The 54,755-nt window shown below is 49.9% G+C and carries 54 protein-coding genes, 7 tRNA genes and 11 pseudogenes (2 of these 72 running past the window's edge); 35 read left to right on the forward strand and 37 right to left on the reverse strand.

Translation table 11 applies throughout. The annotated features are described in order from the left end of the window. Window positions 1-24, reverse strand: the 5' end (the start) of a protein-coding gene (gene gap / locus Q9J32_RS05900; protein WP_301883407.1) for a type I glyceraldehyde-3-phosphate dehydrogenase. Its footprint begins 1,008 nt before the window's first position; only the first 24 of its 1,032 coding nucleotides appear in the window; its start codon is at window positions 22-24; its stop codon lies off the left edge, out of view. 200 nt (window positions 25-224) lie between these two features. Continuing rightward, window positions 225-1,064 (reverse strand): RnfABCDGE type electron transport complex subunit B, encoded by an 840-nt coding sequence (locus Q9J32_RS05905; protein WP_301883404.1) that lies wholly within the window; start codon window positions 1,062-1,064, stop codon window positions 225-227. 148 nt (window positions 1,065-1,212) lie between these two features. Between Q9J32_RS05905 and Q9J32_RS05910 the strand changes: the two genes are divergently transcribed. From Q9J32_RS05910 to Q9J32_RS05930, 5 genes are all read left to right on the forward strand, one after another. After that, window positions 1,213-3,192: a monovalent cation:proton antiporter family protein gene (locus Q9J32_RS05910; RefSeq protein ID WP_301883401.1), complete on the forward strand. Its 1,980-nt coding sequence runs from the start codon at window positions 1,213-1,215 to the stop codon at window positions 3,190-3,192. A gap of 69 nt (window positions 3,193-3,261) precedes the next feature. After that, window positions 3,262-3,337: transfer RNA gene (locus Q9J32_RS05915), tRNA-Val, on the forward strand. Window positions 3,338-3,369: 32 nt separating this feature from the next. After that, window positions 3,370-3,446: transfer RNA gene (locus Q9J32_RS05920), tRNA-Asp, on the forward strand. Between the two features lie 39 nt (window positions 3,447-3,485). Then, window positions 3,486-3,561, forward strand: a tRNA-Val gene (locus Q9J32_RS05925). Between the two features lie 33 nt (window positions 3,562-3,594). Further along, a tRNA-Asp gene (locus Q9J32_RS05930) sits at window positions 3,595-3,671 on the forward strand. A gap of 276 nt (window positions 3,672-3,947) precedes the next feature. Here the strand turns inward: Q9J32_RS05930 and Q9J32_RS05935 are convergent. Beyond that, window positions 3,948-5,162 (reverse strand): MFS transporter, encoded by a 1,215-nt coding sequence (locus Q9J32_RS05935; protein ID WP_301883400.1) that lies wholly within the window; start codon window positions 5,160-5,162, stop codon window positions 3,948-3,950. A 280-nt stretch (window positions 5,163-5,442) separates the two neighbouring features. Here Q9J32_RS05935 and Q9J32_RS05940 point away from each other — a divergent pair. The 5 genes and pseudogenes from Q9J32_RS05940 to Q9J32_RS05960 form a co-directional block, all read left to right on the forward strand. Beyond that, window positions 5,443-5,952, forward strand: a pseudogene (locus Q9J32_RS05940) (bile acid:sodium symporter family protein); the annotation flags it as partial. Between the two features lie 346 nt (window positions 5,953-6,298). After that, on the forward strand, window positions 6,299-6,616 hold the full coding sequence (locus Q9J32_RS05945; protein WP_002215112.1) for a hypothetical protein: 318 nt from the start codon (window positions 6,299-6,301) through the stop codon (window positions 6,614-6,616). 72 nt (window positions 6,617-6,688) lie between these two features. After that, window positions 6,689-7,312, forward strand: a pseudogene (mafB, locus tag Q9J32_RS05950) (polymorphic toxin MafB class 3); the annotation flags it as partial. Window positions 7,313-7,327: 15 nt separating this feature from the next. After that, entirely contained in the window at window positions 7,328-7,630 is a 303-nt protein-coding gene (gene imm40 / locus Q9J32_RS05955) for an Imm40 family immunity protein (protein WP_002215106.1), read from the forward strand. A gap of 430 nt (window positions 7,631-8,060) precedes the next feature. After that, window positions 8,061-8,270 carry a hypothetical protein gene (locus Q9J32_RS05960; RefSeq protein ID WP_301883395.1) on the forward strand — a complete coding sequence of 70 codons (210 nt, stop codon included), beginning with the start codon at window positions 8,061-8,063 and terminating at the stop codon, window positions 8,268-8,270. 230 nt (window positions 8,271-8,500) lie between these two features. On the opposite strand, the gene Q9J32_RS05965 is transcribed toward Q9J32_RS05960, so the two are convergent. The 3 genes from Q9J32_RS05965 to Q9J32_RS05975 form a co-directional block, all read right to left on the reverse strand. After that, entirely contained in the window at window positions 8,501-9,034 is a 534-nt protein-coding gene (locus Q9J32_RS05965) for an SMI1/KNR4 family protein (RefSeq protein ID WP_301883394.1), read from the reverse strand. A gap of 526 nt (window positions 9,035-9,560) precedes the next feature. After that, entirely contained in the window at window positions 9,561-11,768 is a 2,208-nt protein-coding gene (gene uvrD, locus Q9J32_RS05970; RefSeq protein WP_301883392.1) for a DNA helicase II, read from the reverse strand. A 120-nt stretch (window positions 11,769-11,888) separates the two neighbouring features. Beyond that, window positions 11,889-12,134 carry a helix-turn-helix domain-containing protein gene (locus tag Q9J32_RS05975; protein WP_003753308.1) on the reverse strand — a complete coding sequence of 82 codons (246 nt, stop codon included), beginning with the start codon at window positions 12,132-12,134 and terminating at the stop codon, window positions 11,889-11,891. 216 nt (window positions 12,135-12,350) lie between these two features. Between Q9J32_RS05975 and Q9J32_RS05980 the strand changes: the two are divergent. Next, a pseudogene (locus Q9J32_RS05980) lies at window positions 12,351-12,461 on the forward strand (IS5/IS1182 family transposase); the annotation flags it as partial. A gap of 785 nt (window positions 12,462-13,246) precedes the next feature. Here the strand turns inward: Q9J32_RS05980 and Q9J32_RS05985 are convergent. The 5 genes from Q9J32_RS05985 to Q9J32_RS06005 form a co-directional block, all read right to left on the reverse strand. After that, complete coding sequence (locus Q9J32_RS05985; protein WP_301884228.1) at window positions 13,247-13,666, reverse strand: hypothetical protein; 420 nt, start codon at window positions 13,664-13,666, stop codon at window positions 13,247-13,249. Between the two features lie 329 nt (window positions 13,667-13,995). Further along, window positions 13,996-16,785, reverse strand: coding sequence for a DNA polymerase I (gene polA / locus Q9J32_RS05990; protein ID WP_301884227.1), 2,790 nt, complete (start codon window positions 16,783-16,785; stop codon window positions 13,996-13,998). 102 nt (window positions 16,786-16,887) lie between these two features. Then, the gene (locus tag Q9J32_RS05995) at window positions 16,888-17,346 is read right to left on the reverse strand and encodes a DUF2247 family protein (protein ID WP_301884225.1); all 459 of its coding nucleotides are present in this window, start codon (window positions 17,344-17,346) and stop codon (window positions 16,888-16,890) included. Between the two features lie 78 nt (window positions 17,347-17,424). Next, on the reverse strand, window positions 17,425-17,706 hold the full coding sequence (locus tag Q9J32_RS06000) for a hypothetical protein (protein ID WP_301666840.1): 282 nt from the start codon (window positions 17,704-17,706) through the stop codon (window positions 17,425-17,427). An 86-nt stretch (window positions 17,707-17,792) separates the two neighbouring features. Beyond that, window positions 17,793-18,116, reverse strand: coding sequence for a hypothetical protein (locus Q9J32_RS06005; protein ID WP_301884223.1), 324 nt, complete (start codon window positions 18,114-18,116; stop codon window positions 17,793-17,795). A gap of 79 nt (window positions 18,117-18,195) precedes the next feature. Between Q9J32_RS06005 and Q9J32_RS06010 the strand changes: the two are divergent. From Q9J32_RS06010 to Q9J32_RS06020, 3 genes and pseudogenes are all read left to right on the forward strand, one after another. Then, window positions 18,196-18,339 (forward strand): annotated as a pseudogene (locus Q9J32_RS06010) (IS1595 family transposase); the annotation flags it as partial. 90 nt (window positions 18,340-18,429) lie between these two features. Continuing rightward, on the forward strand, window positions 18,430-19,263 hold the full coding sequence (locus Q9J32_RS06015; RefSeq protein WP_003753332.1) for a DUF4198 domain-containing protein: 834 nt from the start codon (window positions 18,430-18,432) through the stop codon (window positions 19,261-19,263). A 153-nt stretch (window positions 19,264-19,416) separates the two neighbouring features. Then, a pseudogene (locus tag Q9J32_RS06020) lies at window positions 19,417-19,929 on the forward strand (IS1595 family transposase); the annotation flags it as partial. Between the two features lie 131 nt (window positions 19,930-20,060). Here the strand turns inward: Q9J32_RS06020 and Q9J32_RS06025 are convergent. Then, complete coding sequence (locus Q9J32_RS06025; RefSeq protein WP_301884220.1) at window positions 20,061-20,240, reverse strand: hypothetical protein; 180 nt, start codon at window positions 20,238-20,240, stop codon at window positions 20,061-20,063. A 15-nt stretch (window positions 20,241-20,255) separates the two neighbouring features. Further along, window positions 20,256-21,263: a quinone-dependent dihydroorotate dehydrogenase gene (locus Q9J32_RS06030; RefSeq protein WP_301884218.1), complete on the reverse strand. Its 1,008-nt coding sequence runs from the start codon at window positions 21,261-21,263 to the stop codon at window positions 20,256-20,258. A gap of 231 nt (window positions 21,264-21,494) precedes the next feature. Here Q9J32_RS06030 and acpP point away from each other — a divergent pair, with 231 nt between their 5' ends. The 3 genes from acpP to Q9J32_RS06045 all read left to right on the forward strand — a co-directional run bounded on the left by acpP (window position 21,495) and on the right by Q9J32_RS06045 (window position 24,468). Continuing rightward, window positions 21,495-21,731 (forward strand): acyl carrier protein, encoded by a 237-nt coding sequence (acpP, locus tag Q9J32_RS06035; protein ID WP_002215574.1) that lies wholly within the window; start codon window positions 21,495-21,497, stop codon window positions 21,729-21,731. A 154-nt stretch (window positions 21,732-21,885) separates the two neighbouring features. Next, complete coding sequence (gene fabF, locus Q9J32_RS06040) at window positions 21,886-23,133, forward strand: beta-ketoacyl-ACP synthase II (protein WP_301884230.1); 1,248 nt, start codon at window positions 21,886-21,888, stop codon at window positions 23,131-23,133. A 204-nt stretch (window positions 23,134-23,337) separates the two neighbouring features. Next, on the forward strand, window positions 23,338-24,468 hold the full coding sequence (locus Q9J32_RS06045) for a glycosyltransferase family 4 protein (RefSeq protein ID WP_304666977.1): 1,131 nt from the start codon (window positions 23,338-23,340) through the stop codon (window positions 24,466-24,468). Between the two features lie 440 nt (window positions 24,469-24,908). Here the strand turns inward: Q9J32_RS06045 and mafB (Q9J32_RS06050) are convergent. The 10 genes and pseudogenes from mafB (Q9J32_RS06050) to pyrH all read right to left on the reverse strand — a co-directional run. After that, window positions 24,909-25,415 (reverse strand): annotated as a pseudogene (mafB, locus tag Q9J32_RS06050) (polymorphic toxin MafB class 3); the annotation flags it as partial. 128 nt (window positions 25,416-25,543) lie between these two features. Then, window positions 25,544-25,720, reverse strand: coding sequence for a hypothetical protein (locus Q9J32_RS06055; RefSeq protein ID WP_301884327.1), 177 nt, complete (start codon window positions 25,718-25,720; stop codon window positions 25,544-25,546). A gap of 76 nt (window positions 25,721-25,796) precedes the next feature. Next, on the reverse strand, window positions 25,797-26,156 hold the full coding sequence (locus Q9J32_RS06060) for an immunity 8 family protein (protein ID WP_002218298.1): 360 nt from the start codon (window positions 26,154-26,156) through the stop codon (window positions 25,797-25,799). Between the two features lie 4 nt (window positions 26,157-26,160). Next, window positions 26,161-26,538, reverse strand: coding sequence for a hypothetical protein (locus Q9J32_RS06065; RefSeq protein WP_228476424.1), 378 nt, complete (start codon window positions 26,536-26,538; stop codon window positions 26,161-26,163). Then, window positions 26,536-26,886 (reverse strand): annotated as a pseudogene (locus Q9J32_RS06070) (MafB family polymorphic toxin); the annotation flags it as partial. The pseudogene Q9J32_RS06070 and the gene Q9J32_RS06065, both read right to left, overlap by 3 nt. 96 nt (window positions 26,887-26,982) lie before the next feature. Further along, a complete protein-coding gene (locus tag Q9J32_RS06075) occupies window positions 26,983-27,354 on the reverse strand; it encodes an SMI1/KNR4 family protein (RefSeq protein WP_002218307.1) in 372 nt (123 codons plus the stop codon). Then, window positions 27,351-28,916, reverse strand: coding sequence for a polymorphic toxin MafB class 3 (mafB, locus tag Q9J32_RS06080; RefSeq protein WP_107819563.1), 1,566 nt, complete (start codon window positions 28,914-28,916; stop codon window positions 27,351-27,353). The genes Q9J32_RS06075 and mafB (Q9J32_RS06080) overlap by 4 nt, the downstream gene beginning before the upstream one ends. A gap of 39 nt (window positions 28,917-28,955) precedes the next feature. Continuing rightward, window positions 28,956-29,918 carry an adhesin MafA gene (gene mafA, locus Q9J32_RS06085; protein WP_301884352.1) on the reverse strand — a complete coding sequence of 321 codons (963 nt, stop codon included), beginning with the start codon at window positions 29,916-29,918 and terminating at the stop codon, window positions 28,956-28,958. Between the two features lie 306 nt (window positions 29,919-30,224). Next, window positions 30,225-30,377 (reverse strand): annotated as a pseudogene (locus Q9J32_RS06090) (IS5/IS1182 family transposase); the annotation flags it as partial. 232 nt (window positions 30,378-30,609) lie between these two features. Then, window positions 30,610-31,329: a UMP kinase gene (gene pyrH / locus Q9J32_RS06095; RefSeq protein WP_301884354.1), complete on the reverse strand. Its 720-nt coding sequence runs from the start codon at window positions 31,327-31,329 to the stop codon at window positions 30,610-30,612. 95 nt (window positions 31,330-31,424) lie between these two features. Here pyrH and Q9J32_RS06100 point away from each other — a divergent pair. Continuing rightward, a pseudogene (locus Q9J32_RS06100) lies at window positions 31,425-31,532 on the forward strand (IS5/IS1182 family transposase); the annotation flags it as partial. Window positions 31,533-31,653: 121 nt separating this feature from the next. On the opposite strand, the gene tsf reads toward Q9J32_RS06100, so the two are convergent. The 3 genes from tsf to Q9J32_RS06115 all read right to left on the reverse strand — a co-directional run bounded on the left by tsf (window position 31,654) and on the right by Q9J32_RS06115 (window position 33,749). Next, window positions 31,654-32,508 (reverse strand): translation elongation factor Ts, encoded by an 855-nt coding sequence (gene tsf / locus Q9J32_RS06105; RefSeq protein ID WP_002223203.1) that lies wholly within the window; start codon window positions 32,506-32,508, stop codon window positions 31,654-31,656. Between the two features lie 128 nt (window positions 32,509-32,636). After that, window positions 32,637-33,365 (reverse strand): 30S ribosomal protein S2, encoded by a 729-nt coding sequence (rpsB, locus tag Q9J32_RS06110; RefSeq protein WP_301884356.1) that lies wholly within the window; start codon window positions 33,363-33,365, stop codon window positions 32,637-32,639. 177 nt (window positions 33,366-33,542) lie between these two features. Next, window positions 33,543-33,749 carry a hypothetical protein gene (locus tag Q9J32_RS06115; RefSeq protein ID WP_002243106.1) on the reverse strand — a complete coding sequence of 69 codons (207 nt, stop codon included), beginning with the start codon at window positions 33,747-33,749 and terminating at the stop codon, window positions 33,543-33,545. Window positions 33,750-33,826: 77 nt separating this feature from the next. Here Q9J32_RS06115 and Q9J32_RS06120 point away from each other — a divergent pair, with 77 nt between their 5' ends. The 3 genes from Q9J32_RS06120 to Q9J32_RS06130 all read left to right on the forward strand — a co-directional run bounded on the left by Q9J32_RS06120 (window position 33,827) and on the right by Q9J32_RS06130 (window position 36,909). Continuing rightward, window positions 33,827-34,408: a 5-formyltetrahydrofolate cyclo-ligase gene (locus tag Q9J32_RS06120; protein ID WP_301884358.1), complete on the forward strand. Its 582-nt coding sequence runs from the start codon at window positions 33,827-33,829 to the stop codon at window positions 34,406-34,408. Between the two features lie 60 nt (window positions 34,409-34,468). Continuing rightward, window positions 34,469-35,059 carry a GNAT family N-acetyltransferase gene (locus Q9J32_RS06125; protein WP_118834173.1) on the forward strand — a complete coding sequence of 197 codons (591 nt, stop codon included), beginning with the start codon at window positions 34,469-34,471 and terminating at the stop codon, window positions 35,057-35,059. Between the two features lie 383 nt (window positions 35,060-35,442). Next, on the forward strand, window positions 35,443-36,909 hold the full coding sequence (locus Q9J32_RS06130; RefSeq protein ID WP_301884366.1) for a malate:quinone oxidoreductase: 1,467 nt from the start codon (window positions 35,443-35,445) through the stop codon (window positions 36,907-36,909). Between the two features lie 187 nt (window positions 36,910-37,096). Here Q9J32_RS06130 and Q9J32_RS06135 read toward each other — a convergent pair whose 3' ends face one another. From Q9J32_RS06135 to Q9J32_RS06165, 7 genes and pseudogenes are all read right to left on the reverse strand, one after another. Beyond that, on the reverse strand, window positions 37,097-37,471 hold the full coding sequence (locus Q9J32_RS06135) for an ACP-like domain-containing protein (RefSeq protein ID WP_002225721.1): 375 nt from the start codon (window positions 37,469-37,471) through the stop codon (window positions 37,097-37,099). A gap of 237 nt (window positions 37,472-37,708) precedes the next feature. Beyond that, entirely contained in the window at window positions 37,709-38,008 is a 300-nt protein-coding gene (locus tag Q9J32_RS06140) for a helix-turn-helix domain-containing protein (protein ID WP_025457489.1), read from the reverse strand. Between the two features lie 153 nt (window positions 38,009-38,161). Beyond that, a complete protein-coding gene (gene map / locus Q9J32_RS06145; RefSeq protein ID WP_301884368.1) occupies window positions 38,162-38,941 on the reverse strand; it encodes a type I methionyl aminopeptidase in 780 nt (259 codons plus the stop codon). Window positions 38,942-38,980: 39 nt separating this feature from the next. Continuing rightward, window positions 38,981-39,618, reverse strand: a pseudogene (locus tag Q9J32_RS06150) (hypothetical protein). A 5-nt stretch (window positions 39,619-39,623) separates the two neighbouring features. Next, the gene (locus Q9J32_RS06155; RefSeq protein WP_301884370.1) at window positions 39,624-40,232 is read right to left on the reverse strand and encodes a BON domain-containing protein; all 609 of its coding nucleotides are present in this window, start codon (window positions 40,230-40,232) and stop codon (window positions 39,624-39,626) included. Between the two features lie 63 nt (window positions 40,233-40,295). After that, window positions 40,296-40,889 carry a phosphoheptose isomerase gene (locus Q9J32_RS06160; RefSeq protein WP_304666931.1) on the reverse strand — a complete coding sequence of 198 codons (594 nt, stop codon included), beginning with the start codon at window positions 40,887-40,889 and terminating at the stop codon, window positions 40,296-40,298. A gap of 4 nt (window positions 40,890-40,893) precedes the next feature. Beyond that, window positions 40,894-41,241, reverse strand: coding sequence for a YraN family protein (locus tag Q9J32_RS06165; RefSeq protein ID WP_304666935.1), 348 nt, complete (start codon window positions 41,239-41,241; stop codon window positions 40,894-40,896). A gap of 46 nt (window positions 41,242-41,287) precedes the next feature. On the opposite strand from Q9J32_RS06165, the gene rsmI reads away from it, so the two are divergent. Further along, complete coding sequence (gene rsmI, locus Q9J32_RS06170) at window positions 41,288-42,163, forward strand: 16S rRNA (cytidine(1402)-2'-O)-methyltransferase (RefSeq protein ID WP_301884375.1); 876 nt, start codon at window positions 41,288-41,290, stop codon at window positions 42,161-42,163. 34 nt (window positions 42,164-42,197) lie between these two features. Here rsmI and Q9J32_RS06175 read toward each other — a convergent pair whose 3' ends face one another. Beyond that, window positions 42,198-42,728: a cytochrome b gene (locus tag Q9J32_RS06175; RefSeq protein ID WP_301884377.1), complete on the reverse strand. Its 531-nt coding sequence runs from the start codon at window positions 42,726-42,728 to the stop codon at window positions 42,198-42,200. A 279-nt stretch (window positions 42,729-43,007) separates the two neighbouring features. Between Q9J32_RS06175 and obgE the strand changes: the two genes are divergently transcribed. The 7 genes from obgE (at window position 43,008) to Q9J32_RS06210 (ending at window position 49,829) form a co-directional block, all read left to right on the forward strand. Then, window positions 43,008-44,162, forward strand: a complete 1,155-nt coding sequence (gene obgE, locus Q9J32_RS06180) for a GTPase ObgE (RefSeq protein WP_301884379.1) — start codon at window positions 43,008-43,010, stop codon at window positions 44,160-44,162. Window positions 44,163-44,181: 19 nt separating this feature from the next. Next, window positions 44,182-45,600 carry an Eco57I restriction-modification methylase domain-containing protein gene (locus tag Q9J32_RS06185; RefSeq protein WP_118792996.1) on the forward strand — a complete coding sequence of 473 codons (1,419 nt, stop codon included), beginning with the start codon at window positions 44,182-44,184 and terminating at the stop codon, window positions 45,598-45,600. Beyond that, entirely contained in the window at window positions 45,593-46,549 is a 957-nt protein-coding gene (locus Q9J32_RS06190; RefSeq protein ID WP_118792997.1) for a BsuBI/PstI family type II restriction endonuclease, read from the forward strand. Before Q9J32_RS06185 ends, Q9J32_RS06190 begins: the two co-directional genes overlap by 8 nt. A 36-nt stretch (window positions 46,550-46,585) precedes the next feature. Then, window positions 46,586-48,007 (forward strand): cysteine--tRNA ligase, encoded by a 1,422-nt coding sequence (gene cysS, locus Q9J32_RS06195; RefSeq protein ID WP_301884382.1) that lies wholly within the window; start codon window positions 46,586-46,588, stop codon window positions 48,005-48,007. A 170-nt stretch (window positions 48,008-48,177) separates the two neighbouring features. Then, window positions 48,178-48,957, forward strand: a complete 780-nt coding sequence (locus Q9J32_RS06200; RefSeq protein ID WP_301884384.1) for an exodeoxyribonuclease III — start codon at window positions 48,178-48,180, stop codon at window positions 48,955-48,957. After that, entirely contained in the window at window positions 48,944-49,288 is a 345-nt protein-coding gene (locus tag Q9J32_RS06205; protein ID WP_301884385.1) for a hypothetical protein, read from the forward strand. The genes Q9J32_RS06200 and Q9J32_RS06205 overlap by 14 nt, the downstream gene beginning before the upstream one ends. Window positions 49,289-49,298: 10 nt before the next feature. Continuing rightward, window positions 49,299-49,829 (forward strand): alpha/beta hydrolase, encoded by a 531-nt coding sequence (locus Q9J32_RS06210; RefSeq protein ID WP_301884387.1) that lies wholly within the window; start codon window positions 49,299-49,301, stop codon window positions 49,827-49,829. A 92-nt stretch (window positions 49,830-49,921) separates the two neighbouring features. Here Q9J32_RS06210 and asd read toward each other — a convergent pair whose 3' ends face one another. After that, window positions 49,922-51,037 carry an aspartate-semialdehyde dehydrogenase gene (gene asd / locus Q9J32_RS06215; RefSeq protein WP_301884389.1) on the reverse strand — a complete coding sequence of 372 codons (1,116 nt, stop codon included), beginning with the start codon at window positions 51,035-51,037 and terminating at the stop codon, window positions 49,922-49,924. A 173-nt stretch (window positions 51,038-51,210) separates the two neighbouring features. On the opposite strand from asd, the gene Q9J32_RS06220 reads away from it, so the two are divergent. Continuing rightward, window positions 51,211-51,795 carry an RDD family protein gene (locus Q9J32_RS06220; RefSeq protein WP_301884392.1) on the forward strand — a complete coding sequence of 195 codons (585 nt, stop codon included), beginning with the start codon at window positions 51,211-51,213 and terminating at the stop codon, window positions 51,793-51,795. A 61-nt stretch (window positions 51,796-51,856) separates the two neighbouring features. On the opposite strand, the gene folD is transcribed toward Q9J32_RS06220, so the two are convergent. Then, complete coding sequence (folD, locus tag Q9J32_RS06225; protein ID WP_301884394.1) at window positions 51,857-52,711, reverse strand: bifunctional methylenetetrahydrofolate dehydrogenase/methenyltetrahydrofolate cyclohydrolase FolD; 855 nt, start codon at window positions 52,709-52,711, stop codon at window positions 51,857-51,859. 95 nt (window positions 52,712-52,806) lie between these two features. Continuing rightward, window positions 52,807-52,914: pseudogene (locus Q9J32_RS06230) on the reverse strand (IS5/IS1182 family transposase); the annotation flags it as partial. Window positions 52,915-53,038: 124 nt separating this feature from the next. Here Q9J32_RS06230 and Q9J32_RS06235 point away from each other — a divergent pair. From Q9J32_RS06235 to Q9J32_RS06255, 5 genes are all read left to right on the forward strand, one after another. Continuing rightward, window positions 53,039-53,116: transfer RNA gene (locus tag Q9J32_RS06235), tRNA-Pro, on the forward strand. A gap of 24 nt (window positions 53,117-53,140) precedes the next feature. Beyond that, window positions 53,141-53,217 (forward strand) — tRNA-Arg (locus tag Q9J32_RS06240). Between the two features lie 26 nt (window positions 53,218-53,243). Continuing rightward, window positions 53,244-53,319: transfer RNA gene (locus tag Q9J32_RS06245), tRNA-His, on the forward strand. A gap of 211 nt (window positions 53,320-53,530) precedes the next feature. Next, the gene (gene rfaE2, locus Q9J32_RS06250) at window positions 53,531-54,037 is read left to right on the forward strand and encodes a D-glycero-beta-D-manno-heptose 1-phosphate adenylyltransferase (protein ID WP_301884397.1); all 507 of its coding nucleotides are present in this window, start codon (window positions 53,531-53,533) and stop codon (window positions 54,035-54,037) included. Beyond that, on the forward strand, window positions 54,034-54,755 hold the beginning of the coding sequence (locus tag Q9J32_RS06255; protein WP_301884398.1) for a bifunctional biotin--[acetyl-CoA-carboxylase] ligase/type III pantothenate kinase. It continues 1,057 nt past the right edge of the window; only the first 722 of its 1,779 coding nucleotides appear in the window; the start codon lies at window positions 54,034-54,036; the stop codon falls past the right edge of the window. The genes rfaE2 and Q9J32_RS06255 overlap by 4 nt, the downstream gene beginning before the upstream one ends.

A 54,755-nucleotide genomic window follows, 5' to 3' on the forward strand; every position in this document is an offset into this window, starting at 1 on the left:
GTTGATGGCGACTTTGATGCCCATGGTTTGTTCCTTTGTTGAGGGGTTGGGTAGATTTTCGGGGCGGATTATAGCAAATTTGTAGTGGCGTGTAATTAATATTTTATTGAAAACGGCGCGGCCGGAAGGGTGGGCGGTAAGGTGCGGGCGGCACGGGTGCGGCGGACGGAGAGCTTGATAAAATGCCGTCTGAAACGGTTTTCAGACGGCATTTCGGGGAAGGGTCAGGAGGCGGTGTTTTGTGCGGTTTCCTGCTTGGCTTTGTATTGTTTGAGGTATTCGAGGGCGGCGGCTTTTTCGCTGTCGCTGCCGTATTTCATATCGCGTTGGGCGCGGCGCAACTCGGCGCGTTCGCGGGCTTCGGCTATCTGTTTTGCCTGATAGCCTTGGCGGTTGTCGGTGGCAACGAGGCGGTCTTGTTGGGTTTGCGCTTTTGCCATGGCTTTGGCGATGAGGTCGGCGGGGTTGAACGACGGTTTTTCCGGTGTGTCGGGCGTTTGCGGACGCGCGTTGCGGACGGCGGCTTCGCGTTCGGCAAGCATGGCTTTGCGTTCGTCGGCTTCGCGCTGTTTGCGTTCGTTGCGTTTGAGGTAGCGCGCACGCGCGTGTTCGGCGGCGGCAAAACGGCTGTCGGCGGACAGGCTGAAACGGCGTGCGCGCGGCAGGACGGTGTCGGAAACGGGCTGCATGTGGATGCAGTCCACGGGGCAGGGGGCGACGCAGAGTCCGCAGCCGGTGCATTCGTCGGCGATGACGGTGTGCATAAGTTTGCCCGCGCCCATAATGGCATCGGCAGGGCAGGCGCGGATGCAGGCGGTGCAGCCGATACAGGCGGTTTCGTCTATCCGGGCGAGTGCTTTGGCTTGGGTTTTGGCGGGTGCGACAAGGGGTTTGCCGAGCAGGGCGGCAAGGTCGCGGACGACGGCCTCACCGCCCGGGGCGCAGAGGTTGTACGCTTCGCCTGTTGCGACTGCCTGTGCGTAGGGCAGGCAGCCGTCGTAGCCGCATTCGCGGCATTGGGTTTGGGGAAGCAGGCGGTCTATGGCGGCGGCTGTGGCGGTCATGTCGGTGTGCGGCTCAAAATCGAAAGGGCGTATTTTAGCAGAATTGTATGCCGCAACTGTTTCGGACGATGTGTAGTGTTTTGTTATAATGCGGCGGCGTATGCCGTTTCAGACGGCATTTTTCTGTATTTTCCTGTTCGGACGGCCTATGAATGAATTTTCGCTTGCCCCTATTGTGGTTGTTCTGCTGGTGTCGGTCATTACGGTGATCCTGTGCCGTAAGTTCAACATTCCCTCCATGCTGGGCTACCTGCTGGTGGGCTTTTTGGCGGGGCCCGGTATGCTCAGCCTGATTCCGAAAAGCCATGCGACGGATTATTTGGGCGAAATCGGGATTGTGTTTCTGATGTTCAGCATCGGTTTGGAGTTTTCATTGCCCAAGCTGAGGGCGATGAGGCGGCTGGTGTTCGGTCTGGGCGGTTTGCAGGTCGGCATTACGATGCTGTCGGTAATGGGCATACTGATGCTGACGGGCGTGCCGTTCAATTGGGCGTTTGCCGTGTCGGGCGCGTTGGCGATGTCGTCCACGGCGATTGTGAGCCGGATTTTGTCGGAAAAGACGGAATTGGGGCAGCCGCACGGTCAGATGGCGATGGGCGTGCTGCTGATGCAGGACATCGCCGTCGTGCCGCTGATGATTCTGATTCCCGCGCTGGCTGGCGGAGGGGACGGAAATATTTGGGCAGCCTTGGGTTTGGCGTTTGCAAAAATGCTGCTGACGCTGGGGCTGCTGTTTTTCGTCGGCAGTAAAATTATGTCGCGATGGTTCAGGATGGTGGCAAAACGCAAATCGTCCGAACTCTTTATGATCAATGTGCTGCTGGTAACGCTGGGCGTGTCCTATCTGACGGCGTTGGAAGGGCTGTCGATGGCGTTGGGCGCGTTTGTGGCGGGGATGCTGCTTTCGGAAACGGAATACCGTTTCCAAGTCGAAGACGACATCCGCCCGTTCCGCGATATTTTGCTCGGCTTTTTCTTTATCACGGTCGGCATGAAGCTGGACATTCAGGCATTGATCGGCGGCTGGCGGCAGATATTGATGCTGTTGGCAATGCTGCTGGTGTTGAAGGCACTGGTTGTGTTTGCCATTGCCTTCAAAATGAAACATTCGGTCGGCGACAGCCTCAAAACGGCTTTGTATCTCGCGCAAGGCGGCGAGTTCGGCTTTGTGATGCTGGCCATTGCCGGGCAGCTTGATATGGTTTCGCCAGAATTGGAGCAGGCGGCGACGGCGGCGGTTCTGCTGTCGATGATTATCGCGCCCTTCCTCTTGGGCAGCAGCGATGCGCTGGTCGGACGTTTGGTCAAGTCGAGCTGGGACATGAAATCGCTCGATCTGCACAGTATGCTGGTAGAAACTATGAGCAAGTCCGACCATGTGCTGATTGTCGGCTTCGGCAGGGGCGGGCAGACGGTCGGGCGCGTCCTTGCCCAAGAGGATATTCCGTATTTCGCGCTCGACTTGGACATTGCGCGCGTGCAGGTAGCCAGAAGTGCGGGCGAGCCGGTGTCGTTCGGCGATGCGAAACGCAGGGAAGTATTGGAAGCCGCCGGTCTGGGACGGGCGAAAATGGTGGTGGTTACGTTCAACAATATGCACGAAACGCAACACGTTTTAGACAATGTGCTGTCCATGTATCCCAATATGCCTGTGTATGCGCGCGCCACCGACGACGATTATGTGAAAACGTTTACCGATATGGGCGCGGAAGAGGCTGTGTCCGACACTAAAGAAACCGGACTCGTGCTGGCAGGCTATGCGATGTTGGGCAACGGCGCGTCGTACCGGCACGTCTATCAGACGATGGCAAATATCCGCCACAGCCGTTATGCCGCGTTGGAGGGGCTGTTTGTCGGCAGCGACGACGAAGCGGGATTCGGTGAAAACGGAAAAACGGTTTGCCGCCATGCTTTTTCTTTGGTGCAAGAGGCTTATGCCGTCGGAAAAACAATCGGCGCACTGCCTTTGGACAGGCACGGCATCAAACTGCTGTTCGTCCGCCGCCGTACCGCGAGGATTGAAAATCCCGTTCCTTCCTTTGTTTTGGAAGGCGGAGACATATTGGTCGTCGTCGGCAAAAAGGATGAAATTATTTCGTTTGAAAACTGGAGTTTGCAAGGCGATTGAATAGACCGGTCAAATAATGCTTGCATGAAGGCCGATTATTTGGTCTAATAGCGTTTTCGCAAATCGCAAGGGTGATTAGCTCAGTTGGTAGAGCGTCTGCCTTACAAGCAGAATGTCGGCGGTTCGACTCCGTCATCACCCACCAAGTTTCCTTTCATTGTTGCAAACAATGGATGCGCGGTGGTAGCTCAGTTGGTTAGAGTACCGGCCTGTCACGCCGGGGGTCGCGGGTTCGAGCCCCGTCCGCCGCGCCAAGTTTCACAATACTGACTCTGTCGGTATTTTTTATACACGGGTGATTAGCTCAGTTGGTAGAGCGTCTGCCTTACAAGCAGAATGTCGGCGGTTCGACTCCGTCATCACCCACCAAGTTTCCTTTCATTGTTGTTAAACAGTGGATGCGCGGTGGTAGCTCAGTTGGTTAGAGTACCGGCCTGTCACGCCGGGGGTCGCGGGTTCGAGCCCCGTCCGCCGCGCCAAGTATTGAAAATACCGACCTTAAGGTCGGTATTTTTTCGTCTGCCCGATTTGATGGGTTTGTCTGTTTTGGGTCTGTTTCGCCCGGATATTGCTGTTTTAATCTGGTTTTGTATCATTGGATGGTATTTTCGATACGGATTCGGACAGTTGTTGCGTGCTGTTCTGATGTTGCTTACCTGTCGTATCAATGGGCAGGAGGATGCTTGCGGATTTTATGGCTTTCTTTCTTGCCGTTTTGTGGGTTGAAATGTCGGCGGATATGTCGGATATTTTTGTCAGGCGGTTTCGGGTTCGCGGATGGGGAGGACAAGCAGGGCTGCCGTGCCGGCGAGTACGGCATCGGCGTACCACATCCAGCCGTAGTCGCCGAATCGTGTAATCACGATACCGCCGATGTATGAGCCGAGGAAGCCGCCGATTTGGTGGGTGAGCATCACCAGTCCGAACAGGGTGGCGAGGTAGCGTGTGCCGAAGAGTTTGCCGGTAACGGCGGCGGTCGGGGCGACGGTGGCGAGCCATGTGAATCCGAGTGCGGCGGCGAAAATATAGAAATTAAAGTCGGTCTTGGGCGAAAAAATGTAGATGAGTATCATCGTGGCGCGCGAGGTGTACAGTCCGAACAGGACGTATTTGCCCCGAACGCGGCTTGTGCACCAGCCTGAGAACACGCAACCGGCGATGTTTGCCAGTCCGATGATGGCAATGGATGTTGAGGCGACGGTGGCGGGCAGTCCGCATAGGGCGACTTCCGTGGGTAGGTGGGTTACGAGAAAGGCGATGTGGAAGCCGCAGGCGAAAAAGCTCAGGTGCAGCAGGATGTAGCTTGGGGTTTTGAAGGCGGTTTTGACTGCTTCTCCGAGGCTTTGTCCGTGTGTGGCTTGGGTGTGTTGGGTATGGGCGGCGTTGTTGCCGCCGGCAAGCCACCATGAGACGGGCAGGATCAGCAGAGCGATTGCACCCCAAACATAAAATGTGCCCGTCCAGCCGACTTCGGGCAGGACGACGAGTCCTTGAACCAGCGGTGCGAACAGGAATTGTCCTGCCGAACCGCCTGCGTTGACCAGCCCGGATGCCAAGCCGCGTTTGTGTGCGGGGACTTGGGCGGCGACCTGCCCCATAATGATGGAGAAACCGCCTGAGCCTGTGCCGAATGCGAGCAGCAGCCCGACGGCAATCATCAGCCCCCAATAAGTCGGGATGTTGGGGGCAATCAGGCAGGCGCAGACGAGCAGGACGGCGCCGCCGCTTAATACCCTGAACGCGCCGAAACGGTCGGCAAGCGCGCCGGACAATGGTTGCGATATGCCCCACATCAGTTGGAAAACGGCGATGATGAGGCTGAATTGGGCAATGCTCAATTCGGTGGTGTTGACGACGGGTTGGACGAACAGTCCGAGCGTCATCCTCATGCCGATGGTAATCAGCAGGATGAATGCGGCGGCGGCAATGACCGCCCAGAGTTTGGGTGTTTTCGATGCGGTGTGCGTCATAATGTGTATTTTGAGTCGGTTAAGTTTGCGGATTTTAACAAACCGGATGATTCGGGCTAAATAATTCCTGATTCTTTGGATATAGCTAGCTCGAAGGTACGGGCAAATGCCGTCTGAAAGGGCTTAATGGGCATTTGCGGTTCGGGTTAATATTTGTGCCGTATTTGTTAATTCCGGTTAGTACAACAGGTCGGGCGGGGACGGTGCGAGCCGCCGGCCGGTTTTGCACGGGTGGCAATGATGCCCGGCGCAAGGTGCGCCGTTTCGGGAGGGGTGTGTGATGGGTTTTCTGATTGGTTTGAGCCGCAACCTGACGCGGTTTACGGCTTTGGTCATTTTGCTTGCGTCGGCGGTTGCGTTTATCGAACCGGCTTCGTTTGCATGGGTCAAGGGCGATGTTCAGGCTTTGGTGCCGGGTATCATTATGCTGGGTATGGGGATGACTTTGGGCAGGGAGGACTACCGGATTTTGGCGCAGCGTCCTTTGGATGTGTTTATCGGTGCGTCGGCGCAATATACCGTGATGCCGCTGCTCGCCATCGGTATTGCCAAGCTGTTCGATCTTTCGCCGGGGCTGACTTTGGGGCTGGTGTTGGTGGGGGCGTGTCCGGGCGGCGTGTCGTCCAATATTATGAGCTTCCTTGCCAAAGGCGATGTGGCGTTTTCAGTCGGGATGACGACGGTGTCCACGGTGCCGGCCGTCACGCCTTTGTGGATGACCTGCCTGGCCGGTCAGACGGTGGATATGGACGGTTGTGGGATGTTCCGGTTCAGTGCCGTAGCAACTGTATTTTTGCCCGACGGGGTGAAAAATACAGTTGCTACGACCCACCCTACGTCCTCCCCTGCACAACACCTTACGACCGCTGAAAAAATTTCAGGCGGCATTTTTGCCAAATGCAAAAATATCCCGTCATTCCCGCGAAAGCGGGAATCCGGAAACTTAACGTTGCGGCAATTTGTCGGAGACGGCTGAAACTCAACGGGCTAGATTCCCGCCTGCGCGGGAATGATGAGGTTATAAGAACCCAAAGAGTGCCGCGAACTGATGGTGTACAGGGAAAATATCCGCAACGACAAGATTATGAAGGCAATCCATTGCCAAATAATCATCATCATTCTGGATATTTTGTCAAATGAAAAAAAATATTTTTCACAATGTAAGCCTTTATGAAATAATCTTTTCCGATAATGGAAATACCCTTACATTATCTTTTACAGATACAATTGAAGGTAATTATTTCGGATATATCAAATGCAGTAATATTTTGAATTTTAAATTAGATACAAATAATTTCGTAGATTATGAGGATAAGGAAGATAGCTTGTTTCCCTTGTTTATACCCGAAATAGAGCTATATAAATACCAATTTTATAGTGAAATTATTATTGATGTAGGGATTATTATAAAAATATCTGCTGAAACAATTAATTTTGAGCCACTGGGAAAATAGTAACTGCTTTCCCAGCAGCCGTAGCAACTGTATTTTTACCCGACGGGGTAAAAATACAGTTGCTACATCTTTGCGCAGCATACTCTACAAGGTATTAATGATTTAGGAAAATTAAGTCCGGAAGCACAACTTGCTGCCGCGAGCCTATTACAGGACAGTGCTTTTGCGGTAAAAGACAGCATTAATTCCGCCAGACAATGGGCTGATGCCCATCCGAATATAACAGCAACAGCCCAAACTGCCCTTTCCGTAGCAGAGGCCGCAGGTACGGTTTGGAGAGGTAAAAAAGTAGAACTTAACCCGACCAAATGGGATTGGGTTAAAAATACCGGTTATAAAAAACCTGCTGCCCGCCCTATGCGGACTTTAGATGGGGAGATGGCTGGTGAGAATAAACCGCTGGAATCAAAAAATACTGTAACAGCGAATAATTTTTTTGAAAATACCGATTATACAGAGAAAGTATTAAGGTAAGCATCGAATGGTGATTATCATGGTTTTCCGCAATCAGTAGATGCTTTTTCTGAAAATGGAACAGTAATACAAATAGTTGGCTGAGATAATATTGTAAGGCATAAACTTTATATCCCTGGATCTTATAAAGGAAAAGATGGAAATTTTGAATATATCAGAGAAGCAGATGGAAAAATTAATCATAGATTATTTGTCCCTAACCAGCAACTTCCTGAAAAATAGTAGATAGAGATTAACATGTTAAATGAAATTTTTGAAATTTATTCGAGACAAGGGGAATCTTTGATAGGAATTGGAATTAGAGAAGCCGCATTACCCGTCCCCATTGCAATAGATATATTAAATTTATTTATCAATGAGAGAATACTTGTATTGGGGGGAGATATTTATATCAAGAAAGATAATTATTTTTATCAAACATATGATAATTGGTATTACGAGGGAAGTAATTTATTTAACAGTATCGACAAAGCAATGCATTATTTATCTCAAATAAAATTAGAGAATGCATACGTATCTTTTGTGTTGAAATTTATCTAACAAAGGAAGCACAAAAATAGATTTATAGTAAAACATCAAGATGTTGAAAATGCTGGGTTTTAATCCAACCTACGCTGACCGGTTCAGATACAGCACAGTATGAAACATGGAAAGGATCTAATGGCGTGAAAATAGATATTCGTCCCAATGGAGAAGTGATAAGAACCCAAAGAGTATGAAGAACCGATGGAGTGCAAGGAAAATATCCACAACGACAAGATGATGAAGGTAATCCATTGCCAAATAATAATCATCATTCTGGATATTTTGCAAAATGAAAAAACCATTTTTTACAATGTAGGTCCATATGAAATAATCTTTGCCGAAAATGGAAATACCATTACATTATCTTTATACAGATAAAATTGAAGGTAATTATTTCGAAAGGTCAAGCTTACGTTGGGAATAAATTAAAATAATAAGAAATCTCATGAAATTAATTAGTTTTAATAAAAATCAAGTTGCCGTTAATTTTAATAAAAATGAATTATATATTATTCAAGCAATTATGGGGGAAATTTATTCAGAGGTATGTGTAGATCATAGAGATTTCGAGATAATTCATGGTATTGAAAAAGACGAAGTATTGCTTTTAGATAAGCAACTTAAAGAATTATATGATACTTTGAATAAACTCTAAGCAGCATTTTGTTGATGGTAAATTCCGCATTGGTATAGCAGCAATGAAACCATTTTCAGACTTGGTATCCTTAATCAGGATATGACCTAAAAACTCTGCCGTGGTTTCCACATTCCGTCCGCAATATCCGTGCCTGATTTCAGTTATAACAGGCAGCCGGGTATTCATACCCGGCTCTTACCGTTCATCGTTCCCGTTTTCAGACGGCCTCCTCTTTTTTAATCTTGTATTTACTCATCTGAAAACTCATCTTCATGCCGCAAGCTGCGGATAAAGGTTTCAAAATTGGGGGCAAGTTCGACTATTTCAAAATCCGATTCTTGTTCGACAAACACCACTTTCGGCTCGCCGTCTTTTCCACACTCTCGATAGTCCAAGGCAAACAGGGCATGACCGCCTGACGGGTCGTTGGCAAAATACACGCCGATGGGCGGATACTCCCATTCTTCCAGCCAAAGTTTTTGCCCTGTTTCGCCGCACAGGCTTCCTTCTTTTTCAAAACCGATTCCTGATACCTCGCAAATTTGCACATGATTGCCTGCCCACGAATTTCTCTGCGTGGTCGGAAAGCAGTTTTTGACAAATATTCCGCCGTTTTGTACTGCCATCAATGCAATAAAACTTTGCGGCAATTTATAGCCTAGCTCACTCTCTACAGCAGCCAAAATTTCAGGGGTAAACGGGGCTTCTTTGTAGTTTTCATCTGCCCAACTATTAGTTTCCCATACGGAGGACAAATCAAAATCTTTAAAAACTTGGGACATAATGTTCTTCCTTATTGATTTCAGTTATAACAGGTGGGTGGATATTCATACCCGACTTTTACCGTCTGTCATTCCCGCGCAGGCGGGAATCTAGGACGTGGAATCTAAAGAAACCTTTTATCCGATAAGTTTCCGTGCCGAAAGGTCTGGATTCCCGCCTGCGCGGGAATGACGGCGGCGGTTGCGGCAAAATTGCCCTTCCCGTTTTCAGACGGCCTTTTGCCTTGTCCTTACTACGTTTTTTACCGTAGGTCAGATTCTTGAATCCGACATTTCCAACAGCGGTGTTTCGGAAACAATAGACGCGTCAAATGTTTTTGTCGGATACGAGTATCCGACCCACATCTCTATTTGCTCTGTGTGTGTACATTGTAGCGTGGGCTTCATCCACGATAATGACGACTAAAAATGCCGTCTGAAATTTTAGGCTTGATTCATAGGAAAAGCCCACGCTACGGGTTTCTATTCTCTCCTGCTAAGGTTTTTGCCGTAGGTCGGATACGAATATCCGGCCTGCATTTCAAATTTATATCGCTTCCAATTTCGCAAACTTGGTGTCCAGCTCTTTCACGCCCTGTTTGCCGAAGTTGATGGTCAGTCGGGCGGATTCGCCTTTGTCTGCGGCATCGATAATCACGCCGGTGCCGAATTTGGCGTGGCGGACGTTTTGGCCGATGCGGAAGCCTGCGTAGGTTTGCGGCTGTTTGAAGTCATCGAGGATTTTGTCCCGTTGTATGGTGGTTTGGTGCGGGCTGCCGTAGCTGTCGTAGGCGGTCTTTTTGACGGACAGGTAGTGCAATACTTCGGGCGGGATTTCTTCGACGAAACGGGAGACGATGCCGAATTGGGTTTGTCCGTGCAGCATGCGTTGTTGCGCCATAGTGATGTAGAGGCGTTTGCGGGCGCGGGTGATGGCGACGTACATGAGGCGGCGTTCTTCTTCGAGGCCGCCACGTTCGGTGAGGGAGTATTCGCTGGGGAAGCGGCCTTCTTCCATGCCGGTGAGGAAGACGGCGTTGAACTCCAAGCCTTTGGCGGCGTGGACGGTCATGAGCTGGACAGCTTTTTCACCCGCGCCTGCTTGGTTTTCGCCGGATTCGAGGGCGGCGTTGCTGAGGAAGGCGAGGATGGGGAAGGCGGGGTCGTCTGAAATGTTATCGGGCAGGATTTCGAAGTTGCTGTCTTCGGGTTTGAACTCGATGGCGGCGTTGACGAGTTCGTCGAGGTTGTCGAGGCGGTCTTGGTTGTCGCCTTTTTGGGTTTTGTAGTGTTCGGTCAGGCCGCTGTCTTTGAGGATGCCGACGATGATTTCGGGCAGGGGCATTTGTCCGACTTGGTTGCGCAGGGCTTCAATCAGGCGGACGAAGGCGGCGACTTTGGCGGCTTTTGCGCCGGCGTTGCAGGCTGCCTGCCAGAGGGTGATGCCTTGTTCGTTTGAGGCCGTCTGAAGGTTTTCGATGGTGCGTGCGCCGATGCCGCGCGGTGGGAAGTTGATGACGCGCAAGAGGGCGTTGTCGTCGTCGGGATTGACGGCGAGGCGTAGGTAGGCGAGCGCGTGTTTGATTTCTTGGCGTTCGTAGAAGCGCAACCCGCCGTAGATTTTGTAGGGGATGCCGCTGCGGAACAGGCTTTGTTCGATGACGCGGGATTGGGCGTTGCTGCGGTAGAGGACGGCGATTTCGTCCAAATCCCAGCCTTCACGTTCGAGAGCTTTGGTTTCGTCAACGATGAATTGGGCTTCTTCGAGGTCGGTAAAGGCGGAGTAGTAGCGGATTTTGTCGCCTGCTTCGGCATCGGTGCGCAGGTTTTTGCCGAGGCGTTCGTCGTTGTTTTCGATAACAGCGTTGGCGGCGGTGAGGATGTTGCCGACGGAGCGGTAGTTTTGTTCGAGCTTGACGGGCGCGTAGATGTGGAACTCTTCCATCAGCGCGGTCATGTTGCCGACGTGCGCGCCGCGGAACCGGTAGATGCTTTGGTCGTCGTCGCCGACGGCAAATACCGCCGCGTTGCCGCCCGCCATGAGTTTGAGCCAGGCGTATTGCAGTTTGTTGGTGTCTTGGAACTCGTCGACTAGGATGTGGTTGAAGCGGTTTTGGTAGTGCTGGCGCAGGATTTCGTTGCTTTGCAGTATTTCGTAGCTGCGGAGCATAAGCTCGGCGAAATCGACCACGCCTTCGCGTTGGCAGATTTTGTCGTATTCGGCGTAGCATTCGATCATGCGGCTTGTGTGCGGGTCGGGCGCGCTCAACACAGAAGCGCGCAAACCGGATTCTTTTTGCGCGTTGATAAAGCCTTGCAGCGAACGCGGCGCGATGATTTCTTCGGCGATGTTGAGGCTTTTGAGCAGGCGTTTGATGAGGGAAAGCTGGTCGCCGCTGTCGAGGATTTGAAAGGAAGACGGCAGGCCTGCGTCGCGGTGGTGCAGCCGTAAAAAGCGGTGGCAGAGACCGTGGAACGTGCCGAGCCACATGGCGCGGACGTTGATGGGAATCATCGCACCGAGACGGGTTTGCATTTCTTTGGCGGCTTTGTTGGTAAACGTTACCGCCATAATGCTGTGTACGCTTGCCTGACCGGTTTGCAAAAGCCATGCGATGCGCGTGGTCAGCACGCGCGTTTTGCCGCTGCCCGCGCCCGCCAGCACAAGGGCGGATTGCGGCGGCCAGGTTACGGCGGAAAGTTGTTCGGGGTTCAAGCCTTGCAGCAGGTTGGGGGCAGATTGGTCGGGAAACATAGGGATGCCGTCTGAAAAGTGGAATGCGCTATTTTAATAGAAACGGAAGGATGACGTTTGAAAACAAAACAGAAACTGTACGATGGCGGACGGCGGCGGCATAGGGAGGGTGCGCCGACATTATCTGAGTTGCAGCAGGTCTTTCCTAACCAGTTCTTCCAAAGGCATACCCAACGCATCGGCAATCTGACCCATCACATCAATGGAAACCGAACGGCTGCCGCGTTCTATTTCGCTGATATAGGTTTTGCTTACGCGCGCACTGAAAGCCAACTCTTCTTGAGAAAGCTCTTTCAAACGCCTGACCTGCCTCATATTTTGGGCGAAGATAAGGCGGTAGGGGTTTGGGGTGGTCGGTTTTTCCATGCAGGGAGTATGGAAAAATCCCAATATTCAAACAATAAACTATAGCTTATTAAAATAAAACTATAGTTGAATAAATTTGTAAAATAGAATAATATTTCAAATGCAGCACATCAAAATTTTTTAAATTTTATTCAGAAGGGTAAAAAATGAGAGTAAACCGTATTGCTTTGATGTCGGTATCGGCAGCCCTCTTGGCTGCCTGAGCCACACCTTATATATAGTGGATTAAATTTAAATCAGGACAAGGCGACGAAGCCGCAGACAGTACAGATAGTACGGCAAGGCGAGGCAACGCCGTACTGGTTTAAATTTAATCCACTATATATTGGCATAAGGACGGGGTCTCCAAGCAAGAGGCACTCGACCAATTGGGCTACTGCCGCAAGGATGTCGATGCAAACCGTTTGGAAAAACAGAAAGCCGCCAAGCTGGTTTTCTACTGCATGAAAGCCAACGGTTACAGCCTGATGAGGGGATACCGTTAAGCAGGTTAAAGACCGCCTGACGACGGTTGGCACGCGGCCGGACGTGGGGAAGCCTTATATATTGCACCCAGCCAAAGGGGCGCATTACTTTTTTTCCCCGCAAATCCTGAAAACAAGGCGGTATCCGGATGGGTTTCAATCCCGCAACGGCGAGGAAAATATTTTGTATCCGATAGGGCGGTTTGCCGCCCGAACTTAGGAATAACCGCCTTGCAATAGCCGGAATCGTACCGATTGTTCAAACACCGCCGGAACAAACGGCTGCGTTTCAAAATAGTGCCGCGAAACAGGCTGGGGCGGATAAAGTTGTTTTAGTCCGAAAAATTAACAGACCATATTTTAATAGTGTTTATAGATATAATTATCTTCAATATATTCAATATGATAACTTTCTTCCCAACCGAAAAATAATTGTCTTTTCCCTTTGCAGATAATTGAAATCGACAGATTACTAAAACACAACCAATTAAAATATCTTCAAATGATGGCAAAATGCGTATCCGGTATTTCAGACCGGCAAATCCGCACCATCTGAAAACGCAGCCGTAACCCGATGCCGTCTGAAACCCGGATTATCGGGCTTCAGACGGCATGGGTCGGGTTTTGGGTTTCAACCGTCGCGTGCAACTAAATAGGCATCCAGGCTGCGGCTTGCCGGTACCGATTTTGTGATAGCGCAAAAACAATTGGAAAAATAGTTAAAATTAAGACATTTTCCAATGCCTGCAAAAATTCCGTATCAAAACATAACCACTGCACACAAGCTGATATAAATAATGATTTCAAAGCAATAGAAATGAGAAATCCAACCTTATCCAAATTTTCGTTATCGTCCCAAAATATGTTTATCAACGGATACCATAAACATTTTGTCATTAACTTAGACAGCCCAAAAATTGGAACATATAAGGTAAGCGTAATAAACCATACAAAAATATTAGCGTATCCGCCAGTCATTGAGATTTCAGGAAAATACATTCCAATATATTTGGTTTGACTCAAATAAAGCCGATTTGTACCAAAAGGGTCGTTGAATAAAATCGGCATAGGAGAAAATGCCAAAATAATCAAATAAGTAAGTGTATAAAAAGACACTTCGCCAATAAATTTTTTTACTTCACAGCTCCTCTTGGCTTTTATATCATTAGGATAAAACGACGTATCTTGAACAGGTATCCGATCAGAATTTCCAGATACCCATTCTTGACATTTATATCTGGATTTTTTCCATAAACCGGTAAATATACCTACAATAATAGCTGTAACAATACCGCAAACAATATTTAATACTATTGATTTCCAATCATTTGAATCAAGTATTTTACTTCCTTAAATTTTGATAAATCAAAACGTAACAGTTCAATACTTGTGCATTCTCAATGCGCCTCTTCCCAATTCTCCCCTACGCCAACCTCAGCCACCAGCGGTACATCCAATAATCCGCCGTCCACTTTCGCCATAATCTGCGGCAGTTTTTCTTTGACTAAATCCAGTTCGGCTTCAGGTACTTCCAGTACCAGTTCGTCATGCACCTGCATGACCAGTTTGCTGCCGATGCCGTCTGAAAGCCAGTTTCGCACGTCTATCATGGCGCGTTTGATGAGGTCGGAGGCGGTGCCTTGCATGGGGGCGTTGATGGCGGCGCGTTCGGCTCCGGCGCGGGCGTTGGCGTTTTTATTGTGGATGTCGGACAGGTAGAGGCGGCGGCCGAACAGGGTTTCGACGTAGCCTTGGGCGGCGGCTTGTTCTTTGGTGCGCTGCATGTATTCGGCGACGCCGGGATAGCGGGCGAAGTAGCGGTCGATAAAGTTTTTGGCGGAGATGTTGTCGATGCCCAATGATTTGGCAAGGCCGTATTGGCCCATGCCATAAATCAGGCCAAAGTTGATGGTTTTGGCGTAGCGGCGTTGTTCGGACGAGACGTTTTCGGGGGCGATGCCGAACACTTCGGCGGCGGTGCGGCGGTGTACGTCTTCGCCGTTTTGGAACGCGGCAATCAGGGTTTTGTCGCCGGAGAGGTGCGCCATAATGCGCAGCTCGATTTGGGAATAGTCGGCGGAAACGATGACGCTGCCTTGCGGTGCGGTGAAGGCGCGACGTACGCGGCGGCCTTCGGCGGTGCGGATGGGGATGTTTTGCAGGTTGGGGTTGTTGCTGGCGAGGCGGCCGGTAATGGCAACGGCTTGGGCGTAGGTGGTATGCACGCGGCCGTCTTTGGGGGAAATCATTTCGGGCAGTTTGTCGGTGTAGGTGGATTTGAGTTTCGCCAGGCTGCGGTTTTGCAGGATGATTTTGGGCAGCGGGTAATCGGGCGCGAGTTGCTCCAACACGGCTTCGTTGGTCGAAATGCCGCCTTTGGTGGTTTTTTTCAGCCCTTTTGTCGGGATGCCCATTTTGTCGAACAGGATTTCTTGAAGCTGTTTGGGCGAGTTGAGGTTGAACGGCTGGCCTGCGGCGGCGTAGGCTTCCTGTTCGAGCTTCATCAGCTCCGCGCCGAGTTCCGCGCTTTGGCGGGCGAGTTCGGCGCGGTCGATTTGCACGCCGCTGCGTTCCATTTCAAACAATACCTGCGCGACGGGCAGCTCCATTTTTTCATACATTTCAAGCTGTTTGGCGTCCATTTGCGCGCGCAGGTGTGCTTCGAGGCGCAAGGCGAAATCGGCGTCTTGGGCGGCGTATTCGGTCGCCTGCCCGATGGCGACATCGGCAAAACCGATTTGCTTCGCGCCTTTGCCGCACAGCGATTCGTAGGTAATGGTTTCCAAGCCCAGCCAGCGTTCGGACAATTCGTCCAAACCGTGTCCGAGATGGCTCTCGATGATGTAGGAAGCGAGCATCGCGTCGCCGGCAATGCCGTTCAGCGCGATGCCGTAGTTGGCGAAAACGTGTTGGTCGTATTTGAGGTTTTGTCCGATTTTTTTCAGGGCGGGATTTTCCAAATGCGGTTTCAGACGGCCTAATACGTCTTGCAAATCAAGCTGTTCGGGCGCGGCGGTCAGGCTGTGCCCTACGGGGATGTAAACCGCTTCGCCTGCTTGGAACGCGATGCTGATGCCGACCAACGAGGCGTTCATCGCGTCTAGGGACGTGGTTTCCGTATCGATGCCGATTTTGTCCGCCTGCGACAGTTTGTCCAACAAAGCGGCAAACTGCGCTTCGGTGGTAACGGCTTGATAATCCAGCTTTTCCGGGGCTGGGGCATGTTCTATGATTTTTTCAGACGACGTTTCCATGTCCAACGCCGCCTGCTCGCCGATGCTGTCGCTGCCGAACAAATCGCCGTCCGCCGCTTCGTGCATACGGCTTTCCGCTTCTTTCAGCCAAGTGCGGAAGCCCCAGCGTTTGAAATCGACAACCAGTTGCGCCCATTTAGGCGTAGTACGGCGCAGGCTTTCAAGGCCGTCTGAAAGCTCGGCGTGCAAGTCCACATCGGTTTTAATCGTTACCAAATCATACGACAGCGGCAGGCGCGGCAGGGCGGCACGCAGATTCTCGCCGACCTTGCCCTTGATTTCCGAAGCGTGTTCCATCACACCGGCCAGCGAGCCGTAAGCTTCCAGCCATTTCACCGCCGTTTTCGGGCCGCACTTTTCCACGCCCGGCACGTTGTCCACCTTGTCGCCCATCAGCGCGAGATAATCGCGGATTTGGTCGGGGCGCACGCCGAATTTCGCCTTCACACCTTCAATGTCCAGCGTTTCGCCGCTCATCGTGTTCACCAGCGTTACGCGTTCGTTCACCAACTGCGCCATGTCCTTATCGCCGGTGGACACCACCACATTCCAACCTGCTTCGCCTGCCATTGCCGCCAGCGTGCCAATCACGTCATCCGCTTCGACTTGCGGAATCACCAGCACCGGCCAGCCCATCAACCGCACCAAATCCGGCAAGGCTTCCGCTTGAGGACGCAAATCGTCCGGCATTGGCGGGCGCGTAGCCTTATAGTCGGGAAACATCTCGTGGCGGAAATTCTTACCCTTCGCATCAAACACCACCGCGCAATAATCGTGCACATAATCCGCCCGCAGTCGGCGTAGCATGTTCAACACGCCATACATCGCCCCCGTCGGCACACCATCAGGCGCGGTCAATTGCGCCATCGCGTGATAAGCGCGGTAGAGATAAGAAGAGCCGTCAACGAGGAGAAGGGTGTGAATGGTTGCCATGATAGTATCTGCTGATGAGAAAATAAAAATGACCTAATTATAAGGGATAATCAAAATGCCGTCTGAAAGCCCATTTCAGACGGCATTTGAATCTGGCCTGCCTTATCTGCCCAAATATTTTGCCCAATTGAGATACAGCCGGGCAATATTTTCTTCATAGCTGTGGGCAGAAGGAATATAACCGTCTTTAGGCGGCATATATCTGACAAATGATTCCATTTCTTCCGGGTAATCAAAATCTGCATAAATTTTTTCAACTTCCCCCAAAGGATCCTCAAATTCTTCTTTTCTATGGAATACATCGCTTAAGAGGACGTACAGCCAATTTTTAGGGGAATAATCCCTCATTTCCGAAGCCAAATCTTCCAGAACAGGTTTTAATTCAAGAATATTAGATTTGTTGATTAAAGATAGCTTGAACACGCGTTCATCATGATCTGAAAGCGTCATTTTTCGGGCATAAGCTACTACATCAGCCCAACCCAAGTATTTATTCTCATATCCCCACAGAATATCCTTCCAAGAAAGGCGGACTTTTTGCGCGGTTAAATCAAGGTTCATTTTTTACTCTGGTTGCCTGCTCCGTGTTCACGCATCGGTTTGCCTGCCCCGTCATTCCGCCCCTTCCGATTATGCCTGTTACGAAAAGTCTTCCAAATGACGGCTGATTGCCTCTTCAACAGTCGGATACCAATCCATAAATGAAGCCTGCAATTCCTCTAAAACCAACTCATTGAATAAATCATCCAAATTCCGCCAATCCGTTTTTTCATCCGGATGGAGAAAATTTGCCATAACGACAGTATGTTTGTTTTGGGAATAATCCGATAAGGCGCAAATCATCAGATACCGCCCCAAATGCTCCAGATAAAAAATTCGTTTTTCCAAGGGAAACCGTTTATTCCGTTGCCCGTTTTCCATTTTTCATCCTTTTTAACGTATCGGCTTCCGCGTCCTTCAAACTGGATTACCTGCCTTCCGCCAAGCAAACGCCCGCGCCCCTTTCATCATTTGAATATCCGTTTGACCATATTTACCAGATAACTATCTTCTTTATATAAATCAATCAGCAAAGGCACGATACCCGGCTCATAAAATAATTCTGTCGTATCAGACGTTTCTTTTAAAGCGGAAATTATTTCCAACAGTTCATACCCGTATCGGGGATAAGCAAACAAATAGGGGACTGTTTCACGCAAGCATGAAAATGCTTCGTAACTTTGCATTTTCCATATATGTTCATCTTTAAAATCACTCAAATACCATTCATCCAATTCACTTTCCGGATCGGATATCAATCGGATAAATTCATTTAGTTCGTCCTTAAACATATCGAATCCTTAAACATAAAATCTATTTGGGGCTGTCCTAGATAACTAGGGAAATTCAAATTAAGTTAGAATTATCCCTATGAGAAAAAGTCGTCTAAGCCAGTATAAACAAAATAAACTCATTGAGCTATTTGTCGCAGGTGTAACTGCAAAAACAGCAGCAGAGTTAGTAGGCGTTAATAAAAATACCGCAGCCTATTATTTTCATCGTTTACGATTACTTTTTATTTACAAAAAATGCAGATAAGAGTAATGTTTCTACTCGCCAAAATACAAGGCCTTTCATTCAACAACAAAATGGAGTGTAGAAACTATGAAACAATGGATGCTTTTAGGATTGCTGGGATTGGGCGCAGTGGCGCAGGCGCACGATGTTTGGGTGGCTGCACCGACACATCAGCCTGCCGGACAAATCCTGCATGCGGATTTGGGTTACAGCCATGACTTCCCCAATGTCGAAAAAATCGCCGACGACCGCGTACATATTTTCAAACCGCTGCAATTGACCGGCAGCTCAAAGAAAACCGTTGATTTGGTAAATAAAGGCGAAAACTATCAATACGTTTCCAAAGCTGCTTTGCCTGAAGGCTCCTACTGGGTCAGCGCAACCTACAAACCGACTTTCTGGTCGAAAAACCAAGACGGTTGGAAACAGCAAACCTTGAAACAGCTGGCCGGTTCAACCTATTGCGAACAGGCGCAAATGTTCGGAAAGAGCTTTGTCCAAGTGGGCAACGGCGCAGTTGATGAAGCTGTCTTGACCCGCCCTATCGGCCAAGAGCTGGAACTGGTTCCGCTGAAAAATCCGAACGAAGTCAAAGCCGGCGGTATTTTGCCGGTCAAAGTCCTATACAAAGGCGAGCCTTTGGTTAAAGCCACCGTTACCGCCAGCTCGGACACTTTGGCGGAAATGGACTTGGAATCAACCCATGACCACCGCGAACCTCAAGGCTTCTCCGGCAAAACCGATAAAAACGGCGTGGTCAATGTGATTACTCTGATTGACGGTTTGTGGAAAATCAAAGTCGTGAACGAGACCGATTACGGCGATAAAAGCGTATGTCAGAAAGACAATACTTACGCAACGCTGATTGTGCCTGTCGGTACCAAACGCGCAGCCGCACGCCATGCCCACCATCATCATTAACAACCATTAAAAAAGGCCGTCTGAACTTTCAGACGGCCTTCATTTATTCTAATTCATAACCCAAATTTCTAAAAAAACGGGAGAATGTTTCCAACTCATCACCATTTAATTGGGCAAAACGGACACGGTTGCAGCCGATCAAAACCACACTTTTATCAAAACAGTCCACATTTAGAAATGTTTGATGGCAAAGTAGAAGCAGATGAAAGTTATTTTGGTGGACAACGCAAAGGTAAACGCGGTCGCGGTACTGCCGGTAAAATCGCTGTATTCGGTCTTTTGAAGCGAAATGGTACGGTTTATAGAATACTCAAACCGCTACTTTATTTCCTATTATCCGTGAACAAGTGAAACCTGACAGCATTGTTTATACGGATTATTATCGTAGCTATGATGTATTAGATGTGAGCGGATTTAGCCATTTTAGCTTCGCTGAAACTTCGTTTTCGTATCAATCACAGCACACATTTTGCTGAACGACAAAACCATATTAATGGAATTGAGAACTTTTGGAACCAAGCAAAACGTCATTTACGCAAGTTTAACGGCATTCCCAAAAAGCATTTTGAGCTGTATTTAAAGGAGTGCGAATGGCGTTTTAACAACAGTGAGATAAAAGTTCAAATTTCCATTTTAAAACAATTAGTAAAATCGAGTTTATCCTAGTTATCTAGGACAGTCCCATCTATTTTTATCCCCATATCCTTATTTTCCACATCATGAATTTCAATGCCGTTAATATTTTGCGTTTTCCCAAGCCGTCCGCCACAGTATAAATTATTTTTTATATCAATTATTTATATGTTTAACAACTTGCCGCAGGGCTTGCTTTGGCTGCGTATCAAGATTGTCCGGTTCGCGGCGGGCGTTTGCTTTGTTTCAAACAGGGCGGCGCGTTTGGGATTTTCAAGGGACGACAGGCAGGAAAAGGAAATAAAAATGCCGTCTGAACGGCAAAACGTGCTTTCAGACGGCATTTTGAGCGGGACGCATCATCGCGCCAAAGCCTTCAAACATTCTTTGACCAATGCCGGACCTTTGTATATCAATCCGCTGTACACCTGGACGGCGGTCGCGCCCAAGCGGATTTTCTCTGCCGCGTCCTTGCCGTTCATGATGCCGCCTACGCCGATAATCGGCAGCTTGCCGTCGATGTGATCTGCCAACAGCTTCAACACCCGATTACTTTTTTCATGAACGGGCAGCCCGCTCAAACCGCCCTGCTCGCCTGCGAGCGGATGGCTGCCGAGGCTTGATTTGTCGATGGTGGTGTTGGTAGCGATGATGCCGTCCATTTCGACGGATTTGACAACGTGGGCGATGTCTTCGATTTGTGCTTCATCCAAATCGGGGGCGATTTTGACGGCGAGCGGAACGTATTTCCCGTGTACAGAGGCAAGCTGTGCCTGTTTGTTTTTCAAAGCCTCAAGCAATGCGCTCAACTCGTCGCCACCTTGCAGCGCGCGGAGGTTTTTGGTGTTGGGCGAGGAAATATTGACGGTGATGTAACTTGCGTGTGCGTAGGCTTTTTCGAGGCAGATTAAATAATCATCGGCAGCGTTTTCGATAGGTGTTATGGCGTTTTTGCCGATATTGATACCCAATACGCCGCTGAATTTACTTTTTTCGATGTTGCGTATCATGGTGTCGATACCGTGGTTGTTAAACCCCATTCGGTTAATGATGCCTTGGTGTTCGGGAACGCGAAAGAGACGCGGCTGCGGGTTGCCCGGCTGCGGTTTGGGCGTAACCGTGCCGATTTCGAGGAAGCCGAAACCGAGCGCGGCCAAAGCGTCGATGTATTCGCCGTTTTTATCGAGCCCTGCGGCAAGTCCGACAGGGTTGGGCAAATCCATGCCCATCAGTTTTACAGGTTTGGTACGGTTGTCGGTTACGGGAATCAGACCCAATTTATAAACCGTGTTGAGCGCGTCGAGCGTGAAGTGGTGGGCTTTCTCGGCATCGAGTGCAAACAGGATGCGGCGGGCAAGTGGATACATGACAGGGCTTTCTGCTTCAGATGGAAATGCTGTCATTTTAACCGAAATCCCGCCAAACATACGGCACACAGGTCAAACTTGAACGGCAAAACCCGCCGCACCCAAAAATGTACAAATCCGCAAATATTGATATAATAGGCATTAGATAGAAAACTCTATTAAAAGTCGGTACAATACCACCGATTTATTTCCCTTAAACAACCTGCCGCAAGGCATAAAGGAACGACTGACATGTCAAACATCGAACAACAAGTTAAGAAAATTGTTGCTGAACAACTGGGCGTAAACGAAGCCGACGTGAAAAACGAATCTTCTTTCCAAGACGACTTGGGCGCGGATTCTTTGGACACCGTGGAGCTGGTTATGGCTTTGGAAGAAGCCTTCGGCTGCGAAATCCCCGACGAAGATGCCGAAAAAATCACCACCGTCCAACTGGCTATCGACTACATCAATGCCCACAACGGCTAACCGGTCGTCGCCCGACACACAGCCTCTGCTGCACCGCGCAATAGAGGCTTTTCCCTTATATGGCAAACTGTTTGAACCCCTGCCGCAAATTTCAGACGGCATCTGCACGACAGCCGCATATGCCCCCATTCCGACAACCAACAGCGAGGTTATCATGAGTCAGAGAAGAGTAGTCATTACAGGCTTAGGTCAGGTTTCCCCTGTCGGCAACACTGTCGCAGAGGCTTGGGACAACCTGCTCGCCGGCAAAAGCGGCATCGGCGCGATTACCCGCTTTGACGCATCCGACATCAACAGCCGTGTCGCCGGCGAAGTCCGCGGTTTCGACATCGGACAATACATCAGCGCGAAAGAAGCGCGCCGGATGGACGTGTTCATCCACTACGGCATCGCCGCCGCGCTTCAGGCAATCGCCGATTCGGGTTTGGACGATGTGGAAAACCTCGATAAAGACCGCGTCGGCGTGAACATCGGTTCCGGCATTGGCGGACTGCCCAGCATCGAAGCCACCGGCAAAGCCGTAATCGAAGGCGGCGCGCGCAAAATCAACCCTTTCTTTATCCCCGGTTCACTGATCAACCTGATTTCCGGACACGTTACCATTCTCAAAGGCTACCGCGGCCCCAGCTACGGGATGGTTTCCGCCTGTACCACCGGCGCGCACGCCATCGGCGATTCCGCCCGACTGATCAAATACGGCGACGCGGACATAATGATTGCAGGCGGTGCCGAAGGCGCAATCAGCACTTTGGGCGTGGGCGGCTTCGCGGCGATGAAAGCCCTCTCCACCCGCAACGACGACCCCGCCGCCGCTTCCCGCCCGTGGGACAAAGGCCGCGACGGCTTCGTCATCGGCGAAGGCGCGGGCGTATTGGTGTTAGAAGAATTGGAACACGCCAAAAAACGCGGCGCGAAAATCTACGCCGAAATCGTCGGCTTCGGCATGAGTTCCGATGCCTACCACATTACCGCGCCGAACGAAGAAGGCCCCGCCCTTGCCGTTATCCGCGCGCTGAAAGATGCCGGACTGAATCCCGAAGACGTAGATTACGTCAACGCACACGGCACGTCCACCCCCTTGGGCGATGCCAACGAAACCAAAGCCCTCAAACGCGCGTTCGGCGAACACGCCTACAAAACCGTCGTCAGCTCGACCAAATCGATGACCGGCCACCTGCTCGGCGCGGCGGGCGGCGTGGAGGCGGTGTACAGCATTTTGGCGATAAATGACGGCAAAATCCCGCCGACCATCAACATTTTTGAACAAGACGTTGAAGCCGGTTGCGATTTGGACTACTGCGCCAACGAAGCACGCGACGCGGAAATCGACGTTGCCATCTCCAACTCCTTCGGCTTCGGCGGCACCAACGGCACGCTGGTGTTCAAACGCTTCAAAGGCTGATTCCGCAAAGCTGCCGCCGACATCGAAATGCCGTCTGAAACCGTTTCAGACGGCATTTTCAAAACACCCCGCCCGTTACCGGCACTTCGCGGCACACAAGGCAGCCTTATAATACGCAGGCAAACCCAAGCCTTGCCGGATTGCAGGATGAAACCCTGCCGTAGCAGACCGCATTTCCAATCCTATATTCAAGGTATCCGCCTTATGAAAATCGTCTTTATCACCACAGTCGCATCCAGCATTTACGGTTTCCGCGCCCCCGTCATTAAAAAATTAATCGGCAAAAACCATCAGGTGTATGCCTTTGTATCGGAGTTTTCCGATAACGATTTGGATATTATCAGGGAAATGGGGGTTACACCCGTTACCTACCGGTCAAACCGCAGCGGGCTGAACCCGTTTTCCGATATAAAATCCACCTTCCTCATATTTAAAGAACTCAAAAAAATATCGCCGGATTTGGTTTTCCCTTATTTCGCAAAACCCGTGATTTTCGGCACTTTTGCCGCAAAACTGGCAGGCGTGCCCAGAATCGTCGGGATGCTGGAAGGTTTGGGATTCGCATTTACCCCGCAGCCGGAAGGCATACCGTTAAAAACAAAAATCATAAAGGGGATTTTGATTGCCTTGTACCGCATTGCCCTGCCGATGTTGGAAAGCCTGATTGTATTAAACCCCGACGACAAAGACGAACTGACGGACAAATACGGCATCAAAATAAAAAACATCCATATTTTGGGCGGAATCGGTCTGGATTTGCGGCAATATCCTTATTCCGAGGCGGATATTCCCGATGAAAAAGAACCCGTAAAATTCCTCTTTATCGGCAGATTTCTGAAAGAAAAGGGGATTGATGATTTTATTCGGGCGGCAGAACGGGTTAAGGGCAAATACCCCGATACGGTTTTTACCGCTTTGGGCGCAATCGACGAATCACGCGGGGGGGGGGGCGATTTGGAACGGCTTATCGCCCGCGATATTATCCGTTTCCCCGGTTTTGTGAACAATGTTTCCGAAGTGATAAAAGAACATCATATATTCGTATTGCCGTCTTATTATAGGGAAGGCGTTCCCCGAAGCACTCAGGAGGCAATGGCCGTCGGCAGGGCGGTGATTACGACGGATGTACCCGGCTGCAGGGAAACGGTTGCCGACAAGGTCAACGGCTTCCTGATCGAACCTTGGAATCCCCGCATCTTGGCCGAAAAAATGATTTATTTTATCGAAAACAGGGAAGCCGTCCGCCTGATGGGGAATGCAAGTTATGCGATTGCCAAAGATAAATTCGATGCCGAAAAAGTCGATTTGAAATTGCTCGATATTTTGAAGGCGTAAACAAGGCTGCCGGCTTTTGAGTTTCGGTCATTTCTGATAAACCCCCGTCATTCCCGCGAAACCCCCGTCATTCCTGCGCAGGCGGGAATCCAGGTTCGTTGAGTTTCAGTCATTTCTGATAAACTCTTGCAACTTTGCGTTTCTAGATTCCCACTTTCGCGGGAATGACGGCGGAGGGGTTGCTGTTTTCCCGACAAATTCCCGCCATCTAAAATCTCGTTATCCATACAAGAACCGAAAATCTTGCCATTCTCACAAAAACAGAAATTCAAAAACAGAAATCCCAAACCCTCTCCATTTGGACGAATATCTATTTTCACGCCATCAGGACCTTTCCATGTTTCATATTGAGCCGCATCTGAACCAGTACGTCTAAAACCTTGTTCTTGCAATGCTTGACGTAATTCATCTCGCGTAGTTGGTCTGAGAGATTTAACAACTGGCTTGTTTCCTCCTGCCATCTCCCCATCTAAAGTCTGCATATGGCGGGCAGCAGGTTTTTTATAGCCGGTATTTTTAACCCAATCCCATTTAGTCGGGTTAAGTTCTACTTTTTTACCTCTCCAAACCGTACCTGCGGCCTCTGCTACGGCAAGGGCAGTTTGGGCTGTTGCAGTTATATTCGGATGGGCATCAGCCCATTGTCTGGCGGAATTGATGCCGTCTTTTACCGCAAAAGCACTGTCCTGTAATAGGCTCGCGGCAGCAAGTTGTGCTTCCGGACTTAATTTTCCTAAATCATTAATACCTTGTAGAGTCTGCTGAGCGGCTGTATCTGTGACCGGGCTTACCGCACTGTCTGTAATTGCCCCAATCCCTACTCCTTGAAAACCCATTAAAAAAGGATTAACCGCACCTTGGACGATGCCGCGAATATCATCCATACGGTTAGCCCACCAATTTTTATTGGGGTCGTTTTCCCATATCAGTTTTCCTGCTTCATCAGCACAATTAGGGTTGGCATTGATGCCCACCCAGTTCCAGCCTGAAAAGGATTTTTAATATACGGCAAAAGGTGGGCAACAAGTGCCCACCTTACCTAGCTAACATTTATCCCAAGTATCATATATTTTTTTTAGTTCTTTATCCAAAGAAAGAACTTTATTTTTTCAACACCATGAATTATCTCAAAATCTCTACAATCCACGCATACGCCTGAATAAATTTCTCCTACAATTGCTTGAATAATATACAACTCATCTTTATCGAGACTAATTTTAACTGAACTCTCTTCAAAATTAATTAATTTCATGAATAATTCCTTTTATTTTAATTCGTCATCAAAATACCGTTTGCCTGTTTTTGGTCTAAATGCTGTCCCACCATCTTTAGTCTTGGATATTTAGATTATAATCGTCAAATTCCCAGTCAAAATATTTTGCCAAATTTGATATAGACTTATCTTCAGACGTTGAATTACATATTTCCAATATATCATTTATCAATTTTAATATGTGTTCAATATTAAAACGGTTTGTAACAATTGAGTTTTTTAATGACATCGGTCTATGTATATTTGAAAGTAACCATTCAGTGCTATATATATAAACATAAAAATAATCAGCACCATTACTTTCATCAAAACCTATTGATAATGTCAAAAGTATACAAAAATTTTCTAACTTGTCTTGTGGGAAATCTTCCAAATCAAAGTCAGAACAATCATAATTTTTTAATTTTAATCTCATATAATTACCTAATATTTAAATGTCCATTTTTAATTTTATTCCTTTTTCCATTTGAATCAATAGTATAAGTTTCAAAATTTGCTTGAATACCTGTAGTTGCAAATTGTGAATTTTTTTCTGTTGGTGGCCGATATTGTCGAGTGCCATCTATACTTAACCATCCGCCTCCACTAGTTTGTCTTGCACCCTCACCAACCCAAATTTTACCTAGCCTATCTGCCTCTTCATAAGTTGCAGTTCCTATTGGAAAATTTTTTTCACTCTTATGAAGAGCTAGACTCAATCTTGGATCTTGAGCCGCAATGTTTTTTAAGTTTTGCCCAGTTAATTGATTAACTAATTGAGGATAAGTTGCAGCATTGGCTTTTCCTCCAGACGTTATAGATTTAGGCGGTTTATTCCCACCGGCCATTTCCCCATCTAAAGTCTGCATAGGTCGGGCAGCAGGTTTTTTATAACCGGTATTTTTAACCCAATCCCATTTGGTCGGGTTAAGTTCTACTTTTTTACCTCTCCAAACCGTACCTGCGGCCTCTGCTACGGAAAGGGCAGTTTGGGCTGTTGCTGTTATATTCGGATGGGCATCAGCCCATTGTCTGGCGGAATTGATGCCGTCTTTTACCGCAAAAGCACTGTCCTGTAATGGGCTCGCGACAGCAAGCTGTGCTTCCGGACTTAATTTTCCTGAATTATTAATACCTTGTAGAGTTTGCTGCGCAGAGATGTAGGTCGGATACTTGTATCCGACAAAAATATTTGACGCGTCTATCGTTTCCGAAATGCCGCTGTTGGAAAATGTCGGATTCGAGAATCCGACCTACGGCTGCTACCAACCATCATTTTCAGCTTCTTTTAGCCAAGTATCAAAATTTTCAAAAGTCTCGTAATATTTTGTATTATCTAAATTAACTACTATAATTTTAGGATTACCTGATTTATCTGAAATATCAAAACAGGCAGCCCACTCTTGGTTTCTAGCAAAAGGTAATAGGTTTGGAATGCCAGTTATTTCAAAATAAATGTCAATTACTTCTGATATATTGCTTTCTGCATTTTCAAACCACCAAGGAAAAGAATATTGTTCATCGTAGTTAATGGCATGAGTGGATTGAGCTAATTTTAAATAACTTTGCGGATATTTAAATCCTTTAGGAAGCATTGCTTCAGGATACGGAACAAAACTATTTTGTTTTATCATTTCCTAAGTACCTTTACATCATAAATACTTCCGTTAGGAAATCTTTTGCTCCACCCTTCTGGAACTCCTTTTTGTGTTTCTTGCTTTCTAATTCGTAGCTGGATAGCTTCTCCCCAAGTTTGAGGCTCAATACCATCATGCTTAAACCTGATTCTCTCTTTTGATGATAATCGGTCATTAAAATTATGAACATTCGCTTCCACTTTTACCCCTGCTTCACGTGCTGCCATAATACGCGTGTTATCCATACTAGTAGGTGCTCCATCAGGCATATTAACAACATCAACCCTGTCGCCAACCCATGATTTTTTTTCGTTCATTGCAGCTACAAGAGAATCATAGTTGTAATTTGCACCACGCTTCTGATAGCTAACTGTAGCTTGTGAAAAAGATGTACGAGTAGGATCTATGATTTGTCTGCCTACCGGCAAGACATAATCTCCTGAAGAAGGTTTAATAGGCTTGTTCTTGCCAGCTATTTGCCCATCTAAAGTCTTTCGGGTAACAGTTGTTTCATAGCCGGTATTTTTAACCCAATCCCATTTGGTCGGGTTAAGTTTTACTTTTTTACCTCTCCAAACCGTACCTGCGGCCTCTGCTGCGGAAAGGGCAGTTTGGGCAGTAGCTGTTATATTCGGATGGGCATCAGCCCATTGTCTGGCAGAGTTGATACTGTCTTTTACCGCAAAAGCACTGTCTTGTAATGCGGTTGCGGCAGCAAGTTGTGCTTCCGGACTTAAATTTCCTAAATGATTAATACCTTGTAGAGTCTGCTGCGCGGCTGTATCTGTGACCGGGCTTACTGCACTGTCTGTAATTGCCCCAATCCCTACTCCTTGAAAACCCATTAAAAAAGGATTAACCGCACCTTGGACGATGCCGCGAACATCATTCATACGGTTAGCCCACCAATTTTTATTGGGGTCGCTTTCCCATATCAGTTTTCCTGCTTCATCCGCACGGCTGAAAAAACCAGAGGCGGCACCGGCATTTTCTTTTAGCCAACGGTCTGAAAATGGGGCTTGAGGGACAATATTAGTCTTTGTTTTTGTTGAAGTTCCTTTGACATAATAGCTGTATATATCCCTTGCTCCTCCGGGGGGCGGATAATCGCTGCCTTGCGGCCCGTCATATCCATCCTCCGGATGGATTTCCGACCCTGTCCGATGAAGTTGGTAAACGGTAAAACCGCCGTCCACACCGCCGCTGAAATCAGAAGTGCTTTTTGAATCATGATGATCGAACGGACTGTGTACTTCATATCCGTGCCCTGAAAAATGGGTTTCATAGCCGATAACACCTTCAAATCCTGTCCGTTCGTGTGTAATAGGCAGTATGGGGCCGACCGCAGTTGCATCAAATGTTTGGACGGCGTAAACCCGATTTTTAACACTGCCGCGACCATCACCGAACAGATGGTATTTACCACCCGGTTCGTAGTGTTTTGCCTGCATATCATCGCGCAAACGGGCATCCAAACCGTTCGCATGACTAATGGGGATTTGCAGCAACGATATTGCTGCTGCAAACAGCATCATGAATTTTTGAATAGACAATTTCATTTTGTTTTCCTTGGTAGCAAGCGGTTATGGTAGTGTGAATTAAGGTTGCCCTTGTCTATGTTGTCGCACTACTTCATCGCTGTATCCATACCCCTTATGACTGTTATCAGTCTCTACGGATGGGGCAGAGTTACCCGTATGATTGCCGTATGGTTGGATATCGGAGAAATCGACCATTAATCCTTCCGTCGGTTTAATTCCTTTGCTTACTTTATACGGCCCCATCCACAATGCGTAATTTTCTTTATAGGCAGCTTCAAACGCATTGGTTTTGGGTTTGATGAGCAATTTTTTATTGGTTCTGTCTACTGCGAAATATTCCAGTTTTGTTTGGGCTTTCAGTGTTTCGGCATTGTATAGGTGCATTTCGGTTCTGTTGCGGATAGTTCCGAATACGTCGATGTTAATAAACACATCTGTATCGGCATTGGCAGGAGAAACAACGTCTATGCCGCGCAGGAAAAATACGGTCTGCACCAAGTGGGAAAGAAAGGCAGTGTCGCGCGGGTTAGTCGTCAAGGTTTCATTTCGATAATCCCCCATCCCGCCAATATTTAAGCCCAGACTGCTTTTACTTCCGCTACCGTCTGATTGGGTGCGCGAGAGTGCAGGGGCATTAAGTGTAGATAAAGAAGTGGTTAAACCTGTCAAACCGCCTGATGTTGTTTCAGCGGTGGTTTCGTAACGTGGATAGGTGTAATCGGTACGGACGGCAGGGCTGTTTATGTATTCGCCGCGAAGCAGTGCATCAATGGAGTAGCGACCCCCTGTCAAACTGCCTGCACCTTGGTCGCCCATAGTGGCAATGTACAATGCAACTTTTCGTCCGTGTAATGCCTGTAAATCCATGTCTTTAACAGCAGCTCTGGCAGAAGCGGCCACAAGTTCTTGTTCAACCGCGAAGCGTTTACCTCCGCCATGCGATGGAATACCTGTCAGTGTCCCGCAGGCGGATAAAATAAAAACTGAAAAAAGAATAGGTATCAGCAGCCGTGCTTGCATAGATTTTCTCCTTTGATAAAAGACAAATTGTATCAAAATTGTAAATAAATCATAAATTAAATAAAATATTTCTTTACTGGTTTTGTGGTTTGGTTTTCAATAGGTTGCCCGCACATAGCGGGATTTGCAGTTGCAATGACGGCGGCGGATTTTATAGTGGATTAACAAAAATCAGGACAAGGCGACGAAGCCGCAGACAGTACAAATAGTACGGAACCGATTCACTTGGTGCTTGAGCACCTTAGAGAATCGTTCTCTTTGAGCTAAGGCGAGGCAACGCTGTACTGGTTTAAATTTAATCCACTATAGGCTTTTTTCGGTCAGTTGCCGGTTAATCAGTCCCGGCAGTTCGGACAGGGTGTCGCCTTGCGCCAATCGGTTGCGGCATAAGGTGCTGTAATCGGGGATGCTTGGTTTGTTAAAACGGCAAAACAGGTTGAAATCGGTGCGAGTGATGAGTACGGCGTTGCCCTTATGCCGATTTTGTCCGCCTGCTGCAAGGCGGTTTGCCCAATGAAAAACAAAATGCCGTCTGAACATTGTTCAGACGGCATTTTCAAATGGAAGGCAATATAGTCGGCATATGAAAAATTGATGCATAAGGCAGGATGGGTTTAGGCTTGTTAATTTCCATATAATAAATGGCCGTATGAAGCCCATATGCGACTATATCTGCTGGCCTTATGGGCAATCAGCAGTGAACCAGTGTGCCTTCGTTTTCACCGGTTACTACACGTTTGAGCGAGCCTTCTTTGGCGATGCCGAAGACGACAATATTGAGCTTGCGTTCTCGGCAGAGGGCGAAAGCGGTCGCGTCCATCACTTTGAGATTTTTGTTCAAGGCTTCGTCAAAGGTAATGGTTTCGTAGCGTGTTGCAGTTGGGTCTTTTTTCGGGTCTGCGGTGTACACGCCGTCAACGTTGGTGGCTTTGAGCATCACGTCGCAGTTCATTTCCGCACCGCGCAATGCGGCGGCAGTGTCGGTTGTGAAGAACGGATTACCGGTACCGGCGGCGAAAATCACGACTTTGCCTTCTTCCAAATATTGAATGGCTTTAGGACGGGCGTAAGTTTCAGCGATTTGCTGCATGGAAAGCGCGGATTGTACGCGCGCTTTGATGCCCAAGGTTTCAAATGCGTCTTTGAGTGCCAAGGCGTTCATCACGGTCGCCATCATGCCCATGTAGTCGGCGGTGGCACGGTCCATGCTGCCTGCTTGTGCAGATACGCCGCGGAAAATGTTACCGCCGCCGACAACGATACCGACTTGCACGCCCATTTTAACGACTTCGGCAATTTCGCCGACAGTTTGAACGATGGTGTCGTGATTGATGCCGAATGGATCAGAGCCCATCAGGGATTCGCCGGAGAGTTTCAGTAATACGCGTTTGTATTTGATTTGCTGTGTCATGGGATACCTTGCTTTCTTGAATGTCGTCGGTCGGAGTTTGGGCCGTCTGAATTTTCAAACGGTCGGAATTACAATGATATGGTGTGTCGTTCTGTTATAGTGGATTAAATTTAAATCAGGACAAGGCGACGAAGCCGCAGACAGTACAAATAGTACGGCAAGGCGAGGCAACGCTGTACTGGTTTAAATTTAATCCACTATATTGTTTTGTTTTCAGACGGCCTGAATATTCGGTCGTCTTAAAATAGGTACCGTAAACGGTTTTCTCAAAAAAAAGCACCCTGATTCGTTTGGAATCCAGGTGCTTTCTTTTTCATAAGTGCCTTACACTTTAGCAGCGGCAGCAACTTCGGCTGCGTAGTCAACAACGGCTTTCTCGATACCGTCGCCTACTTTGTAGCGTACGAAGCTGATCACTTCAGTGCCGTTTTCTTTGGCGAATTGGGCAACAGTTTGGTCAGGGTTCATCACGAATGCTTGGCCGTTCAGAGTGATTTCAGCCAAGAATTTGCGGATACGACCTTCAACCATTTTAGCGGCGATGTCGGCAGGTTTGCCGGAAGCGATAGCTTGTTCGGTGTAGATGTGGCGTTCTTTTTCAACGGTTTCGGCATCTACTTCGGCTTCGCTTACGCATTGCGGTTTGGCGGCAACGATGTGCATACCGATTTTGCGTGCTACATCTTCAGAGCCTTTGTACTCAACCAAAACGCCTTCGGTAGCCAATGCACCGTGGATGTAGGCAACCAGTTGGTTGGCAGTGTCGATCACTTGGAAGCGGCGGACAGACATATTCTCGCCCAATTTGGCGATGATGGCTTTGCGTTCTGCTTCAACCAGTTCGCTCAGTTCTTCAACAGAAGCCGGTTTTTTCTCGGCAGCAGTTTTAGCAACGAAGTTGGCAAATTCTACGAAGCCCGCGTCTTTAGCAACGAAGTCGGTTTCGCAGTTTACTTCAACCAATGCGCCGACATTGCCGTTGATCGCGTAAGCCAATACGCCTTCGGCAGCGGTACGGCCGGCCAGTTTACCGGCTTTCGCACCGGATTTGATACGCAGGATTTCTTCGGCTTTGTCGAAGTTGCCTTCGGCTTCAACCAAGGCTTTTTTGCATTCCATCATGCCCAGGCCGGTAGCGGCGCGCAGGTCGGCAACCATTTTTGCAGTAATTTCTGCCATTTTGAATCTCCTAGATTTTGGGGAAATACGGAAAGGATTTCCCGTATTTGGGAATCGTGTGCCGCGAACGGACGTTCAGACGGCATATTTGAGAAAAGGGGCATAACGCCCCTCTTCGGTTTGCCGGATTACTCGGCAGCAGCTTCTTGGGCAGCGGCTACGGTTTCTTGCAGCGCTTGGTTTTTGCCTTCCAAAACTGCGTCGGCGATGCCGCGGCAGTACAGGCGGATAGCTTTGGCGGAGTCATCGTTACCAGGGATAACGTATTTCACGCCGTCAGGGCTGTTGTTGGTATCGACTACGGCGATAACAGGGATGCCCAGTTTTTCAGCTTCAACCAGAGTACCTTTTTGGTAGCCGGTATCGATAACGAAAATCGCGTCAGGCAGGCCTTTCATGTTTTTGATACCGCCCAAAGAACGTTCCAGTTTTTCAACGTCGCGTTGCATTTCCAGAATTTCTTTTTTGTTGAAACCGCCTTCGGCAGCGTTTTCCAGGGCAGCAGTTTTTTCTTCCAGGCGTTTGATGGATTGCTTAACGGTTTTGTAGTTGGTCAACATACCGCCCAACCAACGGTGATCAACGAAAGGCATACCGGCACGGGTAGCTTCTTCGCGGATGATGTCGCGGGCTTGGCGTTTGGTACCTACGAACAATACTGTACCTTTGTTGGCAACCAGACGGCGTACGGCTTCTTGCGCGTCTTGGAACATCGGCAGGGTTTTTTCCAAGTTTACGATATGGATTTTGTTGCGCGCACCGAAAATGTATTGAGCCATTTTCGGGTTCCAGAAACGGGTTTGGTGGCCGAAGTGGACACCGGCTTCAATCATCTGACGCATAGTAATTTGAGACATTTTGATTTCCTTGAAAGGGTTAAGGGCACACATTCAATCGCATAGAACTTGATAGGCAGCGCCTATTGTCAAGCACCCTTCGGCGAAAGTGGGCATAAGTTTTAAAAAATAAAAGAGTGTTTCCGAAATGGAAAACTCATGGATTATAGCGGATAAGAGGGCGTCTGAAAAGGGATTTTATACCGTTCCGTCCTGTTTTTCATCCGCCTGCTCCTGCTGTTTCATCAAGCGGTTGCGGCGGCGGACGGTTACGACGAAGACTGTGAACACGGTGGGCAGAACCGCCCAAAAAACCAAATAAATCAAGGCGCGCGCAATACTCGGCTGCGCGGCGGAAAACATCACGGCAACAAAAAGATAGCCGATGGCGACAATGTGCCACATTGTGTGTGTCCTGTTTGAATGTTAACAAAATCGTTATAATCGCAACATTCTACCGCAATCCTGAAAGGCCGTCTGAAATGAGGAACGAGGAAAAACACGCCCTGCGCCGAGAATTGCGTCGCGCCCGCACACAGATGGGGCATCAAGGGCGGTTGGCGGCGGGGCAAACGATTAACCGCCTGCTCAAGCGTTATATTAAAAAAGGGCGGAAAATCGGCGTGTATTGGCCGATGGGCAACGAACTGCGGCTGGACGGTTTCGTCCGTGCGGCGCAAAAACGCGGTGCCAAACTCTATCTGCCTTATATCGAACCGCGTTCGCGGCGGATGTGGTTTACGCCGTATCCTGAAAGCGGAATGGAACGGGAGCGCATACTGGGCAGGGCGAAGTTGAACGTGCCGCAGTTTGCAGGTCGGAAAAGGCGTGTGCATGATTTGAACCTCTTGCTTGTGCCAGTGGTCGGTATGGACAGGTTGGGCTACCGCTTAGGACAGGCGGGCGGCTATTACGATGCGACGCTTGCGGCGATGAAATACCGTTTGCAGGCAAAAACCGTGGGCGTGGGCTTTGCCTGCCAGTTGGTGGACAGGCTGCCGGTCGAGGAGCACGACCGGTCTTTGGACGGTTTTGTGTCGGAGGCGGGGATATTGTGTTTTTAGCCGTTCAGACGGCATTTCGGGCGGAAATGCCGTCTGAAGGCGGAATATTGGGAGAAAAGGATGTCGGAAAGGATAATACTGCCGGTCTTGTCGTTGGGCGGCGTTCGTCTCGAACCGTTGGATGTGCATCATGAAACGGGTTTGCGCGAGGCGGTTTGCGATGGGGAAGTTTGGAAGCTGGGGGTAACGTCCGCGCCCCATCCGGATAGGGTGGCAGACTATATCGGGACAGCATTGGCAACGCGTTTGGCGTTTGCGGTTGTCGATGAAGAGGCGGGCAGGGTGGTCGGGACAACGGCGTATTATCATTTTGAACCGCAGATTCCGCGTTTGGATATTGGGTTTACATGGTATGCGGCATCGGCACAACGGACACGGATAAACACCTGTTGCAAAATCATGTTGTTGGATTACGCGTTCGATGTTTTGGCTTGCTGTTGCGTGGGATGGCGCACGGATATTCTGAACCTTGCCTCGCAACGTGCCATCGAACGGCTGGGCGCGGAAAAAGACGGTGTGCTGCGTATGCATATGCTCCGTAAAGACGGCAGTGTGCGCGATACGGTTGTGTACAGTATGCTGAGGAAAGATTGGTGCAAAAACAGGGAAATCCTGACCGGCAGGTTGGCGGGATATGGCGTGCAGGTATGAGGCAGTATTTTCAAATTTAAAAAACTTAACGCAATATGCTGACAATCTTTTAAAAATTAATATATAAACAATTTTGATTTTTTATCTATTAAAAATTTGATATATATAGATAAATAACTATTTTTATTTTCCATTTCGCAGTTTCCCGGCTTGGCGGGCGACAGAAAAACTTTGCATTTCCCAGTAAAATCCACTACATTCACGATAACATATTACAAGCCCCTGAAGCGGTGTCGGAAGCCATACTTGCAACGCATTCCAACCCCGAAACAGCGTGCTCGGACACACACCATTGCCGGTTTCCCCTGCTTTTGCGATTCAGGCGTTTGTAGTACGGCAAATAACCATAAGGGCAGAAGATGCCTGTTTTTTAGGAGTAAACCATGGCTGAAGCGACAGACGTTGTCTTGGTGGGCGGCGGCATTATGAGCGCGACTTTGGGCGTTTTGCTCAAAGAACTCGAACCGTCTTGGGAAATCACCCTGATTGAACGCTTGGAAGATGTGGCGTTGGAATCTTCAAACGCGTGGAACAACGCCGGCACGGGGCATTCCGCGCTGTGCGAATTGAACTATGCGCCGCTGGGTGCAAATGGGATTATCGATCCGACGCGTGCCCTCAATATTGCCGAACAGTTCCATGTCAGCCGTCAGTTTTGGGCGACGCTGGTTGCGGAAGGCAAGTTGGAGGATAATTCTTTCGTCAATGCCGTGCCACATATGTCTTTGGTGATGAATGAAGACCACTGCCGTTACCTGCAAAAACGCTATGATGTGTTTAAAACGCAGAAACTTTTCGAAAATATGGAATTTTCCACCAATCGGAACAAAATTTCCGATTGGGCTCCGCTGATTATGCGCGGCCGGGACGAAAACCAACCCGTCGCCGCCAACTACTCCGCCGAAGGTACGGATGTCGATTTCGGACGGCTGACGCGCCAGATGGTGAAATATTTGCAGGGCAAGGGCGTAAAAACCGAGTTCAACCGCCACGTTGAAGACATCAAACGCGAATCCGACGGCGCGTGGGTGCTCAAAACCGCCGATACCCGCAACCCCGACGGGCAGCTCACCCTCCGCACCCGCTTCCTCTTCCTCGGCGCGGGCGGCGGCGCGCTGACCCTGCTGCAAAAATCCGGCATCCCCGAAGGCAAGGGCTACGGCGGCTTTCCCGTGTCCGGCCTGTTCTTCCGCAACAGCAACCCCGAAACCGCCGAACAACACAACGCCAAAGTGTACGGGCAGGCCTCCGTCGGCGCGCCGCCGATGTCCGTCCCGCACCTCGACACACGCAACGTGGACGGCAAACGCCACCTTATGTTCGGTCCTTACGCAGGCTTCCGTTCCAACTTCCTCAAGCAAGGCTCGCTTATGGATTTGCCGCTGTCCATCCATATGGACAACCTCTATCCTATGCTGCGCGCCGGCTGGGCGAATATGCCGCTGACCAAATACCTGCTGGGCGAATTGCGTAAAACCAAAGAAGAACGCTTCGCCTCCCTGCTGGAATACTACCCCGAGGCAAACCCCGACGACTGGGAACTCATCACCGCAGGGCAACGCGTCCAAATCATTAAAAAAGACTCCGAAAAAGGCGGCGTGCTCCAGTTTGGTACGGAGATTGTCGCCCACGCCGACGGCTCGCTCGCCGCATTGCTGGGCGCGTCGCCGGGCGCATCGACCGCCGTGCCGCTGATGATCCGACTGATGCACCAATGCTTCCCCGAGCGCGCCCCGTCTTGGGAAGGCCGTCTGAAAGAGCTGGTACCGGGTTACGGCATCAAGTTGAACGAAAACCCCGAAAGGGCGGATGAAATTATCGCCTATACCGCGAAAGTGTTGGATATTTAAGCCGAATCTTTCAAGAAAAGCCGTACCCCCATATGGTGTTGATGCCGTCCCTGCCAGTTATGCCCTTCATCCGGCAGGGCAGGTTTTGATACACGGGGCAGGTAATCGTTTTTTCCCTTTTGCGAATAATGGAACGGTCAAAAAAACAGCGTTTTCATTTCTGAAAACGCTGTTTTTTGTTGCCTGATTAACGTGGGGAACAGTCTTTGAAGACGATTTGGTTGTCAGGTGCGGTAATCATAATGGGCTGTTTGCGGTAGGATTTGCCATCCATCACGCCGGTACCCAAAACATAACCGCCTTCTTTGCCGTAGAATGTTTCTACATTGTCGGATTTGTCCAAATTGACAGGCATTTGCACGCGTTTGCCGTTGATGACGGCGGAGGCGTATGTGGTCAGACCCTGTTTGTTGAAGCCGTAGGTTACTTTGACTTTTTTACCTTGCTGGCAGACGTAGCTGACGGTTTTTTTTGCAACAGTGGGGTTGTCCGTGCCAGCGGCGGCAGCCATACTGCTGAGCGCGATTGCGGAAGACAGGATTGCGGTGGTCAGAAGTTTCATTTTTATTCCTTTGGATAGATGTGGAGTTTGCCCGTTTCGGACTGTTTGATATTCTAATGTCGGCGTATCCTGAAATAAACAGGAAATTGGATAAAGTTTGTAAAAAGGCAGGTTCGGGCGGTTCGGCAGTTTGATGCAGGGGCGGCAGGCGGGGTACGGCAGCCTGTCCGGTGTTTCAGACGGCATTGTTTGCGTTTTTCGGAAATAAAAAACCTCCGGACATCCGGAGGTTGCGGTTTAACCTTGTTTTTTTCTTTCGGCCTTGGTCTGTTTGGACAATTCGGCATACAGGTCGGGATGGTGTTTTTTCAACAGGGCGGCGATTTCCATATCTTTTTTGTTGACTTTCGCCAAATCGATGCATTCGATATGGACGAGGCGGAGCAGTTCGCGTACGGGTTTGGGCATCTTGCGGCCGGTTTCGTAGCGCGAGCCTCCGGACTGGGTAACGCCGACCTTGCCCCAGAAGTCTATCTGGTTCAGCCCGGTCTTTTTACGGATGGCTTTAACATCTTCTATATTTTCAAATATTTTCATAAAATTTCCTTTAAGTTTGTCTGGTTGCGGGGCAAATCCCGATTTGCTTTGTTTTTGTAATGTGCCGGGTCAAGCTTGTTTTTATATTGTATATTATATCTGCCGTTTTTTCAGACGGCATTGTTTGTTTTTATGGGGTGGATACGTCCGGCTTCAGGGTTTGCCGGAGGCGGGGCTGACGGTGAGGATTTCGTAGCCGGTTTCGGTAACCAAAACTTCGTGTTCCCATTGGGCGGAGAGGGAGCGGTCTTTGGTAACCACCGTCCAGCCGTCGTTGAGGATGCGCAGGTGGCGTTTGCCTTGGTTGATCATCGGTTCGACGGTGAAAATCATACCCGGTTTTAGAACGGGGCCCTGTCCTTTTTTTCCGTAGTGCAACACTTGCGGGGCTTCGTGGAAACCGCGTCCGATGCCGTGTCCGCAAAATTCCTGTACGACGGAATAGCCGGCGTTTTCGGCAACCTGTTGGCAGGCGTAGCCTACGTCGCCCAGCGTCGCGCCGGGTTTGACGGCTTTGATGCCCGCCATCATAGAGGCGTGGGTTACGTCAATCAGCCGTTGGGCGATGGGGGAGACTTTGCCGACGGTAAACATACGGCTGGAGTCTCCGTGGAAACCGTCTTTTTTGATGGTGAGGTCGATGTTGATGATGTCGCCTTCTTTGAGCGGCTTGTCGTCTGGGATGCCGTGGCAGATGACGTGGTTGACGGAGGTGCAGCAGGATTTGGGGTAGGGCGGGTTGCCGTAGTGGAGGGGGGCGGGGTAGCCGCCTTGGACGTTGACGTGGTAGTCGTAAACGAGTTTGTCGATTTCGTCGGTGGTTACACCGGGTTTGACGAATTGTCCGATGTAGTCGAGGGCTTTGGCGACGAGTTTGCCCAGCTCGCGCATTTTTTCGATTTCTTCGGGGGTTTTGATGATGATGCCGTTCATAATGCTTCCTTGGATTGCAGGTGTGCCTGCCGTGCCGAGTCAGAAGAGGTTGTCGAGAATCTCTTTATGGGGTTTGGCCGGCGTGTTTTTCGGGGTGTCCGGTTTGGTATGGTTTTCTTTGGGCGTTTCTTTTTCTTTGGGTGTTTCTTTGGGCTGCGCCTGTTTTTCGGGTGTTTCTTTTCGGGGTTCGGAACGGGGGACGTTTGTGGGCAGTACGGGGGTTTCTTTGAGTGTGTTTTCAGCTTGTGTTCCGGTGCCGGTTAACGAATCGGCTGCCTGGGACGCATCCGAAGGGCGCGGTTTGGCACGGGTTTTTTTAGCAGGGGCGGGAAGGGGCGGTTTGCCGCCGCTTTCGTTTTCACCGTCCGCACTTTCGGGTTCGGACGGAGCCGGTTCGGGACGGGCTGCGCCTTGTCCGACTGCGCCGTTTGGCAGCCAGAATTCGGTTTCGCGGGGGCTGTCGGTGTGTTGCGGTTCGGTTTGGAGGCTTTTGTCGCCGTTCGGGTTGAATGTGCTGACGATGCCTACTGCCAATGCGCCGATGGCGGTGATACAGATAAGCAATACGGCGCGTATCAGGAGTTTGGGGGTCAGCCTGAAGGGTTTGTTCGGTTTTTTTGTCATTTTGCTTGTGCTTGGTGTCGGACAATGCAGTCTGAAAGCGGTTCAGACGGCATGGGTATCAGCGTTGGACGTAGTTTTGGTAGAGGGTGATGACTTTTTGTACGCCGACGGTGGTGCTGACTTTTTGGGTAATCTGCGCCTGTTCTTCGGGGGTGAGGATGCCCATAACGTAGGTTACATTGCCGTAGGTAACGATTTTGACGCGCGCCTGTGTGGCGGGGCTGATGCCCAGCAGTGCGGCACGGACTTTGGACGTGTTCCAGGTGTCGCCAGCGATGTCGCCGGCGGTGCGCGGCAGGGAGGCGACGGTAATGTAGTTGTACACGCCTTCGGCTGCCTGTTCGGAACGTGCAATCTGACCGACGAACTGTTTTTCGCCTTCGGTGGCGACTTGTCCGAGCAGCAGCAGGTGGCGGTTGTAGCCGACGACGGAGATTTGGGGCGTGTAGCCTTTGGTTTGGTTGTTTTGGCGCAGGTAGGAACGGGCGGTGGTTTCGATACGCAACGCCATAACGTTGTCGTCGGTTTGCGCGCCGGTGGTGCGGCGGTCGACGGCGGATTTCGCGCCGACCGCCGCCCCGCCGATTACTGCGCTGACGCAGCCGCTAAGGGCAAGGCTGAAAATGGCGGCGGTCAGGATGCGGACGGTGTGCAGTTTGAGTTTCATCGGGGGCTTCCTTTCTTGGGCGTTTCAGACGGCATTGCTTTGCGCCATGCCGTCTGAAAAGGGTTACATTCCTTCAAACAATACGGAGTCGATACAGTCGCACATGGCGTGTATCAGCAAAATATGGTTTTCCTGAATGCGGGCAGTTCGAGGATAGGGAACGTTGAGTAAAACGTCGGTATCTTTGAGTATGGCGGCGATTTTGCCGCCGTCGCGGCCGGTCAGGGCGATGACGTGTATATCGCGTTCGTGTGCCGCTTTGATGGCTTCGATGACGTTGGCGGAATTGCCGGAGGTGGAAATGCCGACCAATACGTCGCCTGCACGTCCGAGCGCGCGCACTTGTTTGCTGAATACGTGGTCGAAACCGTAGTCGTTGCCGATGGCTGTCAGCGCGGAAGTGTCTGTGGTCAGGGCGACGGCGGCGAGTTCCATGCGCTCTTTTTCAAAACGGCCGGTCATTTCGGCAGCGAAGTGTTGCGCGTCGGCAGCCGAACCGCCGTTGCCGCAGGCCAGGATTTTGCCGTCATTCATCAGGCATTGCAGCATCAGCTCGGCAGCCTGTACGGTCGGCTCGACCAGTACTTTTTCGGCTTCCTGTTTGGCACGGATGCTTTCGGCAAAATGGGCGGCAACGCGTTCTTGTAATGTCGTCATATCGTCAACCTGTAATATTCTGTATCCACTCGGGCGGGCGGTTTCCTTCGATGAGTACCGCATCGAGGCGGCACGGTACGTTTGTCAACCTGTTCTGTTGCAGATAATACTCTACACTTCGTTGCAGTTTCAATAATTTGGATGGGGAAATGCTGTATGCGGCACCGCCGAACCGTTGGTTTTTGCGGTATTTTACTTCAACAAACAGAATCATGCCGCCGTTTTTGACAATCAGGTCGATTTCGCCGTAGGCGCAGTGCCAGTTGCGGGCAAGCAGCGTGCAGCCTTGGGATTGGAGGAAGGCAAGCGCGGCATCTTCCCCTGCCTCGCCCTGTTTGTGGTTTAAGCGCATAATCGGTTTAACCTTTATAATGTCTGTTTTTCAGACGGCATTTTTTATGTTTCAGAAACACTTGCAGAAAGCCTCCGACAGCGTCGTCGGAGGGACATTATACGTGGTTGCCACGCCCATCGGCAATTTGGCGGACATTACCCTGCGCGCTTTGGCGGTATTGCGGCGTGCCGATATTATTTGCGCCGAAGACACGCGCGTTACTGCGCAGCTTTTGAGCGCGTACGGGATTCAGGGCAAACTCGTCAGCGTGCGCGAACACAACGAACGGCAGATGGCGGACAAGATTATCGGCTATCTTTCAGACGGCATGGCGGTGGCGCAGGTTTCCGATGCGGGTACGCCGGCCGTGTGCGACCCGGGTGCGAAACTCGCCCGCCGCGTGCGCGAAGCAGGGTTCAAAGTTGTCCCTGTTGTCGGCGCAAGCGCGGTAATGGCGGCGTTGAGCGTGGCCGGTGTGGAAGAATCCGATTTTTATTTCAACGGTTTTGTGCCGCCGAAATCGGGAGAACGCAGGAAACTGTTTGCCAAATGGGTGCGGGCGGCATTTCCTGTCGTGATGTTTGAAACGCCGCACCGCATCGGGGCGACGCTTGCCGATATGGCGGAATTGTTCCCCGAACGCCGATTAATGCTGGCGCGCGAAATCACGAAAACGTTTGAAACGTTTTTGAGCGGCACGCCCGGGGAGCTTCAGACGGCATTGGCGGCGGACAGCAACCAATCGCGCGGCGAGATGGTGTTGATACTGTATCCGGCGCAGGATGAAAAACACGAAGGCTTGTCCGAGTCCGCGCAAAATGTGATGAAAATCCTTGCTGCCGAACTGCCGACTAAACAGGCTGCCGAGCTTGCTGCCAAAATCACGGGCGAGGGAAAGAAAGCTTTGTACGATTTGGCACTGTCTTGGAAAAACAAATAGTGCCGGACAAGCCGGCATCGTAAAAGGGAAGCAATCAGCGTACGCGTCCCGTCATGCGGTACAGCACGTCTTTGCCTTGAACATGGTGGATGACGACCATGGCGACGTGTCCGACGACGACGGCAAACAGCAGCCAGCCCAAATTGCCGTGGAACGTGTTGCCCAAGTTTGCCATCCACTCGATTTTTTCTGGCGAACCCTGCATCACTTCAACGCCGAACACTTTCAACGGGCCGCGGCCGCTGCCGTATTGGCGGATCATGCCGATAACGGGAACGGCAAGCATGAGCAGGTACAGAATGCCGTGTCCTGCCGCCGCAGCCTTGCTGTCGCTTTGCGGACGCTTGGCGCGGTTGGCAACCGCCCACACGATGCGCAATGCAATCACCGTTAGCGTGAGGAAACCGAAAGATTTGTGCAGGCCGAACAGGCTGCCCGCCCATTCCGCCTCTTCGTAAATCGTCCATAGGACAATGGTGGTCAGAATGCCGATGAAACCGGCAACGGTCAGCCAGTGCAGCGCACGTGTCAACGGGTCGTAAACGGCAGGTTGGTTTGTATTCATAAAAAAATCCTTATCATAATGTAACGGTTTGAACGGACATTCCGTCGGGTCGGAATGTCAAAAAGGCGCGATTGTACCAAAGAAGTTGGATATATTTTGTTTGCAGGCTGAAGATTTGCTTAAAAATTCATTAAGATGGGCGGAACAAATAGTTTTGGTACGGCGTGTTGAAATACCGCTTATCCCTTATAATAGCGTCCGAAATTCTGTTCAGACGGCATCAAAACACACGGCAATCCGTCTGAAACCTTATTTGAAACCAACAAACAAGAGCATTGAATGAAATTCATCGACGAAGCAAAAATCGAAGTCGCCGCAGGCAAAGGCGGTAATGGCGCAACCAGTTTCCGCCGCGAAAAATTCGTACCGCGCGGCGGTCCCGACGGCGGCGACGGCGGCAAAGGCGGCAGCGTCTGGGCAGAAGCCGACGAAAACACCAACACCCTCGTCGAATACCGCTTCGTCAAACGTTACCAAGCCAAAAACGGCGAAAAAGGCCACGGTTCCGACCGTTACGGCGCAGGTGCGGACGACATCGTCCTCAAAATGCCCGTCGGCACCCTTATCCGCGACCTCGATACCGACGAAACCGTTGCCGACCTCACTTATCACGGCCAGCGTGTCTGCCTTGCCAAAGGCGGCAAAGGCGGCTTGGGCAATATCCACTTCAAATCCTCCGTCAACCGCGCCCCGAAACAATCCACGCCCGGTGAAGAAGGCGAAACCCGTTCCCTGCAACTCGAGCTTAAGGTCCTCGCCGATGTCGGCCTGTTAGGCATGCCGAACGCCGGCAAATCCACCCTGATTACCGCCGTATCTGCCGCACGCCCCAAAATCGCCAACTACCCCTTCACCACCCTGCATCCGAACTTGGGCGTGGTACGCATCGACGAAAACCACAGTTTCGTGATGGCCGACATCCCCGGCCTGATTGAAGGCGCGGCAGAAGGCGCAGGCCTCGGCCATCGTTTCCTTAAACACTTATCACGCACCGGCCTACTGCTGCACGTCGTCGATTTGGCGCCCTTCGACGAAGCCGTCAACCCCGCCGAAGAAGCACTCGCCATCATCAACGAATTGCGCAAATACGATGAAGAACTTTACGGCAAACCGCGCTGGCTGGTGCTGAACAAACTTGATATGCTCGACGAAGAAGAAGCCCAAGAACGTACTGCGGCTTTCCTAGAAGCCGTCGGCTGGGACTATCCGAAACCAGACGACCGCTTCCAATTCGATATGGAAACCCCGCGCCTCTTCCAAATCAGCGCCCTGACCCACCAAGGCACGCAAGACCTCGTGCACCAAATCGGGTTGTATCTGAACGAGAAAAAACTCTTGGAAGCCGAAGCGGCTGCCGTGGAAAAAGCCGCCGCGCAAGCGGAAATTGCCGATATGCGGCCGAAAACGGATACCAGCGTGTTTAAGGCGGAGTAGATTTGATAGGTTTAAATAAATGAATGCAGCTCAAATAGATGAGATTCGATTGGAAGTAAATAACAGATTAAATCAGTCTTCTAAATTAAAATTTGCTCAGTTTATGACGCCCTCTATCATTGCTGATTTTATGGCAGGACTTTTTACGCCTAGTCAAAGTAAAATTTCCCGTTTATTAGATTGTGGTGCTGGTATCGGTTCATTAGCTTTAGCAGTAGATAGAAAAAAGATTGGTATTAGTCATACTGATTTTTGGGAAATTGACCCAGTTATGGCTCATGAATTGGAAAAAAATGTCCGTTTTGCTTCATTCACTAGTGATATTCATATTTCTGACTTTATTGAAGACGCTGTTAATAATATACATCGATATCGATATACTCATGCAATTCTGAATCCACCTTATAAAAAATTAAACAGTCGGTCAAAACATCGAAAATTACTTAATAGTATTGGACTTGAGACCGTTAATTTATATAGTGCATTTTTAGGGCTAACCATTCTTCAAATGCAATATTTAGGGCAAATTGTCGCTATTATCCCTCGTTCTTTTTGTAATGGTGCTTATTATAAAAATTTTAGGAAATTTATTTTGCAGCATTGCGCAATCGAACATATTCATATTTTTGAAAGCCGAAAAAAAGTTTTTCACGATGACTGCGTTTTACAAGAAAACATTATTATTAAATTGATAAAAGGAAAAAAACAAGAATCTGTTGTTGTATCCTCTTGTAAAGATAGTGAATTTAATGGATATTCTTCTAATATTTTTCCATTTTCTCAAATTGTAACAGAGGGAGACTCTGAAAATTTCATCCGAATTCCTAACCAAAGTTCAATTAATATTCCACGTGCTTTTAAATATAATTTAACTGATATTGGTTTACAAGCCAGCACCGGTCCAATTGTCGATTTCAGAATAAAATCTCTACTGGAGCAGAATATCAACAATGAAAATATTCCTTTGTTCTATCCACATCATTTTTCAAAAGACGGTCTTATTCACCCAAGACAGCATAAAAAACCTAATGCGATAAAATACACAAAAGATTCTGAAAAATATCTACTGCCTAATGACGGTTGGTATGTAATAGTAAAACGATTTTCTGCGAAAGAAGAAAATAAAAGAATCAATGCTTTTATAATCAATCCTGAAAAGATTCAGCATTCTTTTATTGGGTTAGAAAATCATTTAAATTTTTTTCATATAAACAAACATGGATTTGATGAATTTTTAGCAAAAGGATTAATCTGTTTTTTAAATTCAACTTGGCTAGATAAATATTTCAGAGAGTTTTCTGGCCATACTCAAATCAATATAACTGATTTAAAAAATTTACCTTACCCATCTTTGGATATTTTAAGAAGTTGGGGTAAAAAATATCATTCCGATATGTCTTCCGAAGAAATAAACACTTTTATACAGCAATATGTTTGAAAAATCACCTCACTCTAAAATTGACCAAGCTCTCCAGATATTAGAGCTCTTAAACATGCCTAGAGCACAACAGAATGAACGGACTGCTTTATGCTTATTATGCCTAGCAGGCATAACACCTGATTCTGATTGGGAAAGGGCATTTAATCCATTAGTTGGTATTACACCAATTATGCAGTGGTGCCTGACCCATTATGGCAAAGAATACGCCCCCAATACACGAGAAACATTCAGGCGACAATCTATGCACCAATTCGTTGAAGCAGGTATCTGTTTATATAATCCTGATGAACCCACACGCGCAGTTAACAGCCCCAAAGCAGTATATCAATTGGAATCAAATTTTTTAGCTGTTTTAAAAACTTTTGGCACCTCCAATTTCGAAAGCGAGTTACAAAAATATCTTGAAACACGTCCATCTTTAGTACAAAAGTATGCACTCGAGCGTGCAATGGTACAAATCCCATTAAAACTACCAAATGAACAAACCTTTATGCTATCCGCAGGAAAGCACTCCCAATTAATCAAAGATATTATTGAAATTTTTGGTGCACAATTTGTACCAAACGGCTTATTAGTTTACGTTGGCGATACAGGAAGTAAACATGGCTTCCTTGATACAAAAACTTTTTCTAAATTAGGAATATCCTTAGATAATCATGGTAAATTACCAGATGTTGTTATTTACGATGACACAAGAAATTGGTTGGTTTGCATAGAATCTGTTACTAGTCACGGTCCAGTTGATTCAAAAAGATATTTTGAATTGAAAACATTATTTTCCCAATCTTCAGCCGGATTAGTTTTCATCTCAGCTTTTCCCGACAAAAAAACCTATACACGTTTTAGCAACGAAATTGCTTGGGAAACAGATGTATGGATTGCAGATAACCCCAGCCATATGATTCACTTTAATGGAACACGTTTTTTGGGTCCTTATGACCAATAACATTAATATAATTATTTTATCCATGAAGATTACGCCATGCTAACCATCTACAACACCCTTACCCGCCAAAAAGAACCCTTTGCCCCCATCGACCCTAAAAACGTGCGTATGTACGTTTGCGGTATGACCGTTTACGACTATTGCCACTTGGGCCATGCCCGCGTGATGGTTGTGTTCGACATGATTGCCCGTTGGCTGCGCGAGTGCGGTTATCCGCTCACTTATGTGCGCAACATTACCGACATCGACGACAAAATCATCGCGCGCGCGGCTGAAAACGGCGAAACCATCGGCGAACTGACCGCGCGTTTCATTCAGGCGATGCACGAAGATGCCGATGCTCTGGGCGTATTGCGTCCCGACATCGAGCCGAAAGCGACGGAAAACATTCCGCAAATGATTGCCATGATTGAAACCCTGATTCAAAACGGCAAGGCATATCCTGCTGCAAACGGCGACGTTTATTACGCTGTGCGCGAGTTTGCCGCTTACGGACAATTATCGGGCAAATCGCTGGATGATCTGCGTGCAGGCGAGCGTGTGGAAGTCGATGGTTTCAAACGCGATCCGCTTGATTTTGTGTTGTGGAAAGCCGCCAAAGCAGGCGAACCGGCATGGGAAAGCCCGTGGGGCAACGGTCGTCCGGGTTGGCACATCGAATGTTCCGCCATGAGTGAAAACCTGTTCGGCGATACCTTCGACATCCACGGCGGTGGCGCGGATTTACAGTTCCCGCACCACGAAAACGAAATCGCCCAAAGCGTCGGCGCGACAGGACACACCTGCGGCCATCATCACGCGCAAACCCACCACGGGCAAAGTATTGCCAGCCACGTCAAATACTGGCTGCACAATGGCTTCATCCGTGTGGACGGCGAAAAAATGTCCAAATCGTTGGGCAACTTCTTCACCATCCGCGAAGTGTTGAAACAATACGACCCCGAAGTCGTGCGCTTCTTCATCCTGCGCGCCCACTACCGCAGTCCGTTGAACTATTCCGACGCGCATTTGGACGACGCGAAAGGTGCATTAACCCGTCTGTACACCACCTTGAAAAACACACCGGCGGCTGAGTTTGATTTGCCCGAAAACGCCAACGACTACACCCGCCGTTTCTACGCCGCCATGAACGACGATTTCGGTACGGTCGAAGCCGTTGCCGTGTTGTTCGAACTGGCAGGCGAAGTGAACAAAACCAATGACGCACAGCTCGCCGGCTGCCTGAAAGCTTTGGGCGGCATCATCGGCCTGCTGCAACGCGACCCGATTGAGTTCCTGCAAGGCGGCGCGGCTTCAGACGGCCTCTCCAACGAAGAAATCGAAGACTTGATCGCCCGACGCAGGCAGGCGCGCGCGGATAAAAACTGGGCGGAGTCCGACCGCATCCGCGACCTTCTGAACGAACACAAAATCATTTTGGAAGACAACGCCGGCGGCACGACTTGGCGGCGCGGTTGAACTGTATCGGAAAGGGCAAAAGTACCGCCTTTTGCCCTTTTCCCGTTTTCAGACGGCATTTCCCGCTTGAAGCCCCACCGTTTTCAGCAGGCAGGACCGAATGGGAAATGCCGGGCGGCGCACCAGGTGCCGCTTTGTGTATGGGAACATTGTGAGAACTTATTTTTATTATGCTTAAAATCATTTCCGCCAACGTCAACGGCATCCGCTCTGCCTACAAAAAAGGTTTTTACGAATATATCGCCGCATCGGGTGCGGACATTGTCTGCGTGCAGGAACTCAAAGCGCAGGAGGTTGATTTGTCTGCCGATATGAAAAATCCGCACGGGATGCACGGCTATTGGCATTGCGCCGAGAAGCGCGGTTACAGCGGTGTGGCGGTGTACAGCAAACGCAAACCCGACAATGTGCAAATCGGTATGGGCATTGAGGAATTCGACCGCGAAGGGCGGTTTGTGCGTTGCGATTTCGGCAGGTTGAGCGTCATTTCGCTTTATTTGCCCAGCGGCAGCAGCGCGGAAGAACGCCAGCAGGTGAAATACCGTTTCCTCGATGCGTTTTACCCTATGCTCGAAACGATGAAAAACGAAGGGCGCGACATTGTCGTCTGCGGCGACTGGAACATCGCACACCAAAACATCGACCTGAAAAACTGGAAAGGCAACCAGAAAAATTCAGGTTTCCTGCCCGAAGAGCGCGAGTGGATAGGCAAGGTTATCCACAAACTCGGTTGGACGGATATGTGGCGCACGCTTTATCCCGATGTGCCGGGCTACACTTGGTGGAGCAACCGTGGGCAGGCGTATGCGAAAGATGTCGGGTGGCGCATCGATTATCAGATGGTTACGCCCGAACTTGCCGCCAAAGCCGTGTCCGCACACGTTTATAAAGACGAAAAATTTTCCGACCATGCGCCGCTGGTCGTGGAGTATGACTATGCTGCCGAATAAGGTTTTGGGTAAATATGATTGGAATGTGGACGGAAAAACCGGAATAGGCGCGGCATGGGTTGTCGCTGCGTTTATCCTGCCCATGTTGGTGTGGGCGATATTTATGCTGTCGCGGATGCAGGGCTGGCTTGCGCCGACCAAGGCAAATCCGACGTGGGCGTTGGTGTGGCTGCTGATCTGCCTGCCCTGCCTGCTGATTGCGGCCAAATGTTTGGGTTGGAAAGGCTGGCGGCGGGCGGTGAATATTTTTGCCTGCCTGACCGTCTGCGCCATATTGAGCGTACCCGCTTCGCTGCTCATCGCCTTTACCCTTCGGGACCTGCTGAAATAGGCGGGGCGGTATGCAGGGTTTTGAACTCGAAGATTTGACGCTTTGGCTGATACGCGATGCCGGAGAGGATCAGATGTGGATAGACCGCTGGGCGGTTAGTTATCCTGTTGTGCAGATGTCTGAAGCGTCCGCAAACGGCAGCAAGGAAGCGTGGCAAACCGCGCTTCAGACGGCATTTGAACGCATACGCGGCAAACACGTCGCCGTTGTCGCACACGGAGCGGGTGCGGCCGCATTTTTGGCGTGGCTGTATCGCGCCGACATCCTGACGCAGAAGAAACTCGCCGGTATCATTCTCGTATCGCCGCGTCCCGATGTTTTTCCCGACGATGCGGAACACACTTTCCAACGCGTCCGCTGTCCCTGCCGTGCCGCATTGGTGGTGTCCGAACACGGCGGCGTGCCGCACGGTTGGGCGCAAAAACAGGCGGATTTGTGGAACGCGCGCCTGTTGGTTTCCCCGCATTCGGGCAGTTTGAACGGTATGCTCGGCGGCTGGCAGTGGGGTATGAAGCTGATGCAGGAAATGTTGCTGGCGTGAACGTTTGCCTTATCAGAATTTCGTCCAATTGGGGTTGCAAGGAAAATGCCGTCTGAAACAGGTTTCAGACGGCATTTTTATTCAAACAGGGCTTACAGGCTGCCCAACACGATACGCAACACGCGGCGCAACGGCTCGGCCGCGCCCCACAAAAGTTGGTCGCCGACGGTGAACGCGCTGATGTATTCGCCGCCCATCTCCAGTTTGCGGATACGGCCGACAGGAACAGACAGCGTGCCGGTAACTTTGGCGGGTGTCAGCTCGTGGATGCTGGCTTCTTTTTCGTTAGGGATGACTTTCACCCAGTCGTTTGCACCTGCCAAGATGGCTTCGATTTCGGAAACGGGCAGGTCTTTTTTCAGCTTCAGGGTAATGGCTTGGCTGTGGCAGCGCATAGAGCCGATGCGCACGCACAAGCCGTCGATTACGGTCGGATTGTCGCTGCGGCCGAGGATTTTGTTGGTTTCCACGCCGCCTTTCCATTCTTCTTTGGACTGGCCGTTGCCCAAGTCCACGTCAATCCACGGAATCAGGCTGCCGGCGAGCGGTACGCCGAAGTTGGCTTTCGGATAGTCTTCGCTGCGCAGGAAATCGGACACTTTGCGGTCGATGTCGAGAATCGAGCCGGCAGGATCGGCAAGCTCGTCTGCCACTTTGGCGTGAATCGCGCCCATGCCGCTGATGAGTTCGCGCATGTTTTTTGCGCCTGCGCCGGAAGCGGCTTGGTAGGTCATGCTGGTTGCCCATTCGACCAAATCGTTTTGGAACAGGCCGCCCAAAGCCATCAGCATCAGGGAAACGGTACAGTTGCCGCCGATGTAGTTTTTCACGCCGTTTTTGAGACCGTTGTCGATGACGTTGCGGTTGACAGGGTCGAGGACGATAATCGCATCGTCTTTCATACGCAGCGAGGATGCCGCGTCAATCCAGTAGCCGCTCCAGCCGCTGTCGCGCAGGGCTTGGAACACGGATTTGGTGTAATCGCCACCCTGACAGGTAACGATGATGTCCATTTTCGCCAGCTCGGCAACGTCGTTCGCATTCAATAATGTTTTAGCCGCCTGACCGAAATCAGGGGCAGCACCGCCGACGTTGGAAGTGGTAAAGAAAAATGCTTCGGGAATGTGGGCGAAGTCGTTTTCTTCTTTCATACGCTGCATCAAAACCGAACCGACCATGCCGCGCCAGCCGACGAAACCTACTTTCATGTGTTGCTCCTTGAGGAAAATCGTTAACAAAATTATGTATGGCGTAAAGGAAGCGTTTTAACGCCGTATTGGGAAAATGTAAAGTTCTTTATCGGGATTTCTTTAAATATTGGCGTTTTCGGTGTCAGGACGGTAGAATCGGGGTCAGTTAAGAACCATTATCAGGAAGAAACATGGAAGAAAGAAACAACTATATCGGTGCGGCCGGTGTCGGCAGGTCTGACATTCAGGAAATCGAGGTAACGGTTGCCGGTGCCGGAGACCGGATACTTGCGGCCCTGCTGAACCAATTGTTTACCTTTTTGGTTTTGTTGGTGCCGTTTGTCGGACTGATTGCCTTAGTCATCAAGAATGAAGGCAGGATTGGCAGCGGCGAAGAAATGTTCGGGCTGCTTTTTGGCATGACTTCCTTTTGGGTAGGACTGGCGGGCATTTTGGCGTACACCGTCGTTCAAATCTACTATATGAGTCGGGACGGGCAGTCATTGGGTAAGAAAATCATGAGAATCCGCGTGTTGAAAACCGACGGTCGTAATCCCGGTTTTGTCGGTACGGTTTTGGTACGCGAAATCGCATGGTCGGTTTTGGTTGCCATTATTGCCGCCGTTATCGGTCTTGCAGTAGGTGACAACGGAGAAAACGCCATCAACCTGCTGGCATTTCTTGCCAACTTTGTCCTGCTCTTTATGGTCAAACGCGACCGCCGCACGCTTTACGACATGATGGCGGATACGGTTGTCGTCAAGCTGCCCAAATAAACGGACACGGCAAAATGCCGTCTGAAAGCCTTTCAGACGGCATTTTTATCTTCAGAACCGCTCAAGCATCGTGCAGCAAAGCCGCGTGCAGGGTGTTTTCCATCAATGTGGCAATCGTCATCGGACCCACGCCGCCGGGAACGGGCGTAATCATCGCCGCCCGTTCTTTTGCCGTTTCAAATTCCACGTCGCCGCACAGGCTGCCGTCGTCCAAACGGTTGATGCCCACATCGATAATGACCGCGCCGGGTTTGATCCATTCGCCTTTGACAAAGTTCGGAATGCCCACGCCGACTACCAAAATATCGGCCCCGGCAACCTCATCGGCAAGATTTTCAGTCGCGCTGTGGCAGATTGTTACCGTTGCGCGCGCCAGCAGCAGTTCCAAAGCCTGCGGGCGGCCGACGATATTCGACGCGCCGACCACGACCGCTTTTTTTCCCTTCGGATCGATGCCGTAAGCTTCCAAAAGCGTCATCACGCCCTTGGGCGTACACGGGCGCATCAGCGGCATTTTGACCGCCAGCCTGCCGACATTGTAAGGATGGAAGCCGTCCACGTCCTTATCCGGCGAAATACGTTCCAAGACCGCTTGGCTGTCGAGGTGCTTCGGCAGTGGAAGCTGAACCAGAATACCGTCCACTTCGGAATCGGCATTCAGGCGGTCGACCAGTGCCAGTAGTTCTTCCTGCGATGTTGATTCGGGCAGCTCGTAAGACAGTGATTTGATGCCGCATTTTTGGCAGGCGGTTTTCTTGTTGCGGACATAAACCGCGCTGGCAGGGTCGCCGCCGACCAAAACCACGGCCAGGCAAGGCGTGTGCAGATTGTCCTGTTGGCGTTGCGCCACCGCTTCGGCAACCGCCTGCAGGCGTTTTTGCGAAACTTCTTTACCGTTGATCAGTTGTGCCGACATATCCGTCCTTTTGTTAAACAGGTAGAAAATGCTGAAAATTATCGCATTTTCCGTATATTTTTACAGCAGGATGCCGAAAATAAATTTGCCCTGAAATATAGTGGATTAAATTTAAACCAGTACGGCGTTGCCTCGCCTTGCCGTACTATTTGTACTGTCTGCGGCTTCGTCGCCTTGTCCTGATTTAAATTTAATCCACTATAAAATACGGCTGTTTGGACGGATTAAATATTTTTTCAAATCAAAAAACTATATTTTTCATCTTGGTGTCTTGAAAATAAATGTTGACGCATCTTTCCCTGAACTGTATAGTTCGCTTCTTCAAGTCGGGGCGTAGCGCAGCCCGGTTAGCGCATCTGCTTTGGGAGCAGAGGGTCGTGAGTTCGAATCCCACCGCCCCGACCAATCAATCAGCACGAATCGGCATGAGCGCCCGTAGCTCAACCGGATAGAGCACCGACCTTCTAAGTCGGGGGTTACAGGTTCGATTCCTGTCGGGCGTGCCAAGAATTTGATTGAAACCGTTTTTATGGTGGCTGTAGCTCAGTTGGTAGAGCCCCGGATTGTGATTCCGGTTGTCGTGGGTTCGAGCCCCATCAGCCACCCCAGATAAAGGCCCGTACTTTTCGGTACGGGTCTTTTTCCGTTTGCGCGTACTGTCCGCACCGTCGTATCGGTGCGGCGGTATGCCGTCTGAAAGCCGAACCGGTCATACGGAAACTGCTTCAGACGGCATTTGCACCGCCGGCTTTGCCTTTCGCATATGCTTCTGTATCATGTGGGTTTTTCTGTCTTTTATGGTTTTTTTCGGAGGCTTTGATGGTTGGCCATTGGTCTGTTCCTGATTTTGAATCGAAAATCTGTCCGCCCGAGGCGTTGGCGGCGCGTTTGGCGTTGTTGCCGCGCCCGCTGGTGTTTACCAACGGCTGTTTCGACATCCTTCATCGCGGTCATGTTACTTATCTGGCGCAGGCGCGTTCGGCAGGGGCGGCGTTGGTGCTGGCGTTGAATACCGATGCTTCGGTGCGGCGTTTGGGCAAGGGCGGCGACCGCCCGATTAATCCTTTGGAGAATCGTGCCGCCGTTGCCGCCGCGTTGGAAAGTGTGGATTTGGTTACTTGGTTTGACGAGGATACGCCGGCGGCGTTGATTGAGGCGGTAAAGCCGGAGGTGTTGGTCAAGGGCGGCGATTGGGCTGTGGATAAGATTGTCGGTGCGGCAGAAACGTTGGCACGCGGCGGTCAGGTGTTTTCAATTCCGTTTCTGCACCAGACTTCGACGACGAAGACTCTGGCGAAAATCCGTGCGGCAGAGGGCGGAAAATGACGGTTTTGAAGCCTTCGCACTGGCGGGTGTTGGCGGAGCTTGCCGACGGTTTGCCGCAACACGTCTCGCAACTGGCGCGTGTGGCGGATATGAAGCCGCAGCAGTTGAACGGTTTTTGGCAGCAGATGCCGGCGCACATACGCGGGCTGTTGCGCCAACACGACGGCTATTGGCGGCTGGTGCGCCCCTTGGCGGTTTTCGATGCCGAAGGTTTGCGCGCGTTGGGGGAACGGTCGGGTTTTCAGACGGCATTGAAACATGAGTGCGCGTCCAGCAACGACGAGATACTGGAATTGGCGCGGATTGCGCCCGACAGGGTGCATAAGGCTTTGTGCGTCGCGCACCTGCAAAGCAAGGGCAGGGGGCGGCAGGGGAGGAAATGGTCGCACCGTTTGGGCGAGTGCCTGATGTTCAGTTTCGGCTGGGTGTTTGACCGGCCGCAGTATGAATTGGGTTCGTTGTCGCCTGTTGCGGCAGTGGCGTGTCGGCGCGCCTTGTCGCGTTTAGGTTTGGATGTGCAGATTAAGTGGCCAAACGATTTGGTCGTCGGACGCGACAAATTGGGCGGCATTCTGATTGAAACGGTCAGGGCGGGCGGCAAAACGGTTGCCGTTGTCGGTATCGGCATCAATTTTGTGCTGCCCAAGGAAGTGGAAAACGCCGCTTCCGTGCAATCGCTGTTTCAGACGGCATCGCGGCGGGGCAATGCCGATGCCGC

It is taken from the genome of Neisseria uirgultaei, assembly GCF_962719845.1.
Lineage (GTDB): Bacteria > Pseudomonadota > Gammaproteobacteria > Burkholderiales > Neisseriaceae > Neisseria > Neisseria bergeri.

Bases quoted from the DNA above. Each gene is read 5' to 3' on its own strand.
- imm40 (WP_002215106.1), top strand. From the start codon at position 7,328: ATGTTAAATGAAATTTTTGAAATTTATTCGAGACAAGGGGAATCTTTG.
- Q9J32_RS06220 (WP_301884392.1), top strand. From the start codon at position 51,211: ATGGAAGAAAGAAACAACTATATCGGTGCGGCCGGTGTCGGCAGGTCT.
- Q9J32_RS05960 (WP_301883395.1), top strand. From the start codon at position 8,061: ATGAAATTAATTAGTTTTAATAAAAATCAAGTTGCCGTTAATTTTAAT.
- Q9J32_RS05905 (WP_301883404.1), bottom strand. From the start codon at position 1,064: ATGACCGCCACAGCCGCCGCCATAGACCGCCTGCTTCCCCAAACCCAA.
- Q9J32_RS06135 (WP_002225721.1), bottom strand. From the start codon at position 37,471: ATGAAACTTCTGACCACCGCAATCCTGTCTTCCGCAATCGCGCTCAGC.
- pyrH (WP_301884354.1), bottom strand. From the start codon at position 31,329: ATGACACAGCAAATCAAATACAAACGCGTATTACTGAAACTCTCCGGC.
- Q9J32_RS06165 (WP_304666935.1), bottom strand. From the start codon at position 41,241: ATGCGCTTAAACCACAAACAGGGCGAGGCAGGGGAAGATGCCGCGCTT.
- Q9J32_RS05985 (WP_301884228.1), bottom strand. From the start codon at position 13,666: ATGCCGATTTTATTCAACGACCCTTTTGGTACAAATCGGCTTTATTTG.
- folD (WP_301884394.1), bottom strand. From the start codon at position 52,711: ATGTCGGCACAACTGATCAACGGTAAAGAAGTTTCGCAAAAACGCCTG.
- Q9J32_RS05945 (WP_002215112.1), top strand. From the start codon at position 6,299: ATGAAAAAAAATATTTTTCACAATGTAAGCCTTTATGAAATAATCTTT.
- Q9J32_RS06190 (WP_118792997.1), top strand. From the start codon at position 45,593: ATGTTTGAAAAATCACCTCACTCTAAAATTGACCAAGCTCTCCAGATA.
- Q9J32_RS06175 (WP_301884377.1), bottom strand. From the start codon at position 42,728: ATGAATACAAACCAACCTGCCGTTTACGACCCGTTGACACGTGCGCTG.
- mafA (WP_301884352.1), bottom strand. From the start codon at position 29,918: ATGCAAGCACGGCTGCTGATACCTATTCTTTTTTCAGTTTTTATTTTA.
- Q9J32_RS05975 (WP_003753308.1), bottom strand. From the start codon at position 12,134: ATGGAAAAACCGACCACCCCAAACCCCTACCGCCTTATCTTCGCCCAA.
- Q9J32_RS06055 (WP_301884327.1), bottom strand. From the start codon at position 25,720: ATGAAATTAATTAATTTTGAAGAGAGTTCAGTTAAAATTAGTCTCGAT.
- polA (WP_301884227.1), bottom strand. From the start codon at position 16,785: ATGGCAACCATTCACACCCTTCTCCTCGTTGACGGCTCTTCTTATCTC.
- Q9J32_RS05995 (WP_301884225.1), bottom strand. From the start codon at position 17,346: ATGAACCTTGATTTAACCGCGCAAAAAGTCCGCCTTTCTTGGAAGGAT.
- Q9J32_RS06120 (WP_301884358.1), top strand. From the start codon at position 33,827: ATGAGGAACGAGGAAAAACACGCCCTGCGCCGAGAATTGCGTCGCGCC.
- Q9J32_RS06130 (WP_301884366.1), top strand. From the start codon at position 35,443: ATGGCTGAAGCGACAGACGTTGTCTTGGTGGGCGGCGGCATTATGAGC.
- cysS (WP_301884382.1), top strand. From the start codon at position 46,586: ATGCTAACCATCTACAACACCCTTACCCGCCAAAAAGAACCCTTTGCC.
- map (WP_301884368.1), bottom strand. From the start codon at position 38,941: ATGAACGGCATCATCATCAAAACCCCCGAAGAAATCGAAAAAATGCGC.
- Q9J32_RS06160 (WP_304666931.1), bottom strand. From the start codon at position 40,889: ATGACGACATTACAAGAACGCGTTGCCGCCCATTTTGCCGAAAGCATC.
- uvrD (WP_301883392.1), bottom strand. From the start codon at position 11,768: ATGTTTCCCGACCAATCTGCCCCCAACCTGCTGCAAGGCTTGAACCCC.
- Q9J32_RS06200 (WP_301884384.1), top strand. From the start codon at position 48,178: ATGCTTAAAATCATTTCCGCCAACGTCAACGGCATCCGCTCTGCCTAC.
- tsf (WP_002223203.1), bottom strand. From the start codon at position 32,508: ATGGCAGAAATTACTGCAAAAATGGTTGCCGACCTGCGCGCCGCTACC.
- rfaE2 (WP_301884397.1), top strand. From the start codon at position 53,531: ATGGTTGGCCATTGGTCTGTTCCTGATTTTGAATCGAAAATCTGTCCG.
- Q9J32_RS06015 (WP_003753332.1), top strand. From the start codon at position 18,430: ATGAAACAATGGATGCTTTTAGGATTGCTGGGATTGGGCGCAGTGGCG.
- rpsB (WP_301884356.1), bottom strand. From the start codon at position 33,365: ATGTCTCAAATTACTATGCGTCAGATGATTGAAGCCGGTGTCCACTTC.
- Q9J32_RS05935 (WP_301883400.1), bottom strand. From the start codon at position 5,162: ATGACGCACACCGCATCGAAAACACCCAAACTCTGGGCGGTCATTGCC.
- Q9J32_RS06140 (WP_025457489.1), bottom strand. From the start codon at position 38,008: ATGAAAATATTTGAAAATATAGAAGATGTTAAAGCCATCCGTAAAAAG.
- rsmI (WP_301884375.1), top strand. From the start codon at position 41,288: ATGTTTCAGAAACACTTGCAGAAAGCCTCCGACAGCGTCGTCGGAGGG.
- Q9J32_RS05910 (WP_301883401.1), top strand. From the start codon at position 1,213: ATGAATGAATTTTCGCTTGCCCCTATTGTGGTTGTTCTGCTGGTGTCG.
- Q9J32_RS06030 (WP_301884218.1), bottom strand. From the start codon at position 21,263: ATGTATCCACTTGCCCGCCGCATCCTGTTTGCACTCGATGCCGAGAAA.
- Q9J32_RS06045 (WP_304666977.1), top strand. From the start codon at position 23,338: ATGAAAATCGTCTTTATCACCACAGTCGCATCCAGCATTTACGGTTTC.
- Q9J32_RS06205 (WP_301884385.1), top strand. From the start codon at position 48,944: ATGCTGCCGAATAAGGTTTTGGGTAAATATGATTGGAATGTGGACGGA.
- Q9J32_RS06210 (WP_301884387.1), top strand. From the start codon at position 49,299: ATGCAGGGTTTTGAACTCGAAGATTTGACGCTTTGGCTGATACGCGAT.
- mafB (WP_107819563.1), bottom strand. From the start codon at position 28,916: ATGAAATTGTCTATTCAAAAATTCATGATGCTGTTTGCAGCAGCAATA.
- obgE (WP_301884379.1), top strand. From the start codon at position 43,008: ATGAAATTCATCGACGAAGCAAAAATCGAAGTCGCCGCAGGCAAAGGC.
- Q9J32_RS06075 (WP_002218307.1), bottom strand. From the start codon at position 27,354: ATGATAAAACAAAATAGTTTTGTTCCGTATCCTGAAGCAATGCTTCCT.
- acpP (WP_002215574.1), top strand. From the start codon at position 21,495: ATGTCAAACATCGAACAACAAGTTAAGAAAATTGTTGCTGAACAACTG.
- Q9J32_RS06115 (WP_002243106.1), bottom strand. From the start codon at position 33,749: ATGTGGCACATTGTCGCCATCGGCTATCTTTTTGTTGCCGTGATGTTT.
- asd (WP_301884389.1), bottom strand. From the start codon at position 51,037: ATGAAAGTAGGTTTCGTCGGCTGGCGCGGCATGGTCGGTTCGGTTTTG.
- Q9J32_RS06155 (WP_301884370.1), bottom strand. From the start codon at position 40,232: ATGAAACTCAAACTGCACACCGTCCGCATCCTGACCGCCGCCATTTTC.
- Q9J32_RS06060 (WP_002218298.1), bottom strand. From the start codon at position 26,156: ATGAGATTAAAATTAAAAAATTATGATTGTTCTGACTTTGATTTGGAA.
- Q9J32_RS06185 (WP_118792996.1), top strand. From the start codon at position 44,182: ATGAATGCAGCTCAAATAGATGAGATTCGATTGGAAGTAAATAACAGA.
- Q9J32_RS06000 (WP_301666840.1), bottom strand. From the start codon at position 17,706: ATGGAAAACGGGCAACGGAATAAACGGTTTCCCTTGGAAAAACGAATT.
- fabF (WP_301884230.1), top strand. From the start codon at position 21,886: ATGAGTCAGAGAAGAGTAGTCATTACAGGCTTAGGTCAGGTTTCCCCT.
- Q9J32_RS06125 (WP_118834173.1), top strand. From the start codon at position 34,469: ATGTCGGAAAGGATAATACTGCCGGTCTTGTCGTTGGGCGGCGTTCGT.
- Q9J32_RS05965 (WP_301883394.1), bottom strand. From the start codon at position 9,034: ATGTCCCAAGTTTTTAAAGATTTTGATTTGTCCTCCGTATGGGAAACT.
- Q9J32_RS06005 (WP_301884223.1), bottom strand. From the start codon at position 18,116: ATGTTTAAGGACGAACTAAATGAATTTATCCGATTGATATCCGATCCG.
- Q9J32_RS06025 (WP_301884220.1), bottom strand. From the start codon at position 20,240: ATGCCGTCTGAAAGCACGTTTTGCCGTTCAGACGGCATTTTTATTTCC.